We start from the raw sequence: 57,671 nt of genomic DNA, 5'->3' as shown, positions 1-57,671 counted from the left end.
TAAGCGACCTTGCGATCGACACCCTCATGCGCATGCCGCCCGACAGCTGCCGGGGAAGCGACTTCGCGTGATCCTTGAGCCCGACCAGCTCGAGAACCCGCTCGGCTTCCTCTTCCTGCTGCTTGGGGGGCAGCTTGCGCAGCTTAAGAGGCAGCGCGACGTTGTCCCTCACCGATGCCCAGGGCATTAACGTGGCTTCCTGGAACACGAACGAAATCGCGTTGTCCCGCCTCGCTTGCCCGGTCGATCCGCCGAGAATCTCGATCTCTCCCGCCGTCTGCTTGGAAAGTCCGGCCACCATCTGAAAAATCGTCGATTTGCCGCAACCGGAAGGACCGACGAACGAGATCAGCTCCCCTTCTCCCACCTCCAGATTCGCGTCCTGAACGGCAACGGTTCCATTCGGATAAGATTTGCTGACGCCGTCCAATCGTAATACTTGCAATCGACTCTCCCCTTTGCCTCGTATTTCGCCCGAAAAAAACAAAAACCGCCCAAAACGTCCCCCGATGGCGGGAGAGATTTTTAGCGGCACTTCCAGTTGGTCTGGTCAGCATCCTTTATGTCAGAGGGCAATTGCCCCGTTTGGATATTCCACATCCTAATACAGATAATTCCCACCCGTCAAGTTGGAATTTGTGTTGAATTTCTGGAAAACCTCCCCTAATATAAGGATTAGAAGTCCGCCGCCGCCCCGAGCAAGATCATCTATTTTGGACACGAAAAGGAACGATGCTAGTATGGCTGAGACCCGGAGAAGACGATTTACGCCCAAACAAAAAGCCCATATCGTATCCAGACTTCTGGAAGAGAATTCGACCGTACAGCAGGTTGCCGCAGAGTTCGATATCCATCCGATCCTTCTCCAACGGTGGAAGAGCCATGCGCTCGCCAATCTCTCCAAGCTGTTCGAGAAGGAATCCAAAGAGACGGAGAAGCTGAAAGCCGACTACGAGCTTCGCATCGAGGAGCTGCGGCAGGAAGCGAACAAATTGACCCTCCAGCTGGAATGGCTGAAGAAGGTGGCCGCGGCGAGCGTCCCCAAACAGAAACTTAACGAGCTCGTTCGCCGGGAAGAACAGGGCCTCCCGATCCGGACGCAGACCGAGCTTCTCGGGCTGAGCCGTTCCACCCTCTATTATCGATTGAACCATCCTTCCGCCCAAGTCTTCAGCGTTCGCCAAGTGAAGCGAAGCCGGCCCGGAGAGCTCCATCCTGCCCTTCTTCCCGCAGGACTTAACGTGGAAGAGATCAAGCAATATTCGGAGTTCGACCTCGCCAAGCTGCGAATTCAGAACGGATTGATGGACGTCTTCGGCGGATTCCACTGAAACTTATTTTCGGAAAAACGGTGTTCAAACCATTGAGACAAGACCCTTAAGCGGAATTAACTTCCTTTATCATTGGGATAGATTCTTATAAAAAAGAAGAATCAATTAAAAGCTGCCCATACGACCTGAAGTCGTCGGGCAGCCTTTTGCATGGCGCCTATTCTTTATCTTGATAATCCAACATTCTCCACAGCATTACCGTCGCTTCCGCACGCGTCGCTAGGCGTTCCGGAGCGAAGCGGTTGCCGTCCGCTCCGGTGACGATACCGGCCTGACCGGCCGCAACGGCAGCGGAGCGAGCCCAAGCGGGGATCGAATCCAAGTCGGCAAACGGACTATCGGCGGAATCTTCCGTAGCCAATCCAATCGCTCTCGCGATCATGTTCGTCATCTCCGCTCGGGTAATCTCCGCATCCGGACGGAAGGAGCCGTCCGCAAAACCGGTTACGATCCGGGCTTGAGCCGCGGCAGCCGCGTAGGGTTGTGCCCATGTCTCGATTCGGCTAGCATCGGAGAAGCTCAGGACGCTAGTGGATGAGACATCGATCCCGAGAGCCCGGACGAGCATCGCCGTGAATTCGGCGCGCGTAACCGTTGCATTCGGACGGAAGCTTCCGTCCGAATAGCCTTCGACGATCCCTCTAGAAGCTGCTTGGACGATCATTTCTCTCGCCCAATGATAGGTCAGATCGGAGAATTCGGGAACCGGAGCATCCTCTACCGAGAAAACCGCGAACTTCGTGAAGTGATCAACCTGAGCGATAAACCTCGAATTTTCCGCATGGCCTTCGACTTCGATCCATTCGTTCTTTACCTCGTCGTAATAGAAAAGAGCGGCATGTCGGCCTTCCTCTAGAGCAGCCACATCGAATTTGAAGGTCAGCTTAACCGGCTTGCTGAACTTGCCCGCAAAACTCTTAAGCAGCTCATAAACCGGGGTCAACGGCTTCATCGAGACGGGGACCGTTCCGCTCTCGAAGTCCTTTTTCTCGATCGTTAGCGTGAACGGGCCGTCGAACAATCCGTCCGGCAGCTCGACTTCCGCTTCGTCGCCAAGCTTGGCTGAGCAGGCAACCGTACCGCAAGCTACCGTTATGTTCGTTGCAGGATTCGGAGTCGAGACGACAGGAGGCTGCGGGGTGACCTGCTGCTCTCCGACGATAACGTTCACTGCTGCATGAAGCCCACGCGGGTTCGTAACGCCATCCGGAAGCGTTAGCGCGCCCTTGAATACGTACGTGCCGGGTAAATTGCCATTGTAAGCCGGAGCGCTCTCGTTCCAAGTGACGCTTGTCGTCTTCTTATCCCCGTTGCTCAGGGAGACCTCTACCTCGCTCGGAAGCTTTAGCGCCTCTGACGCCGTGCCATAAGGAACCGTGATATCCTCGATCGATGCAACCGACTCTACCGTAACTATTGGTGCCGGTGGTTGTTCCCCGACGTTGACGTTCACCGTCGCTTGAAGCCCTTCCGGATTCGTGACACCATCCGGCAGAGTCAGCGTGCCTTTAAATGTGTAAGTGCCGGAGACATTACCATCATAAGCAGGTGTGCCCTCATCCCAAGCGACGCTTACCGTCTCCTCATCCCCGTTGCTCAGGGAGATCCCTCCCTCGCTCGGAAGCTCAAGTGCCTCCAACGTCGTGCCATACGGCACCGTGATATCGTCGATTGGCGCAACCGACTCTACCGTCACCACCGGTGCCGGAGTCTGTTCCCCGACGATAACGTTCACCGTCGCTTGAAGCCCTCTCGGATTTGTCACTCCATCCGGCAGAGTCAGCGTGCCTTTGAATGTGTACGTGCCGGACACATTGCCGTCATAAGCCGGAGTGCCTTCATCCCAAGCGACGCTTACCGTCTCCTTATCCCCGTTGCTCAGGGAGACCTCAACCTTGCTCGGAGGCTCAAGCGCCTCTGACGCCGTGCCATACGGCACCGTAATATCGTCGATCGTTGCAACCGACTCTATCGTAACTATCGGTGCCGGAGGCTGTTCCCCGACGATAACGTTCGCCGTCGCTTGAAGGCCTTCCGGATTCGTCACCCCATCCGGCAGAGTCAGCGTACCTTTGAATGTGTACGTGCCGGACACATTGCCGTCGTAAGCCGGAGTGCCTTCATCCCAAGCGATGCTTACCGTATCCTTATCCCCGTTGCTCAGGGAGACAATCACCTCGCTCGGAAGCTCCAGCGCTTCCGACTCCGTGCCATACGGCACCGTGATGTCGTCGATCGACGCAACCGACACTACCGTCACTAACGGTGCCGGCGGTTTTTCCCCGACGATTACATTAACCGTCGCCTTCAACCCTTCCGGATTCGTCACTCCCTCCGGAAGCGTTAGAGCACCTTTAAACTCATACGTGCCGGACACATTGCCGTCGTAAGCCGGAGTTCCGCTATCCCAAGCGACGTTTACCGTCTCCTCATCCCCGTTGCTCAGGGAAACCTTTACCTCGCTCGGAAGATCCAGCGCCTCGGACGACGTGCCATAAGGCACCGAGATATCCTCGACCGCCGCGACCGAATCCACAACGACCGGAGCCGGAGGCTGTTTCCCGACGATAACGTTCACCGTCGCTTGGAGCCCTGCCGGATTCGTGACTCCATCGGGCAGAATCAGCGTGCCTTTGAACACATACGTTCCGGAGACATTGCCACTATAATCCGGAGTTCCGCTATCCCAAGCGACGCTTACCGTCTCCTCATCCCCGTTGCTCAGGGAGACATTCACCTCACTCGGAAGCTCCAGCGCTTCCGATTCCGTTCCGTACGGCACCGTAATGTCATCGATAGCGGCAACCAACTCGACCGCGACCACCGGAACCGGATTCACCGTAAACGTTAAAGTCCTTGGCGCTCCCGCTTCATACCCGGCGGAATAGTCCTGCTTGTATCGCACGAGAACGGTTGCGTCTCCCTCGAAGACTGGCGGCGTAATCCCGTCATACGCCGTGTAGGACGTCCCTCCGTTCATGGAATACTCCATGGAGGAGCTCAGCCCGACAATGAGATTCGCATCGTCGTCCGCGGATACCGCCGGCTGCCCTACCGTTACCTTCACGAACGTGCCGCCAAGATTGCCGCCTGCAGCCTCGTAGCTGCCGTCAGCCAATTGCTTGACGTAGAAAAGATTGCCGGAGCCTTCGATCCATTTGCACCACTGCGTATTCCCTTCTCTGTCAGTCTTGATCAGGACACCGTTCCCCGAATTATTGCCGCCGCTTACGATAAATCCGCCTTCCCGCGTCGAAGACCATGAAAAGGCAAGGGATGTCCCCACCGGATAAGTTCGAAGCCATTTTTGCGTACCGTCCGCACCTATCCGCAGCAACAGAGCATTTTGCGCGGAACCAAGAAGTTGATTGCCCGTTAATAGATAATCCCCGCTGGAATCGGGCGCGGGATTGATGCTTTCGATGGCCGTTCTGCCAGCTCCGTATAATTGAACCGTTCCCGCGAGATTCCCCGCGGAATCGACCTTCGCGATGAAGCCTTGCGACGCGGTATCGCCAATGAACAGATATCCACCGGATACAGGAAGTACGTCCCGTACATAGTGAGAGCCGTCCAGTGGGGTGACAATCGTAGCTTTGTTGGTCCCGCTGCCGTCAGTCCGAACCATTGCAATGTCCTTGTCGTAGGTTCCCTTATAACCGAACACCCGATAGCCGCCCGATTCTTCCATAATCTTGACGGCTGCTCCGTTCACGGTTGAATCGATTGTCTGCCATGCCACTGTTCCGTTTTTATTCAGCTTGCCGTAAACCCAATTATTGCTGAAGTCGTAGCTCCCCGAATAGAGATATCCCCCGTCGGCGGCTTGAGCGACATAGGTAAGGCTAGGAAGCTTGCTCTCATCCGTCAAGACCTTAGTCTCCCAGTCGACCTTAAGGTCGGAATCCAGCTTCGAGACTTGTCCGTCTCCGACCCCGACGTATCCTCCATCGGACAAGGGGATCAAGGCTCTGAATCCGGGAACGCCGGAAGGAAGAATCAACGAAGCTTCCATCCTGTCTGACTCCGACGCTACCTCCGCCCGAACCTGCCCTCCAAAGAACGGAACTAACAACGCAACCGCAAGCATAAATGCAAGAAACCTCTTATAACGCGACATCGCCACCATTTTCCCAACCCTCCAAGCCCTGTCCAATTCGACAGCATGCGATTCCTATCATCCATCTTTTATTTAAAATCTTCCAACTCCTATCTTATAAGAAATCTGACGAGAGACTAGTCATTATGGCGAAAAATGATTCAAAATTGAAACAAAAAAAGAACCTGCGCCGCGGCAGGTTCTGCTTAACTAACATATATAGCTCAAGGAAGCTCGATCGCCACCTCGCGGCGAAGGTCCGCGGAGCGAAGCACGCCGTCGATGATGGCTTGCTGAATCAGAATCTGCTCGCCCGGTATCGGAGCCGGACGGCCATCGCGCACCGCTTCGGCGAAGTCCCGCACCTTCTCGTCGAACAGGTTCAAGCTATGGCCGATCAGAGGCACGTCCGTCGAGGTATGCCCGCCGAAATCGTCGTGGAACAGCGTCATCGATCCGACCGCTCCGTCCCACACTCCCGACCAAGGTCCCGAGCCCGCCGGCGTCACCTTCAGCCCGGCGTCGGTGCCGAGGAACAGCGTCGAGCCGAGCGAATCCATATGCATCGCCCAGGAGATCTTGAACTGCAGCACGAGATCGTTCTCGAACCGGACCATCGCCACGCCGAAGTCTTCGACCTCGAATTTGGCCGCTTCCGGATGATAGAGCGGGTTCGTGCCGAAGTGGTTCGACGTGAACGCCGACACCGAGACCGGACGCGGGTAGCCGAGCGTGTTCAGCGCCATGTCGAGCGAATAGCAGCCGATATCGGCCATCGCGCCGGCTCCCGCCAGCGTCTTGCTGATGAACGTGCCGCCCGGCATCCCTCTTCTTCGGCCGCCTCCCGTCTCCACGTAGTAGACGTTGCCGAGGCGTCCGGATTGGACGATATCCTGAAGCTTCTTCATGTTAGGATCGTAACGCGGCTGGAAGCCGATCGTCAGCATCCTGTCGGTCTCCTTCGCCGTCTGCACCATCTCGAGCGCTTCCGCGAGCGTGACCGACATCGGCTTCTCGAGCAGCACCTGCTTGCCCGCGCGGAGAGAATCGACCGCGGTACGATGATGCGAGACGTTCGGCGTGCAGATGCTGACGCCGTCCAAATCCGCTTTCAACAGATCGGTATGGCTGTCGAACGCGGCGGTCTCCGTTAAGCCCTCCAGCTCCGTGAACTGTCTCGCCTTGCCGGGAATGACGTCCGCTACCGCGACGATGTCGACGTAGGGCAGCTTGCGGTAGGCCGCCACGTGGGCGCGGGCGATGCCGCCGGTTCCGATAATGCCGATTTTTACTCTTGCCGTCATAGATGAAGATCCTCCCATGGGATTCGCCCCGCCCCATTAAATCCTATCTCACGCCATGAAGGCGCCTGTAGGCCGACGGAGTCATTCCGAATTTATGTTTGAAAACAGGGTATAAGTAGTTCGGGTTGGCGTAGCCGTGGTCCAACGCGATCTCCTCGATCGGGCGGTCCGATTCGAGCAGCTCCGAGCAGATGCGCTGAAGGCGAATATGCTCCACCCAATCGCTGAAGGTCGTCTCCCCTTCGCTGCGGAAGATCCGTTGAAGCTGGCGAGGACTGACCTGGACCCGTTCGGCCACCTCTTCCAGCGTAAGAGGACGAGCGCCGTTATCCTCGATGTACTGGGTGGCCAGCCGGAAACGATGGTCTTTCATGTCCCGCTCCGGAATGTTGCCCGCCGCCTCCGGCGACGCGTGAACCCGGGCCGCCCTCAGCAGGATTTGCAGCACCGTCTGCTTCATCGTCGTGTAGAAGCCGACGGACTGCTCCTCCCAGGCGCGATAAGCATCCAGAAAACATTGCATCGCATGATAACGATCCAAAGCGGGCACGGCCGGCATCGTCCGAATAAGGCGAATGCATTCCTCCGCCTCCTGCGCCTCGAGCTCGTCGCCCCACTCGCGGGAGTCTTCCGCCTCAAGCGGGATGATCTCGCAGTGCAGGCACAGCTCGAACATCGGGTCCTCCGGATCGGAGATCTGCTCGTGCACGACGTCCGGCCCGGTCAGGTAGAACGCTCCCTCCTGCAGCTCGAAGCGATGGTCCCCGATGATCACCGCTCCTTTGCCCCGGGGAATAAAATGAAATTCGTATTCCGAATGCTTATGAGCCGCTATGACATGCCCTCTCTCGAAGGAGGCCAGATGGCACCGGAGCACGCGGATGCCGTAGTTCCCCCAGCGGAACCGGAGATCGAGCCTGTCCAGAGCGAACCTCTTGCGCTCCATTCTCGCGTAAGGGAACGGCGCGGAGCCGTTCTTGCGGCTTCCCGGCTCGCTTCTCCGGTCCGCTCCTTCGCCCCTACTTTCGCCAAGCTTGCCCCTCTCCATCCGCTCGTCGCTTAGATCGGAAGCCGGCTTGCCGCTATTCTTTTCCGTCATGCGTTCATCCCCCAAGGCTCGCGAGCGACCCCGCCATCCATAGGGGAACGTTGCGCGGCCGATTATGATTTTGCCAATTCGGACAGGCGGATCGGGCGTCCCTCGGCGACCGAACGGTTCGAGGCTTCCATCAGCTTCGTCAGGTCCGTCGCGATCTCCACGTTCTCGGTCGCTTCCGTGCCTTCCTGAATGTGAGAGACCCACTGGTAGAACGCCCAAGGGAGCCGATCCCCCGGTTTGATTTCCTGCCAGTCGTCGCCAAGCTTGTTGCTGCGAACGAGAATCTTCTCCTCCGGGAAGCCGAACAGCAGCGTGCCGTCGGTTCCGTGCAGCTCGATGGAGAAAGGAGAATGGCTGTTCACGAAGCCCGCTTCCACGATTCCGATCGCCCCGTTCTCGTAGGAGAGAACGGCCGTCGCGTTGTCTTCCACTTCCTTGCCCGTCACATGGCCGTAGACAGCGCTTACGCTATCCGGCAGTCCGAGCAGCGTGCGAACGAGATACATCGGGTGACAGCCCAGGTCGATCAGCGCCCCGCCGCCGCATTGCTCCTTGGAGAAGAAGTGCTCCGGCAGCCAGCCCGCGGTCGCGCCGTTGTGGGACAGGCGAGCTCTCGCTAGCGTAAGCTTGCCCAGCGTCCCGTCTTCGACGACCTTCCGAATCGCCGGCGTGTAGGCATCGTAGAGACGCGGCAGCGATACCGTCAGCTTCACTCCCGCCTTGCGAACCTCTTCGAGAATCTCGTTCGCTTCGCTCAAGGTAGGCGCGATAACCTTCTCCGTGAAAATATGCTTGCCGGCCCGGGCCGCTTGCACCATGACGTCGCGGTGAACGTTCGTAGGCGCGTCCACGACGACCGCGTCGATATCCTCCTTCGCCAATAGCTCTCCAAGATCGGAGAAGAACGGCACTCCGTATTTCTCCGCTTTCTCGCGTCCGCGTTCCGGGAGCTCATCCCAGACGGCCGCGATCTCCGTCTCCGGGTGCTCGAGCACTTGCCGGGTGTAATCCTCCGCATGCACGTGCCAATAGCTGATCATCCCAATTCGAATCATCTCGTTCGCTCCTCACTTCAAATATACGACACATGCACAAGATAACACACTATTATCGCAGTAATTAATACAGGAACATGTCATTTTCACTATAAAATAACGACATCCGTTATTCGTTTTCGTGGAAAAGGGAGCGATGTGGTACACTCCGTAATAGAGTAAAAAGAAGCTGCTGAAGAGAGGAGCTGCGAACGAATGACGTCTTTGCCGAAGAGACTCGTCTCGACGATCAGACAAGTTCATGGACAAGCCGGGGAGCGATGGATAGCCGGGTTCGGCGAGTTGATCGACTATTGCTCGCGCAGATGGGGACTGAAGCTTATTACTTCGGATTACCCGCTCAGCTTTAATTACGTAACGGCCGCGGCACTTCCGGACGGGCGGCCGGCCGTGCTGAAGCTGCGCGTTCCCGAAGACCCGGAGCTTCCTCTCGAATCGGAAGCGCTGAGGTTGTTCTCCGGACGCGGAGGCGTAAAACTGCTGGATTCCGAGCCGGAACGGGGCATTCTGCTGCTTGAGAGGCTTGCTCCCGGACTCACTCTTAAGTCCGTCAAGGACGACGAGGAAGCGACCCGAATCGCCGCCGGATTGCTAAAGTCGCTGCGGATTCCCGCGCCGGAAGGCGGATCGTTCCCCTCTTCGGAGCAATGGGCTCGAGGGCTAGGCCGTCTTAGGCAAAAGCACGGCGGCGGAACCGGTCCGATTCCCGAACCGTTGGTCAAGAGCGCGGAAGAGGGATTCGAACGGCTGCACCGAACGCTCGGGATGCCTCTTCTGCTGCATGGCGACCTGCACCACGACAACATTTTGTCCGGCGGCTCGGAATGGGTGGCGATCGACCCGAAAGGAGTCATCGGAGAGATCGAGTACGGGACCGTGCCTTTCTTGCTGAACAACCTGCCGGATGGCGACACCGACTCTTCTATACGGCTCATTCGCAGTCGTATCGCCATTTTCTCGGAAGAGCTGCAGGTGCGATCCGAACGTTTGCTTGCCTGGACGTTCTGCCATCTTGTTTTGTCCTCGGTTTGGAGCTTGGAGGACGGTTCGGGGGATCTGGAGGGATCTCTGAAGCTAGCTGCCGAACTTCTGGCAATATGGCGGCTAGAGGGAAGCGCTTTATAGGGCATCAAGGCAGGAACGATGAATCGGCGGCAGCCGCTTCCTCCTCGTTCCTAACACAAGAAAGCCGCTCGGAACGCCTCGTCGCGTCCGGGCTTTTTGGCGTTTATGATCTCTCCGGAGCGGATCGAACTCGTTCGTCAAGACTCTTTTTAGGATTTGGTCATAACCTCGGCTTTTAAATTTCATGAGTTGTCCTCATAAAAACATTCTTGCAGCCGATATATTAACTAAATCATTTAATGTAGTTAACCGTCATTATTCACACCAAGGAGAGGAATCCCACATGTACTTGTCCGTCAAAGTCAGGCTAGCGCTTCTTCTGTTCATCCCGATCGTTTTTTTCGTGGCTACGGCTTACTATTTGCTGAGTCTCAACTCGTCGAATATTAAGCGGATGAACCAAAGCTTGTATGAAGTGTCTTACATAGCCAATAACCACATCGTCTCCGCGGACCGTGATTTCTATCAGGCTATGAACGCGTACAACCTTCTTCGTTTCGTTCCGCTTCCTAGCGAGGCCTATGCGGAGTACGAGAAGGATTTCAACGAGAACGTCGCTCAAGTGTCCGAACGAATCGATGCAGCCCAAGCCATCCTGCAGGATGCCAAGCTGATGGATAACGTCGAGGAGACGAGCGCGCTTTCTGCCGAAGCTGCCTTTTCCCAATACGAGACCGCCTTCAAGGAGTGGTCGGAGATCGCGACGGGCAACGTCAAGGACCGATCGCCGGTCGATCAGGCCGGAGAAACGGCTCTCAGCGAAAGGTTCGAGAACAGCCGCACCGCCATCGATACCCTGAGCAGCCTATTGGATCAATACAGCAAACAAGAAACGGACGCGATTATCAAAAAGAAGAATGCCGATACCCGCAGCATGTACACGGTTCTCTTCATAGAATGGATCGTCATTATCCTGGCTGCGTTCTTTACCCTTCGCCATCTGAACAGGACCATCGCCAATCTCCAGAATAAAACGCGGATGGTTGCCGGGGGCAATCTCCACTTCGAGAGAATGGCCAAATATTCCAAGGACGAATTCGGCCGCCTCAATGAATCCATGGATACGATGATCGAGAAAATTCGCGGACTTGTCCTTCAGATCTCGGACAATACCCAGACCGTATCCGCCGCCGCGGTCGAGCTGTCCGTGAGCGCTAAGGAAGCCGCCGCAACCACCAACCATGTCGCCGAGAATATTCAAGAAGTCACCTCCCAGGTGGAAGTCCAAGCGACGATCGCCGAAGAGACGAGCCGCGCGGTAGAAGAGATGTCCTCCGGCATTCAGAAGATCGCGGAGAACACCAATTCGATCTCCGACCTGTCGGCGACGGCTTCCGGACAAGTCGACGAAGGCAACGAGCACATGCTCGGCCTGAAGGAGCAGCTTAACGAGATCATGCAGGCGATTCAAGCGCTGTCGGCGATCGTAGCCAACCTGAACGAGAAGTCGGACAAGATCGGCGAGATCACCGAGAACATTACCAGCTTCGCCAACCAGACGAATATCCTCTCCCTCAACGCCTCTATCGAAGCCGCGAGAGCGGGCGAGCACGGCAAGGGCTTCGCGGTCGTCGCCCAAGAGATTCGCAATCTGGCCGCCGGCTCTCTGGAATCCGCGGAGGTCATCTCCGCGCTGATCAGCGAGACGCGCGACGAGATCGGCAAAGCATCGACTTTCATGGAGAGCACGGTCAGCCAAGCCGAGAAGGGGAGCCGCTTGATGGACGACGTCGCCGAAGACTTCGACAGCATCCATCAAGCCGTCAAGAAGGTCGTCGAGCAGGTGCACGAGACTTCCGCCATCACCGAGCAGATGTCGGCCAGCTCGGAGGAAGTCGCCGCCAGCATGGAGCAATCCTCGAATTCCTCCCGCGAGGTGGCCGGCAAGGCGCAGACCGTCGCGGCCGCGACCGAAGAGCAGCTCGCCCTCGGCGAAAGCATCTCTCACGCCGCCGACCAGTTGCAAACGATCGTCCAAAGCCTCAAGGCTTCCGTGAGTCAGTTTAAGCTGTAAGGAACGGCAATCGCCGGCCTAACCCGTCCCTTGTTGGACGGCCAGGCCGGCGATTTTATTTTTAGCTCGGGCGAACCTCTGACATCATGACGGCTGCAAAGAAAGCCAGTCCCAGTCCCTGCCCCCAACCTTGAATTCTTCGGCGCGAAACATTCCGGTACCCCTCCTCATCGTCCATGACCGCCGTCCCTGCGGATACATTCAACAGGGTTCCGTCCTCCGACACCTGCTTTAATAACCCTTCAAGCGATTTATGGATATAGGAACGATACAACGGGCTGCCGATGGCCTCATCGAACTCGATTAATGCCGCAGCGATTCCAGCCGACCCTGAAGCTTCCCGATACGACTCGGGGTTATTCAAGACGGTGTGCCATAAGCCCTCTTCCGATTGCAGGCGAACAAGAGACGCCAACTGATCGCGCAGGGAATCGTGGATTTGCATATACGAGGGGTGGGTCACCGGGATCTCCTTGAGAGCTCTTGCCATCGTATACGCCGCCCAAGAGTTGCCTCTTGCCCAGAACACGCCGGACATATGGTTCTGAGCGAGATGATCCCAGCCATGATAGAAGAGATTGCTTCTCGCATCCTGCAGAAACCGTTCGTGTCCATGGTATTGGCGTAAACCGTCCTCGAGATAATCGTCCCGGTTCAACAACGTTCCCATGCGTACAAGGAAGTATCCGGCCATAAACATCGTATCGACCTATGCCTGCTCGGGAAACTGATAATTTTGCGAAACGGTATGCTGAAAGACTCCATCTGCGAAGCGGGGGGCATGATGCTTCAAGTACTCCGCCATTTCGATAGCCGTCGCCAGATACGTTTCGTTTTCCGTTTTCCGATATAACGCAATCAAGCAATGGCCGATCGACACCGAGTTAACCGTCCACGGCGGCAGCCCTTCCTCCAGCTTGCTGTCGACCCACGCGACGAGTCGGTCCAAATAGCGGGAGTCGCAGCCTGCCTCCAATGCTCTGCTGACCCCATAGAAGGCGACTCCTGCGGGCCAATCCCAAGTGAAATCCATCTCGAATGTCCGTTCCGCCATCCGATCCATTACTTCGATCATCTCATTTTTGTCCAACGCCAAAGCCGGCAAGCGCCTCAACCCCTCTGTTAGTCTTCATCCTCTTGGCCATCATGGATAATCGCTTTGTACTCGCTCGGGGTATACCCCGTATGTTTTTTGAACACCTGGCTAAAGTACTGCGAGTTCTCGGATAATCCCGTAGCATCTGCGATTTGATAGATTTTGAGCTTCCGATTTTTCTCTATCAGCTCTTTGGCCTTCTCCATTCTGGCGTTCATCAGATAGTCGGTGTACTTCATCCCCGTCTCGGATTTGAAGAGCTTCCCCAAGTAGTGAGCGTTCAAATAAAGAATCTGCTGCGCCAAATAATTCAACGACAGATTGGGGTCCTCGAGATGGCCGTCCGTGAATTCCAGCGCCTTGCGAACGATCGAATGATAGGAATTTCTTTGCTCCCGATAATGGGCCTCCGCGATTTCCTCCATCGTGCCTACAATCAGTCGCTTCATCTCCGCCAGTGTCGGCATGTCGACGATCTGCACGGCTCGCTTGAGCAGATGCTCCGTCGCGGCCGAATCGCTTTCTTTTAAGATCACCGAGAACAGGGTCAGGCAATGGGATCTCGCCTTGTTCATGTTCATCTGCGAATGAATCAATTCCTCGAAGAAGTCATCGATTTCTCTGGCCGCCTCATCCGCAAGACCGCTGCGCAAGCATAAGCATAACGAATCGAAATCGAATGGCAGCATATCCTCTTGTCGTTGTCCGACTAAATCGGATTTAGCGATTATGGCGCTTTCGCCCAGGTAAAACTTATGCTTCAAGCACTCCAGCGTCTCTTTGTACAGGCTTCTAGCCTGTCTGATTTCGTCCGCTTCGCTGATCGCAACGGAGAACGACATTTTATAATAGCTTTGGTAGATCTCCTGTATTCGGAAAATATCCTTTTGAAGTGCCGGCAAGGCCGCGCTCTCCATCAGAATCACGATGTTCTGGCCAATCGTCGTGGACATGAACACGGAGCCGTTCTCCTGCAATATTTCCACGGCAATGTTTTGCAAGGCAAAATAATACTCGTAGTCGACCATCTCATGCTCGAGCTGGAACGTCAGCACGCACACCGGAGCGACGATAGGCTCAAGCTGAAACAGTCTGGCGTAATAATCCCAATCCTTATGGCTGTACCGTTTGTTTAACAAATATTCCTTTAAAAATTGCTCTTTGATTTGGGGCATGACCTTTTCCAGGTTTTGCTTCATCGCGCGGATAGAAAGCTCCTTTTGCTGCGTTTCCTCGATTTCCTTCATCAACTGCTCCAAGGCATGGATAATCTCCATCTCGTTGCAGGGCTTCAGAAGATAATGTTTCACGCCGTAATTCATCGCCTGCTGGGCGTATTGAAAATCTCCATAGCCTGATAGGACGATAAAGCGAACGTTGGGCAAGAGTTCTTTCGTTCGCTTGATGAGCTCCATACCGTCGATGCCCGGCATGCGAATATCCGTAATCACGATATCCGGTTGATGGCGCAAGATTTCCTTCAGGCCGCTTTCTCCGTCCAAAGCCGTCGCCGCCAGTTCGGCATGGTGGCTTTGCCAATCAATCACGCTGGCTATACCCTGTACGATAAATTCCTCGTCATCCACCAAGATCACTTTGCGCAAGGTATCCCTCCTCCCCGAACGCCAACGGGATTCCCAAGATCACTTCGGTTCCTTCTCCTGGCGTGCTCCGCAATGCGAAGCTGGAAAAGTTCCCGTACAGAATTCGCATCCGATCGCGGATATTCTTCAAGCCGATGCCCGTTCCCTTCGACTCATAATCGCCGGTCATGATTCGCTCCAGAAGCTCGGGTTCCATTCCCGGCCCATTATCGGATACGCGAATGTACATCATGTCATCTATACATTCAACGGCGATGACGATGGTCAATATCGTTCCCGCACGTTCCATTCCATAAGAAATAGAGTTCTCCACTAACGGCTGGAGCATCAGTTTCGGAACGAGGATCTGCCGTTGTTCGGCTATGGGGGCACTTTCGTAGGCCAAGCGTTTGCCGAACCGGATTTTTTGAATCGTAATGTAATGGTGAACCATCTCAAGCTCTTCGGCCAACGTACGGGTCTGAGATTTGTTATCGACGGTCTGCCGCATCAGCTTGCCCAGAGCTTCGACCATCTGGGAGATCGTGTGATGCTTGCTGATTTTCGCCTGCCAATTGATCGACTCCAGCGTGTTGTACAAGAAGTGAGGATTAATCTGCGCCTGCAGCGCTTTAAATTCGGTATCCTTGAGCATAAGCTGCTTGCGGTAATTTTCTTGAATCAATTCGTTCAAGTTGTCGACCATGCTACGGAAATGGCGAAACAACTGGACGATCTCGTCCTTTCTCCCCCGGATCTCCGCATAATCCTTCTCCTCGATATCGAATTGTCCCCTTTGCACCTTCGACATCATCCGGCTCAACGTTTCGATCGGTCGGGTCAGCGTACGCGAGAAGTAATGGCCGATGAGCAATACCACGATAAAAATGCCGGCGAATGCGAGGAGCAAACCGCTTCTCATATAAACGATATTTTGAAATAACGTATCGTGCGGAATCACCTGAACGTAGCTCCAGCCCAGCCGTTTGGACGTATAACGTGATACGAAGAGCCGTTCTCCATCGATCTTCTCCACCTTGTACCCGCTTCCGCTGTAGCTGGGCAGACGGGAGATCAACGCCTGCGATAAGTCGCTGTTGCTATACAGCACTTGCGGCTCCGCGAAAATGACAACTTGCTTATCGACGACGGCTTCCTCATTGACTCGATAACGAATAAGCTTGTCCATGTCGATTTCGAACACGAGCGCGCCCAACGTACGCATCGATAAGTCCGCCCGCTCCCGGATTAATCGGACGGCATAGAAGAAGCCGTTGCGTTCGCGAAAGGCAACCCAACGGATTCCCCCTTCGGCTTCCTTGGCATCTCCGTATAGCTCGGATAGCTTGCCTTCATCGAGAATGCCGGATTGAATTCCGGCAAACAGCTTCGTCCCTTGCGCATCGATGATCCGAACCGATTCGATGTAGGGCTCATTGTTCATATAATCAAGCATTTGGTTCTGGACGATCCGGCTTCCCGCCGCGAACGTATCGTAGCTCACTTCGTCCTTCTCTTGAACGTTCGCCAAATACCGCTGAACCTGCTCGTCGGCCATTAAGTTTAAGGATAGATCCTCGACTCGCTTGAGTTCATTCTCGATTCCGGAGGCATAAAGGTTCAAAGAGTAAGACGATTCCTCGTAAATTTGACGGTCGTACAAATGAAGCGCCAATTGAATGGCCGAGGAACAGAGAACCAAGCCCGCCAATAAGATGCCGATGAGGATGGCCAGGAATTTGTGCTTCAGCCCCAAACCGGAATACCAATGAACAGGATGTAATCGCGACATGTTGAGCTCCCTCCATTAGGACTGACACTTCTGATTATGGAGTTGTCATGGAGCTCTCTCAATAAGAATTCGGAAATTCTTCCAATCTTGCGCCTTCGGGCGGGACCACCGGTCCCTGCAGCAACGGATCGCAGGTGGCGAGCATCCATTCCTCCAGCTTGCCGGACAGCTCGGCGATCGCGTCTTGGTAACGCGGGTCGCCAATTCGATTGGTCCGCTCCAACGGGTCCAGATAAAGGTCGAAAAATTGCTCCCGTTCTCTCTTTTCCTCATGAAAGCCATGCCGGACCACGAACCGTTCGCTATCTCCCTCATCTCCGCATACATGAACGTACATCGGATTGGCCTGATAGGAACGGATAAGCTTGTACCGATTCGACCGGACGCTGCGAACGGGCTCGTAACTCTTGTGGAACGTCAGCTCCGAATAGACGGCATCCCGAACATGATCCGTCTCTCCCCGGAACCATGGAAGGAGCGAATGCCCTTGGAGCTCACCGGGAGAGGGAATGTCCGCCAATTCGCATACCGTCGGAACCACATCGAGATGTGAGATCAGCACATCCGTTACTTGCCCTTTCTTCGAATTGCCGGGAAAATCCAGAAGTAAGGAGACCGCGACGCCCGGATCGTACAAATGCCCTTTCATCCACGGGAATGCGATACCGTGATCGGTCGTGAACAGCACGGCCGTCTCTTCCCGTAGCCCTGACGCCTCTAGCGCCGATAAAACTTCCCCGATGCACCGATCGAGTCTTCGTATCGACTCATTCAGACTTGACACGTCCCGCCGAATCTCCGCGTTATCGTGCAGCCAAGGCGGCACCATGACATATTCCGCCTCGGACTCGTCTTCCGGAGAAGGGTACGGACGATGCGTCTGGGTGAAGCCTACGGAGAGGAAGAACGGTCGTTCTCCCGTTCCTTCCCGAAGAAGGTACTCGGCGGCAAGCGCCGCGGTATTCGCATCATACCGGGTTTGCGTCTCTGCGGTGATCGGAGTGGGGGCCTCATTCAGAATGCGTTCATAGCCGATTTGGGTCGGATCCGTCGCTTCGTGCTGGAATCCGCAGAGCACCGTCCGGTAGCCTTGCTCCTTCAACACGGATGCCAGGTGAGACTTGGGGTCGTTCAGTTTGAAGCCTCTATGCATGAGCCCATTCATTCCGCACGAATGCGGGGACAAGCCGGTCAGCAAGGCCGATCGGCTCGGCGAGCAGGTCGGAGCCGCTGCGAACGCTTGCCGGAACGTGGTGGCTTCCTTGGCGAACTTCATTAGCGACGGCGTCGATACCGGATAGCCATAAGGCTCGATCCATTTCCCGGTATCATGCGAATGGATATAAACGAGGTTCATCCTTTTACTCCCCCTGCCGTAATGCCTTCGACAATATAACGCTGGAAGCAGAAAAAGATAACGATGACCGGAACGAGAGAGAGCACCGACATCGCGATCATCCCTCCCCAGTTTGATGACGTGTCGGGATCCGAGAACATTTTTAACGCCAGCGATACCGTATAGAGGTCGGGTCTGGACAAGTACAATAATGGCCCGATAAAGTCCTGCCAATGCCAGTAAAAGGCGAATATCGCAGCCGTCATTAAGCCGGGTAGCGTGAGCGGAAGAATGATTCTGTAGAAGATCATAAACGAGTTGCACCCGTCAATTTTGGCCGCGTTGTCCAATTCCGCCGGAATCGACCTCATGAATTGCACGAGCATAAAGATAAAAAAGGGAATGCCGAAAAAGGAAGGAACCGTAAGCGGGAGAAACGTGTTCACCCAGCCAAGCCATTGGAAGACGATATACTGCGGAACCATGATCACTTCCTGCGGCAGCATCAGCGTCGCGATCATGCAGGCGAACCAGAATTTTTTACCGGCGAATTCCATGCGCGCAAAGCCGTACGCGATGAAGGCCGAGCTTAGGACGGCGCCGACCGTATAGATCAGGACGACGATAAAGGAATTCTTGAAGAACGTGGCGAACGTATACGAGCCGAACCCTTTCCAGCCCGCGGCATAGTTGCCGAACTTCCATTCCGTCGGGAATAACGAGAAGCTCTTGGCGAATATTTCCGAGTTGTCTTTGAAGGAGCTGAACACCATCCATAATACCGGATACAGCATCAGAATGGAGAAGGCAAATAACAGCACCTGCGCCGCGATGGGCAACAGTTTCGTTTTGGTTAAGGTCATAGCGCTCAGTCCCCCTTGCCTTCATAATGAACCAGACTTCTTGAAGAGGAGAAAATAAGCGCGGTTAAGATCGAGATGAGAATAAGCATAACCCAGGCCATGGCGGATGCGTAGCCCATATCGGAGAATTGGAAGGCTCTGCGGAACAGGTAAAGCACGTACAACAACGTCGAATTCATCGGTCCGCCTTCGGTCACGATATAGCTTGGCGTGAACGCCAAAAAGCCGTTAATCGTTTGCATGACGACATTAAACAAAATAATGGGGCTGAGCATCGGCAGGGTAATTCGCACGAACCGCCGCCAAGCGTTGGCGCCGTCTACGCTCGCCGCCTCGTAGTAATCCTTCGGGATATTTTGCAAGCCCGCCAGGAAGATCAGCATCGCCGAGCCGAACTGCCAGGCAGACAGGAGAACGAGAGTCCAGATGGCCGTCGAAGGGTTCCCAATCCACGAAAAGTCGATGTTGAAGCCCAGCGTATTGAGAAAAGCGTTGACCACCCCGTCCTTGGAAAACAATTGTACCCAGATCACCGCCACGGCAACGCTCCCCCCGATCAAGGACGGGACGTAGAAGACCAGCCGATAGAAGCCTTTCAAGAAATTCAGTTCCTTGAGGGCGATAGCTACTGCTAACGCGAAAACAAGCCTAGCCGGAACAGCGGTAAACACGTAATAGAAGGTGACTCTGACCGATTGCCAGAACTGATCGTCGGATACCATCCGACTGAAGTTGCCCCCCCCGATCCAGCGAGGGGAAGACAACAGATTATAGTCGGTAAAGGACAGATATAACGATATCGCCATCGGAATCAGGGTGAATGCCAGCAATCCGATGATATACGGACTAATGTAGAAGTAACCTAGCAGGTTGGTTTTTTCCCTCATGATGAATCCCTTCTCTTCAGCTTCTGCCTAAAATTTCGGACGCTTTTTTCTTGAAATCGGTCGCTGCTTCTTCAGGCGAGAGGGTCTTGAACAGCAGCCGGTCGAGGACGTCGGTAAGCGCGCTTCGCACTTCGTTGGCTTTGGCCGGTTCCGGTCTGTCCGCGGCGCTGCTGTGCTGTTCGACTCGGGAGATATATTCGAACTCCTTCTTCTGATTTTCATTCAAATTTTGCATCATGTGTTCTCGTACCTTCTCAGAGATCGGGACGCCCCGTTCAGCCTTCAGGATGTCGTTCGCATCGAGATCGTTAATGAGGAAGTCTAAGAACTTGACCGCTTCTTCTTTTTGTTTCGAATTCTCCGCGACGGAATAATAAAGCGATGGCCTCAGCATCATGCCTTTGTCCGAGCCGGGACCTGGCAGAAGCGCCAATTCAAGAGGACGGCCGGCCAGATTCGCCAAGGAAGACAAGTTGTTGGAGAATCGCCAGGAGAACGGCGCTTGCCCCTTCACAAGCAAATCATCCTCCATGCCTTTGATAGAGGCTACGATATCCGGAGTCGGAATCGCCTTGGCTGCTGCAAGCTCGGATACCTTGTTGAAATAATCGATCAACTGCGCGTCCTCGAACCCTAAGCCGTCTCCCGAGGCATTAAAGAAGCCGCTGCCAAGGGTACGGAAATAGTAATACGACAGCACATTTACCGATTCGATGTTGCCTCCCCCGTACATTCCCGATTTCTCGGTGATGCTTTTCGCCATATTCATAAAGTCGTCCCAGGTCCATTCCGCATCGTTCATCGAGAAGCCGTTCTCTTGAAGGACAGCCGGATCGTACACGAGCGCGATCGCATTAATGCCGGCGGGAATGGACGATACCTTCCCGTTCAGCTCGCCAAGCCCGACAACGCTTTCATTAATATTCGAGAAATCGATTTTCCCTTGATCCGCATACGGCTTTAAATCGGCCATTAGGTTGTTCTTCGCATAGGAGGAGAAGTTGGGTACATTCATCTGGAAAATATCGGGGAGCTGATTACCCGCCGCTTGCGTCGACAATTTATCGAAATAGCCGTCGAATCCGGAAAACTCCGGAACGATCGTCACGTTCGGATAGTTCTTCTCATAAAGCTTGATCGCTTCCATCGTCAAATCGTGCCGCGCCTGATCTCCCCACCAGGCAAAACGCAACGTGACGGAGCCCGAGCCTTGATCGCCTTCCGCGGAACCCGTGTCGCCCTTATTCGACGAACAAGCAACTAACGCGGAACACAGGATGAGTGCCATAATCGTAGCGAAGCGTCTTCTCATCTTCATTACTCCTCTTAGGTGTGATGACTTACCTCTTTATGATAAAGGGGCTTGAGAGGAATGATAATTGAAAAACGGTGGGGAAATTGTTTAAAAACTTGATATTTCGGTATCGGTAGGATTCATCTGCCTAAAAAAAAGATGGACCAAGAGGTTCCCCTCTGGTCCATCTTTGTCAAGCAGCTTCGATTAGAAGCCGCCCATGCCGCCCATGTCGCCCATGCCGCCAGGCATGCCGGCCGGAGCTGCGCCCTTCGGCTCAGGCTTGTCGGCGATAACCGCTTCGGTCGTCAGGAACATAGCCGCTACGGAAGCAGCGTTCTGAAGCGCGGAGCGAGTTACCTTCACCGGATCGATGATGCCGGCGTCGAACATGTTGACCCATTCGCCGGAAGCGGCGTTGTAGCCGATGCCGACTTCTTCCTTCTTCAGGCGCTCGACGATAACGGAGCCTTCTTGGCCGGCGTTGGCAGCGATCGTGCGGATCGGCTCTTCCAGCGAGCGAAGGATGATGTTGACGCCCGTCTTCTCGTCGCCTTCCGCTTGTACTGCGGCAACGGCGTTGTATACGTTAACGAGTGCGGTACCGCCGCCGGAGACGATGCCTTCTTCAACCGCGGCGCGGGTTGCGTTCAGGGCGTCTTCGATGCGCAGCTTGCGCTCTTTGAGTTCGGTTTCGGTCGCTGCGCCAACCTTGATGACGGCTACGCCGCCGGCAAGCTTAGCCAGACGCTCTTGCAGCTTCTCGCGATCGAAATCGGAAGTCGTTTCTTCGATTTGAGTCTTGATTTGGCTAACGCGAGCCTTGATGTCGCTAGGATCGCCGGCGCCGTCAACGATGATCGTGTTCTCCTTGTTGACGCGAACTTGGCGAGCCGTACCGAGCTGCTGGATCGAAGTGGACTTCAGCTCGAGGCCGAGCTCTTCGGTGATCACTTGGCCGCCGGTCAGAGCCGCGATGTCTTGCAGCATAGCCTTGCGGCGATCGCCGAAGCCAGGAGCCTTAACGGCTACGCAAGTGAACGTGCCGCGCAGACGGTTGACGATCAGGGTAGCTTGAGCTTCGCCTTCTACGTCTTCCGCGATGATCAGCAGCTGCTTGCCGGATTGAACGACCTTCTCCAGAACCGGAAGGATCTCTTGGATGTTGGAGATCTTCTTGTCGGTGATCAGGATGTAAGGATTGTCGAGAACGGCTTCCATCTTGTCCGTGTCCGTGATCATGTACGGGGATACATAACCGCGGTCGAACTGCATGCCTTCCACGACTTCGAGCTCGGTGTTGAAGCCCTTGGACTCTTCGACGGTGATGACGCCGTCCTTGCCTACTTTGTCCATCGCGTCGGCGATCAGTTGGCCGACTTCGTCGTCCGCGGCGGAGATCGCGGCGACTTGGGCGATGTTGCTGCTGCCGGCAACTTCCTTGGAGATCTTCTTCAGCTCTTCGACGGCAGCCTTAACCGCCTTGTCGATGCCCTTGCGAACGACCATCGGGTTCGCGCCCGCGGTAACGTTCTTCAGGCCTTCGCGAATCATCGCTTGAGCCAGAACCGTAGCGGTCGTCGTGCCGTCGCCGGCTACGTCGTTCGTCTTCGTTGCGACTTCCTTAACGAGCTGCGCGCCCATGTTCTCGAATGCGTCTTCGAGCTCGATCTCCTTCGCGATCGTAACCCCGTCGTTCGTGATCAGCGGGGATCCGAACTTCTTCTCCAGAACGACGTTGCGTCCCTTCGGTCCAAGCGTTACTTTAACAGCGTTGGCAAGCGTGTCGACACCGCGGAGCATCGCGCGGCGCGCGTCTTCGCTGAATTTAATTTCCTTAGCCATTTCGGTTACCCTCCTCGATAATGTGTTTCCTTGCGTTACGTATTCCCGGTGATGCTTATGTCGTCAGCTCCCGTCGGCGATTAGCCCACGATCGCGTGAATGTCGCTTTCCTTCATAATCAAGTACTCTTTGCCTTCATACTTGATTTCGGTTCCTGCGTATTTGGAGAACAGTACACGGTCTCCCACTTTGACTTCAAGCGCTACGCGAGCACCGTCTTTATTCAGCGAGCCGCTGCCCACCGCGACAATGGTTCCTTCTTGCGGCTTCTCCTTAGCCGTGTCCGGCAGGACGATTCCGCTTGCGGTTTTTTCTTCCTTGGCACTCGCTTCTACAAGTACGCGATCACCCAAAGGTTTGATCATGAAAATAGCCTCCTTTGTGAATAGGTTGAATGTTTATAGGGGATTCCCCCATTTTGTTAGCACTCGTTAATGTGAAGTGCTAATAACCAACTATTATGATACTGATTTTGCTAAAGCATTTCAAGCCCTTTTCCGTTAAAAAAAGCAGACCCGATGATCTCGCGGGTCCGCTCCGTTCGCGCTCGTCCTTCCATTCTATCCCAAGCCCATTCAAATCATTCAAGTACGGTAGTGCCCCGCCATCGCCTTCAGCCTGGAAGCCATCTCGCTCAGCTTGTCCGCCGTCTCCGCCATGGCCCCGCTGGACGAGGATTGCTGCTGCGACATGGAAGCGACCTGCTCCGTGAAGGAGGCCGTCTCCTCCGTTACCCGGCCGATCTCCTGAATAGACATAACGACCGATTCGCTGCCCGCCGACATCTGCTCGATGGAGGCCGCCGCTTCGATGATATTGCTGCTGAGCGTGCTGACGTCGCCGACGATCTCGCTGAACGACTCCTCCGCCCGCTTCATCCCCGAGACGGCCCCATAGACTTGCTCGGAGCTCTGCTCGAACTTCGACGCCGCGCTGGAGATATCCAGCGACATCGCCTGCAGCGTGTCCCCGATCTGAACGGCGGACTGCTGCGTCTGGTCGGCGAGCTTGCGAATCTCTCCCGCGACGACGGCGAAGCCTCTGCCATGCTCTCCGGCTCTCGCGGCTTCGATCGCCGCGTTGAGAGCGAGCAGATGGGTCTGGTTGGACACCTCGGAGATATAGCCGATGACCTCGAGCACCTGCTCGGACTTCTGGTTCAAGCTTCTCACCATCTGCTGAAGCGACCGGAAGGACGATTCCACTTCGCCGATGTCCCTGGTGGCCTGCTGCAGCAGCACCGCTCCCCCTTCCGCCCGGCTGCGGGTGGAGACGGCCGCGTCCGACGCTCCCGTCGTCGTCGCGGCGACTTGCCCCAGCCCTTCGCGAGTCTCCTGCATCACCGCCGAGATCTGCTGGGACTTCGCCACTTGGGTGACCGCACCCGAGGCGACCTTCTCCACCGCCCGGGACACTTCGCCGCTGACTCTCGCGTTCTCGTCGGCGCCTTGCTTCAGCTGGATCGCCGCCGCCGCCAGCTCGGCCGTGCTGCCCCGCAGCTCCTTCATCAGCTTCTGCAAGCTGTCCAGCATCGCGTTGGCCGCGCTAGCGAGATCGCCGACCTCGTCGCCCGTTTGAACGACGATCCGGCGAGTCAGGTCTCCTCCGTTCGGGGACGAGATGTTCTTCAGAGCCCCCGTAATGCTTCCGATCTGGTCGATCACCGAACGATTCAGGTAGCGAACGCCAAGGCCGACCGCGGCGATGCATGCCGCCGCGATAACCGCGATCAAGATGCCGAGCATCCGATTCGACGACGTGTTCACCCCGACAATGACAAGCCCCGCGATAACCAATTGCAGCAAGCTCACTCCCAGGAACAGCAACAGCGCTTTTTTGCCCAATCCCATACCCGACTTCCGCATTCCATCTTCCCCCTCCGACATTAGGCCGCAAGACTTGTTTTCCCGAAACCGAAAGATAAATTAAGCCTATATGTAAACGCTACCATAGTTGTGTTTTCTAGTGTACCATAAAATGAAACAAATGGAATATCGAAAAAAAGACAAGCCCGTCGTTTTCGAGAATCGGGGCAGGCAAAATGTCGTTTAAGCAAGAAAAACCCGCAAGTCTCCGGCCCAGCGGGTCGTAAACTTGCGGGTATCTTTGGCGCCGATGGCCTACGTTCTTGCCGCCGCGCGATATTCTTCTTCGTCCTCCAGCTCCCGCGCCCTTAGCTTGGCTTCCCGCTGCTTGAAGGCAAGCGTGGAGAGGAAAACGCTGACTTCATACAGAATGACGAGCGGAAGCGCGACAAGCAGGTCGGAAATGACGTCCGGAGGCGTAATGACCGTGCCCACCAGTACCATGAGGAACCAGGCGATCTTGCGGATTTTCTTCAGAACGACGGGATTCAGGATCCCTATTCTCGTTAGGAAGAGGAGAACGACGGGCAATTCGAACAAAACGCCGAGCGGAAACACGATATTGAACATAAACGAGAAGTACTGGGTTACCCCGTACATCGGCTCGATTCCCATGCTGTCCGTAATGCCTTCCGTGAAGCTGTAGGCCATCGGGAACACGATAAAATAGGCGAAAGCCAACCCGGCCAAGAACATGAAGAACGCGGCGGGAACGTAGCGCAGCGTCGCCCTCTGCTCCTTGCGGCCGAGCGCCGGCTTGACGAAAGCCCATAGCTGGAAGATCGCGGTCGGAATCGCCGCGACGAAGGAGACGATGAACGCCAGCTTCATATATAATCCGATGGCGTCCCAAGGAGAGAACGCATGCAGCTCGATGCGTCCCGCCGGCGTCTCTTCCATCAGGTAATCGAAGATCGGCTTCGCGCAGAACAATCCGCCCGCGACGCCGAGAACGAGCACGATCAACACGATAAAGACTCTTTTGCGAAGCTCGCCGATGTGCGACATCACCGGCATCCAGCCCGCTTCTCCGGAAGCCTGTGCGGTGTCCGTGCGATCCGTCGCCATGCGCATACCTCCCCTACGAACAATTCCCCCAAAAGTGACGCAAAGCTCTGTAGTTGATTCCGATTCCTTTTGGGGGAGCTCCCGGTTTATCTACAAGAAATCGCTTCGCCTTATTTCCTATGCAACAAACAATCAGGGCGGCTTCTGAGGCAAGCCGCCCTCGTCATCAATCTTGGAAAATTATTCCGGAAGACGCCGTTCCGCCTTCGGCTGCTCGGCTTCCTGCGCGTTCACTTCGACGCGCCTCGGAGCCGCCGCGGAATCGTCTTCCATGAGACCGTTCGCGCCTCGCTTGAATTCGCGAAGGGTCTTGCCGAAAGCCTTGCCCAGCTCGGGCAGCTTGTTGGGTCCGAACAAAAGCAATGCGACGATCACGAGCAGAATGAATCCTGTAGCGCCGATGCCACCCATCGTTACGCCTCCTATTCCTACACTTAGGTGATAGCTAGCTTATGAATACCATTATAGCCTTGTTTAGGAGCGGTGCAACCCGCCGTATCCCATTCCGACGATATCCTCGCGTCCGATGACGTCCCCCGCCAATACCCGAGGCAGCAGCACGTCAAAGGACGTGTACGGATCATGCATGACGCAGCCGGGCAATCCGAAGATCGGAACGCCCTTCAAATAACCGAACAGAAGCATGGAGCCCGGCAGCATCGGAGTTCCGTAGCTGACGATGTCCGTCCCCGCATCCGCGATCGCGCCGGGAGTGCGGTCGTCCGGATCGACGGACATGCCCCCGGTCACCAATATCATATCATACCCTTGCTCTAGAAAATAGTGAATATGGCCGACAATCGTCTCGCGATCGTCCGGCGCAAAGCGCTGCTCCGCCACCTCGGAACCGTATTCCGCCAGCTTGCGGACGACGGCCGGGCCGAACTTGTCCTGGATCCTTCCGTGGAACACTTCGCTTCCCGTCGTCAGAAGTCCCGCCCGCAGCTTGCGCATCGGACGGACCGCGAGCGGCGCCGAGCCTTCCCGCTCCCGGTATTCGGAGGCGATTCTCTCGACCTCCGCGACCTTGGCTTCCGGTACGACGAGCGGAATCGCGCGGGTTGCCGCGATAGACTCTCCCTCCCGCACGACGAGGTGATTCAGGACCGTCGCCAAGGCGATATCGCCGATGGCGTTGATCCGGTCGACGACCGGCTTCGCTACCTGCGCCAGGCCGTGAATCGCGGACTTGAGGGCCACCTTGCCTTCATGCGGTTCTCCGTAAGTCAAGTTCTCGCCGGCCAGCGCCGCCGCCATGCGGAGAGCGGCATCGTCCTCGTGCAGATCGCCCTCCGCCAGCTCCATGACGTAAAGATGCTCCTTGCCGATATCCTTCAGCTTGGGAATGTCTTCTTCCGTTACCCGATGCCCTTTGCGGAAAAGCCTGCCTTTGAACCGACCCGGCAAGATCTGGGTCAGATCGTGCGCGAGAGCGAGTCCGACGGCTTCTTCCACTTTCACTTCGCGAAGCAGGGTGTTCCCGAGCTTCTTCCCTTCGCCGCTGCCCGCGCGGTTAGCCGTCATACGTCAATATCCCTCCCAAGCCCTTTTACTTGAAGCAAAGCGGAAGGAATCATGTCCATGATCGCCATCAGCGACTCGGTCACGCCCTTCGGATCGCCGGGAAGATTGATGATCAGCGTATTCGCCCGTATCGCGACGACTCCGCGGAACAGCATCGCCCTCCGCGTCCGCTGCATCGCCGCCGCGCGAATGGCCTCCGCCATGCCCGGCACGGTTCTCTCGGACACCATCAGAGTCGCTTCCGGCGTCACGTCCCTAAGCCCGAGACCGGTCCCCCCCGTCGTCAGAACGAGATCCGCTTGGAAATAATCGACCATCTCGATAAGCGCGGCTTGAATCTCGTCCTTCTCGTCCGGTACGACCCGATAATCGACGATCTCCCCCTCGAGCTCCTCTTCCACGAGCTCCCGAATGACTTGTGCGCTCGTATCCTCCCGCTCTCCCCGGGAGCCCTTATCGCTTGCCGACAACAAGGCAACCTTCCAAAACATGCCAGTCCCTCCTCCCAAAAATGCGCAGGTCTATCTCTCTTTTTTTACTCAGCGGGGCGATCCGCCATCGCGTAGTCGCCGCTCTTGCCGCCCGTCTTCGACACCAGCCGGGTCGGTCCGATCTCCATATCCTTCTGGAGCGCCTTGCACATATCGTAAACGGTAAGGGCGACAGCCGAGACCGCCGTGAGGGCTTCCATCTCGACTCCCGTCTTGCCGGTCGTCTTCACTTCCGCCGCGATATACAACGTATCCTTGCCGTTATCGGAGAAGGTGACGTTTACTCCCGTTAGAGGCAGAGGATGGCACATCGGAATCCAATCCGACGTGCGCTTGGCCGCCTGAATTCCGGCTACCTGCGCGACCGCCAGCACGTCCCCTTTGGCGACCTTTCCCTCGAGGATTCGCGCAAGCGTCTCTTCGTTCATCTTCACTTTTGTCTCGGCCGTCGCCGTCCGGGCCGTAACCGGCTTATCGGAGACGTCCACCATGACCGCGCGGCCTTGCTCGTTAAAATGAGTCAGCTTATCCATTCCTTCTCCTCCTGTCGTACCATCGGATTCCGTTCTCCGTCGCCAGTCCGTCCAGCGGGAGATCGTGATCCTCCTTGGGCAGCCGCTCCTTCGAGAGCTGCGCGCCGAAGGCGAATCCAATCCATATCGTAGATTCGGCAGAACGAGCGTTCTTCCTTCTTACATCGTATAATCGATCGTAAAATCCTCCGCCATAGCCGAGCCTTCCCCCGAACTCGTCGAAGGCGAGGCCCGGAACCAGGATCAAGTCGACCGCTTCTTCTATCGGGTATAGCTCGGTGCGGGCCGGATCCGGCTCGGGAACCCCCCAGCGGCCGGTCCCCCAAGAACCGGGGCCGTCGAGCCTTCGGAGCTCCATCCCTTGGCCGTCGCCCGTAACCCGGGTCGCGAGTACAAGGTGGCCGTCTTCCCGGCAACGGTCCGCCAGCCGGGAAGGATTCGCTTCGGAGCGAAAGGCGCCGTACAGGCACACCGTAAGCTTACTGCCTCGTTCCGCCCGCAGCGGCTCGAGCACGTCTCTCAGGACGGAGTCGCAGACCGCTTCCGACAGGCTGGACCGAAGCTCGGACGGAACGGAGTCTCTCGCTGCCGCCGCCGATTGCCGAAGAGCCTTCTTAAGAGCTTCTGCCCGCGCGAGGTCCATCGTTCGGTCCCTCTTTCTCGATGTAGGTATAGGTAGTTTAAGTTTATCATTATTTGTCCAATTTCGCCAAGAAATCGCTTGGGTCCGGCGATTCCGCCCAGACCGGCTTTTGGACGAAGGCGCGTTTTTGCGCTACACTGGAATGAAGCTCATTCCTATGAAAATTCAGTCTGTCGGAGGGATTCCTCTTGCTATTGCAAGCATCTGGCATAACGAAACATTACGGGGTCACCCCGGTACTCGAAGGGTTGTCCCTTCTTATTAATGAAAGAGACCGTATCGGCCTCGTCGGCGTCAACGGAGCGGGCAAGTCTACCTTTCTTCGCATCCTGGCGGGCGAGCTGACCGCCGATTCCGGCTCCGTCTCGAAGCCGCGCGAGGTCAAAATCGGCTATTTGGCGCAGAACAGCAGCTTCGACGGGCGAATGACGATTCAAGAGGTCATGTACGACGCCTTCGGTCCCCTGCTCGAACAAGAGCGGGAGCTTCGGAGATTGGAAGAGAGAATGGCCGACCCGGCCGAACAGGAGGATGCCGCGCGGTACGAAGCGCTGCTCGGCCAATACGCCGACAAGAACGACCGGTTCCGCGACGCGGGCGGCTTCGAGATGGACACGAGGATCCGCAGCGTCCTGCACGGAATGGGCTTCGGCGACTTCCCGCGCGGCACTCCGGTCGGAAGCCTTAGCGGAGGCCAGCGGACGAGGCTGGCGCTGGCGCGTCTTCTCGTCGTTCAGCCGGAGCTGCTGCTTCTCGACGAGCCTACCAACCATCTGGACATCGCGACTTTGACCTGGCTGGAGCAATATTTGCGAACGTACTCCGGCGCCATGGTCATCGTCTCTCACGACCGTTACTTCCTGGATGCGACGGTCACCTCGATCGTGGAGATCGAACGTCATCAGGCTACCCGTTATACCGGCAACTATACCCGTTTCATGGAACAGAAGGCCGCGGACTTCGCCCAACGGGTCAAGCTCTACGAGCAGCAGAAGAAAGAAATCGCCCGAATGGAGGACTTCATCCAGCGCAATCTCGTGAGAGCGACGACCACGCGCCGCGCCCAGAGCCGCCGCAATGCGTTGGAGCGGATCGAGAGACTGGAGAAGCCGGGCACGTTGAAGCAAGCCAGCTTCTCCTTCACGACCGAGCGCCGCACCGGCAAGGATGTGCTTCAGGTGTCCGAAGCGTCCGCTTCTCCGTCCGAGGAGCTCGCTCCGCTGTTTAAGGGCGTCAGCTTCGAAGCGAAACGAGGCGAGCGCATCGCCCTGCTCGGACCGAACGGCATCGGCAAGACGACGCTGCTTAAGGCGCTGGTCGGATCGTTGCCGCTTCGCAAAGGAACGATTCGCTGGGGAACCGGCGTCATGCTCGGCTACTACGACCAGGAGCAGAAGCAGCTGAACAAAGCCAACACGGTGCTGGAGGAGGTGTGGAGCGAATACCCGATGCTTCCCGAAGCGGAGATTCGAACCGTCCTGGGCAACTTCCTGTTCAGCGGGGAAGACGTCAAAAAGACGGTCGGATCCTTAAGCGGCGGAGAGAAAGCGCGAGTAGCCCTCTCCAAGCTCATGCTGCGCAAAGCGAACGTGTTGGTACTGGACGAACCGACCAACCATCTGGACCTATGGAGCCGCGAAGTGCTCGAAGCCGCTTTGGAGGAATATGACGGAACGCTGCTGTTCGTTTCTCACGACCGTTACTTCCTCAATCGCCTGGCGGATCGGATCGTCGAACTTCATCCGGAAGGCGCGAAGCATTTCCTGGGCAATTACGATGATATGGTCGCGAAGAAACAGGAGCTCGAGCAATGGCGTGCCGAAGCGGCCTCTCCGCCGCAAGCCGGCACGGCCGCCGCCTCCCCGGCGCCCGTTCAGGATTATGAGGCGGAGAAGCAGGCCAAACGGGAGGAACGCGCCAGACAGCGCAAGAAAGAGCAGGCGGAAGCCGACATCGCCCGCCTGGAAGAGGAGATTGCCGCCTTCGAGAAGGAGATGGCGCAAGAGGAAGTGTTCTCCGATTACGTCCTCCTTCGCGAGAAACAGGCAGAGGTCGACAAACGGCGACAAGCGCTCGACGAAGCCTATGAAATATGGGAATCCTTGCTGGATTGACGTCCCCGATCTCCGACGAATGTTATCCTTGGTTACGCACAGCTTTGTCCACAGCCTGTGAGCAGCGGGTTATCCCCAGAAATTGTGATTTTTTCTCGGGATAACCCGTTTCTTATAGGCTTTTTTATTATCTGAATATTAAATTTCTGACTTTTCCACCGTTTTATCCACATTGTCCACATAAAACGACAGCATCAGTTATCCCCCGTGACGTAATCCATGAAGCTTACTGCCGCAAGGAGTCTTTTGCGATGTCCACAATATGCACATGGGGTGTGGATAACTGTATCCACACCCCGTCTTGATGAATGTTAGGCGATTCTGTCGAAGATTGATTATTTTTGCAATCGCTTTCACCAGATTTCGCCACAAAGGGAGACTTTGGTCTCCGCTCCATGGGCTGAACGGCTCCGACTCTTGTCGAAAGCCATGAATTCGGCCCGGTCGCTCCCTAGCCTAAAGTCCCTCTCAGCACCGTCGCCGCCCGGCCGCTTAGCACGATCCTATTTTCCTCCGATAAACGCACTCCGACGAACCCGCTTCTCGCCGAGATCTGCTCCCCGGTCAGCCGCTTCTTGTTCAACCGCTCCGCCCAGTAAGGCCCAAGGGCGCAGAAAGCCGAACCCGTCACCGGATCCTCGTCGATGCCGATCGCCGGGTAGAAGCACCTGGCCACGAAGTCCCGCTCCGGCTTGTCGCTTGGCGCCGTCACGATAACCCCGCGGGCTTCGATCCGCTTGACGAGTCCCAGATCGGGCCGCAGCGCCGCCACCTCGGCTTCGGAACCCAGCTCGAGCACGTAGTCCGTCTGGCTTCTGCCGCAATAAAGAACGGTCGCCGGGATCGCTTGCCGGAGCTCCTCCGGACATTCGCACCGCCGCGTCTCCAATCGGGGCAAATCGAGCTCGATCGACTCGTCCGCCCGCGAGGCGACAAGCGTGCCGCTCCGGGTCCGAAAGCGCAGCCGACCGCGGCTCTCTCCCTGCTCCCACAAAATGTGGGCGGTCGCGAGCGTGGCGTGCCCGCATAAGTCGACTTCCACCTCCGGAGTGAACCATCTCAGGCGGAATTCGTCCCCTTCCGGCGCGACGAAAGCCGTCTCCGACAGGTTCATCTCCGCCGCAACCTTCTGCAGCCATTCGTCTTCCGGCCACTCTCCTTCGGGAATCAGGCAGACGGCCGCCGGGTTCCCTCGAAAGGGCGCGTTCGCGAAGGCGTCCGCTATGAACATTTTATGCATGGTCGATCTCTCCTTTTAAAATGCCTGTTATTGTCATAAACACCGGGTGGCCGCTTTCCCCGCCTTGCTGCATTCCGGCTTCTGGGGGATCCTCGCTTCCTCGAGCTCCAAGCTCCAAGCTCCAAGCTCCAAGCTCCAAGCTCCAAGCTCCAAGCGCCAAGCGCCAAGAAGATCCCGTCTGTAACGGAAATGATAGCCCTTATTTCGCTCCAAAAGCCCGTTTCTGATTTCTAACGGAATTCAGCGACCTTATTTTCGAAGAAACGGGGTAAAAACGGGTACAATGACTCAAATAAGGGCTCCTGGTTCCGTTAAAATTGCAAAGGACTGCTTTAAGCTCGAATAAGGGCTGTCAGTTCCGTTACGGGCGAGAGCAGGACGGATGTAAAGAAGACTCCCTATCCCGAATCGGGAAGGGAGTCGCGTCACCGGAAAGCTCATCCGTTAACCTGCGCATAAGCTCTCCATAGAATCGATATGCCTAAGATCAGAAGGACGATCCCCGATCCGACATTGATCGCCTTTAGCCAGCTTGCGGACAAGAATTTGCGGAATGCGGCCACCAGGGAGGACAGCGCCAGCCACCAGAGAGCGGAGCCTAAGAAAACCCCGGCAACGAGCAGCATAGGCGAGCCCGGACCCGAGCTCGAACCGGCCGCTCCCGAGAATCCCGCGAAAATACCCGCGAAGGAGATAATGGTCAGCGGATTCGCCAGCGTCAGCAGGAGCGTCGACCAATAACCGGTCCACCGTCCGGAGGCCGGTTCGCGCTCCCGCTCTCCGGAGTCGGGGGGCTTGGCGATCAGCGTTCGGTAAGCCAGAAGGCATAAAACGATCCCCCCGGGGATCCGAATCCAATCCTGCTGCTCCGCGAGGAATCCGGCGACCGCGGACAGCCCGAGCGCGGCGATACATCCGTAAATCGCGTCCGCCGTCGCGGCTCCGAGCCCGGAGAGCAGCCCCTGCAGTCTGCCGAAGGCGAGCGTGCGCTGGATGCACAGAATGCCGATCGGTCCGACCGGCGCGGCCACGGACAAACCGAGCAGCATGCCTTGCCACAATAGAGTCATCCCGTCCCTCTCCTACTCCTCGGAGTCCCTACCGGTTACTCGGTTACGACCGCCGTGCCGACCGACCAGTCCTCCAACGACAGCTGCGCTTCCGCCTTCAGATCGAGCGTGTCGAATTCGCCGCTCCTCCACTTCAGGTCCGCGGCGGCCGCGATCATCGCCGCGTTGTCGGTGCAGAGGGAATGCGGCGGGATGAGCAGCGGAAGACCCGCTTCTTCGCACAGCTCCGTCAACCGCGCGCGCAGGCCCTTGTTGGCCGCGACGCCGCCGCAGAGCAGGAGCTGGCGCACGCCGTACTCCCGCGCGGCTCTCATCGCCTTTACGGTCACTACGTCGATGACCGACTCCTGGAAGCCTCTCGCGAGCGCGTGCGCCCGGATCGGCTCGCCCTTCATGTTCGCGCGGTTGATCTCCGCGAGCACGGCGGATTTGAGGCCGCTGAAGCTGAAATCGTACGATTCCGGCTCCAGCCAAGCGCGCGGCAGCTCGATCGCGTCCTCGGCCTCGTGCGCCATCCGGTCCACGTGTGGGCCTCCCGGATACGGGAGAGACAGGGCGCGGGCGACTTTGTCGTAAGCCTCGCCGACCGCGTCGTCCCTCGTGCGGCCGACGATGCGGAAGCGGCCTTCCGACTCGAGCAGCACGAGCTCGGTATGCCCGCCCGAGACGACGAGCGCCAGCGCGGGGTACCGTATCTCCCCGATTAGCCGGTTCGCGTAAATATGCCCGGCGATATGGTGAGTGCCGATGAGCGGCACGTCCAGCGCGAGCGCCAGGCTCTTGGCGGCAACGACGCCGACCAGGAGAGCGCCGACCAGACCGGGGCCTTGCGTCACCGCGACGGCATCGATTTGCTCCGGGGAGACGCCCGCTTCCGCGATCGCTTCCTCCAGAATGACGGTTATGCTCTCGACGTGCTTGCGGGAGGCGATCTCCGGCACGACCCCGCCGAAGCGGCGATGCGTGTCGATCTGGCTGGACACGACGTTGGACAGCACCTCGGTTCCGTTCCGAACGACGGCCACGGACGTCTCGTCGCAGCTCGTCTCTATAGCTAGTAAATGATACGGACTGTTCATGCTTGCTCTCCTTCTGCCGCTCTTGACGCCCCTCGCCGATTCCCGGACCTAGCCGGAGAACCGGCCGGCTCCTGCCGGGTCCAGACCTCCGGCTCGAGATCCGCCCACATGATCAGGGCGTCCTCCATGTTGTCGGAATAATAGCCGGGGCGAATGCCGGACGGCTCGAAGCCGAACCGGCGATAGAGGCGCTGCGCGACCTCGTTCGAGACGCGCACCTCCAGCGTCATCCGCTTGGCGCCGAGCCAATGGGCGGTCTTCATCATTTCTCCGAGAAGCAGCTTCCCGAGGCCCTGCCCCTGGTAGCGTTCGCGGATCGCGATATTGGTGACGTGAGCCTCGTCCACGATCAGCCACATCCCGCCGTAGCCGAGAATGTCTCCGTCCTGCTCCATCACCATGTACTTCGCGAACATGTTCTGCTTCAGCTCGTTATGGAACGCTTCCGCCGTCCACGGGGCCGCGAATACCTCTTGCTCGATCGCGACGATGGCGTCGATATCCTCGACCTTCATGCTGCGGAATTCGAGCGTCTCGCGGCGCTCGATCGGACTCGGGTGGCTCATGTCGCACTCTCCGTTCTCGCGGCGTTCAGCTTCGCTTCCGCCTCCGTCAGCTGCGTGTAGTTCGGCACGAAGCCGTGAACGCCGTCCGTTTCGCCTCTCCGGAAGCGTTCCTCCGCCAGCAAGCCGACGGCGGCCGCGTCCATCTCCCACAGGACTTCCTGACAAAGAGCCCCCGACGCCGAGACGGCGCTATCCGGGCCCGCTCCATGAACGATTCGGTCATCGGCCTCGCCGAGCAGCTTGGCCGTCAGCTCGCCCGTCTCGCTTAGAAACCAGATCTCGCTCGGCGGCTTCTCCGATTCGGACGTCCCGGCCGACGTCTCCTCCAACCGGTCGAACCAGCCCTTGAACAACCGAATTCCATCCTCTTCGGCCCGGATCCAGGCACCGTCCTCGCGCGCGACGAAGCGCGCGTTGTACACTTGTCCCCGGCGGGCATCCATCAGCGGAACGATCCAAACGTCCCCTTGGATTCCGGTCTCCGATTCAAGCCTCTTCCTCCAGAAGCCGTAGGCCATCGCTTCGAGGCTGGAAACTCCGACGAGAGGCTTCTTCCAGATCCAAGCGAGCGTCTTGGCCGCGGTGACGGCGATTCGGACCCCGGTATAGGAGCCGGGCCCTTGGCCGACCGCGATCACGTCCAGCTTCGATGCTTCGGTGCCGCAACTCTCCAGAAGCTCCTTCATCTGCGATGTCACGTAAACCGAATGATTGCGTTCCGCGTACGACTGCGAGCGGCCGACCGTTTCGCCGTTCCGCGTGACCGCGACCGCCAGCGTGGCGGTCGAGGTGTCGAGGGCAAGCGCGGTGCAGCCTTCTGCCATGCCATTCGTTGCAAGCCCGTTCATCGTTCCGTCTCCCTCCTCGTCTTCTCCGTCATGCCAAGCTGCGCGCACCAATCCTCATAGCGTTCCCCCAGAGGCTCGCAAGTGAACCTTCTCGATTCCGGTCCGAGATGGCCGATATGCAGATGAAGCCTCTCGGCGGGCAGCAGCGGAACGATAAGCGAAGCCCACTCGACCAACGAGACGCCTTCTCCTTCGAAGTATTCGTCCAAACCGAGCTCGTCCGCCTCTTCCATCGAGAGACGATAGACATCCATATGATAGAGAGGCAATCGGCCCCCGTCGTATTCCTTAATTATAGTGAAAGTAGGGCTGTTCACGATGCCCGGAACGCCTAAGCCGGCCGCGAACGCTTGCGAGAACCTCGTTTTGCCCGCTCCCAGGTCGCCGTCCAACGCGATCACCGTGCCGGGAACCGCCAGCTTGGCCAAGCTCTCCGCAAGGCGAACCGTATCCGCTTCGCCGCGGGCGACCCACTCGTATACGCGTTCTTTCCCTTCATGGGATTGATGCTCGTCCGCCATTGCCACTCCTCCGCCTCCGTATGCTCGGCGAGAGGAACCTTGTCCCCGTGCTCCCCCGAGCGAATGCAGAAAATCCGCGGACGGACGGAGGACCGTCCAGCGCGGATGTGCGCGTTCGCGTTCGGAGGGCGTCGTCGGGACGCCGCCTTGCATGTTGTGTCCTTATTATATCGGCATGTATACGAACTTGCAAAAGACTATTCCGTCCGGAACGGCAGCCGGAAGCCGAATCGGGCCCCCTCTCTCCATTCGGCATCCAACCAGATGGTTCCTCCTTGCAGCTCGACCAAGTTCTTGGAGATCGCGAGGCCAAGTCCCGTCCCTTCGTATTGCCGGTTCATGGCGGAATCCATCTGATTAAATGGAAGAAACAGCTTGTCGATATCTTCCGCGCGAATCCCGATGCCGGAGTCCGTTACCCGGAACTCGACGACCATCCGATCCGCTCCGGCGGCCTCCTCTGCCGAAGGAAATGCCTCCAGCAGCACGAAGCCGAAATCGGTGAATTTCACGGCATTGCCGATCAGGTTGATCAGAACCTGCCGAAGCCGCGTTTGATCTCCGTACAATAGGTTCGGCAGCTCGGGGTCGAGGCTGGTCTCCAGCCGAATGCCTTTCTGCCCGGCATTGATGGAGAACAGCTCCATGCAGTCCGTCAAACAATCGATGAGGTTGAACCATTCCGGCTTAAGCTGCACGTTCCCCGTCTCGATGCGCGAGAAATCGAGAATGTCGTTGATAATTCGAAGTAGCGCCCGGCTGCTCTTGTCTTGAAGCAGCAGAAGCTCGCGCTGCGTCTCGGTCGGATCCGCCCGCAGCAGGAGCTGGTTCGCCCCTACGATTCCGTTCAGCGGCGTTCGGATCTCGTGGCTCATCGTCGCAAGAAAAGCGCTTTTCGCCCCGTTCGCGCTCTCCGCCTCCTCCTTCGCCCGTATGAGCTCTTGCTCCGCTTTTTTTTGCTCCGTAATATCCCTGGCCACCATATAGACGTATTCCTTGGCCTCGACGAAGAGCGGGAACATGGAGACGTGAAGGAGAATCCGCTCGCCCGTGCGTCCTTTAATATGCATCTCCGAAGCCTGGGGTACCGCCGTGCGGATGACCGCGCGCAAGCATTCTTCCGCCCTTAGGAATTCTTCCCGGTCCGGGATCAGATTCTCCAGGATGACGTCGGGCATGTCTTCTTCCTTATAACCCGTTTTGAGGTTCACGGCCGGATTGATGCTGACCAAGCGATCGAGAGCCGGATCGTAGCAGACGACCATGTCCGGATAATGCTCGAACAAGGAGAAATACCGCCGCTCGTTGAAGTGCGCCGCCCGAAGAGCGTTTCTCTTGTCGAGATACATGACGATCCAGACCGTTGCCATGATAAACAGGGCCGCCCCTCCGATCAGCACGGCCAAATACGGCGATTCGACTCCGGATTCGATCACCATGGCATTCGAAGGGTTGAAATACGTGCCCGACATCGCTACGTAGTGCATCCCGGACACGGCGATCCCGAACAGAAGGGCTCCCGCCATCTTCCGCAGCATCTCCCGCTTGCCGCAAATAAAGATGGGGAGATAGAACGTCAAGTAAAGGGAGCAGAAGGTGAAGAAAACGGCGATAAGGATCGAAATCAAGATGTAGCCCGGAAGATAATCGAAGATGCTGGACATCCCCATCGCGTACATCCCCATGAAATGCATCAGCACGATGGCCCCGGAGATAAAGGTTCCGCCAATAATAAACGAGCCATGCCTGCATTCCCGCCGTTTGGCGATCGGGAGAATGCCGAGGTATACCATGGCGATAGGAATAACGGCCGATAGATATAGCGGAAGTTGGCGGAAGCAAAGCGAAGCGTTCGTCTCCCAAGCAAGAATGCCCAAGTAGTGCATGGACCAGATGCCGATTCCGATCACGATCGCGGCAAGAGGAATGAACAAGCGAGATTGGAAGCTGGGAGATCGATATCGCCCGATCAGATCGTAACCTATGTAGGAGGAAACGACGGGGAACAGCACGGAAAGAAAAACAAGAAGCGCGTCGTAGTGTCCGGGTTCGTGAGGCATAAGCTGCTCCTTGAGAATCCAACCTTAAGGATGCGGTTAACCGTCTGCGCAGGTTGGAGCATATAAAACAAAGACGAGCGGGACGGGCCCGCGTCGTCGTCGGTTCTCATATTAAGGGAGTCGTTCCGGATTCACAATCAGATTAAAGGAGTATTTTGCCGAAAAGGTCGGATTAGGCCTTCAACACGTCATGGTCGACGTAACGCGTTCCGTTGAGCTCGCTGATGACGTTGATCGCCACCTTGGCTCCGTCGCCTGCCGTGATAATCGTGTGCATGCTGACTCCGGCTACCGTGCCCGCCGCCCATACGTTGTCCACGCTCGTTCTGCCTTCCGGCGTAGCGTCGATGATCGTCTTGATTCTCGGCTCGGTGCCCGGCTTCGTCCGGATGTCGCTCGCTTCAGCGAAATCCGTGAACATGCCCGTTGCGATAATGACATGAACGGCTTCGTACGAGGCGCCATCCTCCGTCTCGATGGAGATGGAGCCGTCCGCCGCCGTCAGCTTGGTTACTTTCAGCTTCGTCGCTTTTCCTTGAACGTACTCGGCGCCGAATTTCTGGGCTTGCTTCTTGCCCGTCTCGACGAGATCGGGACCCGAGATGCTCGGAGCTCCGTAATGATTGTCCAGCCAAGCTCGTCTCGTCACGCTTTGGTCGCTGTCGATCACCAGCGTTTTTTTGCCCGCCTTGGCGGTGAACAGAGCGGCGCTCGATCCGGCGGGACCTCCGCCAATAATCACTACATCATACATTACACAGTCGCTCCCCTCGAATGATAATGGTATGGCATCTTCATAATTATACCATTATCAGCCATGGGAAGGCCAAGCCTAACGCGAGGGGCGCAGCCACCCTTGTTCCCGGCCGGCCCCTTCCCTTGTCAGTGTTCCTTAAGCCGCTCGACCGAGACGGTCTTCGTGTTCGTCGGTTTCGCTCCTATTTGTACCGTAGCCATCCCGTTCGCCTCGTCTACGTTTTCGATCCAGACCGGTTGTCCTTCCAGCTCGACCTCTATCGTATCCTTCGAGGAAAAAATCTCAGCTGCCCTCTGCGCGTTCACCGTGCACTCCCCCTTCCAGCGTATCCGTCGTCGAAGCGCCGATATGCCCGTTGTGAATCGTAACCTGACCGCCGCCAAGTCCTTCGTTGACCATCCTGTCGATATCCATGTCGAACTGTTCCTTGCCTTCGTACAAAGCATCCGTATCGCTCGGGTTGGTCATCGCTGCTCGGTCCCCTCTCTGCGGTGTTTTTGTCACGCCAAGCACAATATGCCCGCTGCGGGTTAGCTCCATTCATTCGGGGAACTCTAACCTTACGGAACTTAGGCCCGAGAGGAGTGCTATACGAATGCATACAGTCTGGAAAGGCGCCATCAGCTTCGGTTTGGTCCACGTCCCCGTCAAAATGTTCACCGCCACGGAGGACAAGGACATTCATCTCCGAATGATTCACCGCGAGTGCGGCACCCCCATCTCGAACGTGAGAAGCTGCCTGCATTGCGACCGGAAGGTGGAGTGGGAAGAGATCACCAAGGGCTTCGAGTATGAAAAAGGGCGTTTCGTGCTATTTGAAGAGGAGGAGCTGGAGGCGGCCAAGCCGGAGAGTACGCGAACGATTCAGATTCTGGACTTCGTCTCGCTGGAGGAGATCGATCCTCTCTATTATCAGAAGACATATTACCTATCTCCGGATCAGGCGGGCGGCGGAGCTTACGGCTTGCTGCTGGAGGCGATGCGGCAAAGCGGGCGAATCGGCATCGCCAAGGTATCGATCCGCAGCAAAAGCAGCCTGGCGGCGATTCGCGCCGTCGAGAATTGCATCTGCATGGAGACGATGTTCTACCCGGACGAGATCCGGCCGATCCAGAACGTGCCCAATCTTCCCGGAGCCGAGGTTCAGGTCAACGACCGGGAGCTGGCGATGGCGAAGCTGCTGATCGACCAGCTGTCGACTCCGTTCGATCCGGCCAAGTACACGGACGATTATCGCGTCGCTTTGCTGAACGCCATCGAGCGGAAGATCGCGGGCGAAGGCATCGATGTCGTGACCGCTCCGGCGGCCGAGCGGACCAACGTCATCGATCTGATGGCGGCGCTTCAGGCGAGCCTCGAAGCGGTCAAGCCGGGAGCCGGAGCGGCGGCCGCCGGCGCAGCTGCCGGGGCGGATGCGGAAGCGGCTCCCGCGGCGGGACGAGCGAACCGTTCTGGCCGCGCGAGAACGGCCGCGAAGACGGCGGCTCCGGAAGCGGCCGCGGAGGACGCGGGCGCCGCCAAGACAGGAGAGTCCTCGCGCAAGAAGCCGACCGCTCGCGCGTCCGCGAAGAAGGCCGCCGCCGGGGCGGAGAGCGTCGGGGCCGGCTCCGCGGCCGGCAAGGGAACCGCCGCTCCCAAACGCAGAACGGCGCGATCGCCGGAAGGCGCCGGTGGACCCGGCCAATAAAAGCTTAAAGAAAGCTTAAAGATGAGAGGATCTTCACCAAGCCAATATTTTGCCAATGAATTCCCCTTGGGATGCTGATAGACTGAAGTCATTCCAAGCCGAAGCCACGCGGAACGCATGGCGCGGGGGACCCAAGTTCAGGGGTGAAGCCGTACCGCTGGATGGTACGGCGGGGGAACGCTTGGACCCCTAACCCGGCAGCTAACCTCGCAGGCATACACCAAGGGAGGAAACCTCATTGTTGAAGAAGAAACGTCTTGGCAAGTTGGTCCTGTCCGGTTCTCTGGTCCTTGCATTGTCCATTCCAGCCGCAGCTTCCGCATCGGCCGCGTCCAATACGACGTCGGCTGCGGCGAACCCATACAGCATCAACTACTCCTGGTCGAAGCTGGCCAGCCAATACGGGATCGATCTGAACTCGATCTTTACGCAAATCCAGAACGGCAACTGGTACACGGGAACGACCGGCGGATCGACGGGCAACGCAGGCTCCGGTTCGGCAGGTAACGCTGGTTCTAACGCGGGGTCCGGCTCGACTGGCAACGCAGGTTCTGGCTCGACAGGCGGTAATTACGGCTATGGCAACTCGGGCAGCACGGGCAGCAACTCGGGTTCGACCGGCGGCAGCTCCGGTTCCAGCTCGGGCTCCGCGGGCAGCGGCTCCACGGCTACTCAATCCGATTACGCCGCCCAAGTCGTCGCCCTGGTCAACAAGGAACGCGCCGCTGTCGGTCTCGGCGCCCTGAAGACGGACGCCAAGCTGACTCAGGTCGCCGTCGCCAAGGCCAAGGACATGTACAACAACAACTACTTCGATCACACGTCCCCAACCTACGGATCTCCGTTCGACATGATGAAGCAGTACGGCGTCAGCTTCAGCTACGCCGGCGAGAACATCGCCAAAGGCCAGCAAAATCCCCAAGCGGTCATGACCGCCTGGATGAACAGCGCCGGCCATAAGGCGAACATCCTGAAGAGCAACTTCACCTCGATCGGCGTCGCTTACTACAACGGCGTCTGGGTTCAAGAGTTCACGGGCTGATCATAAACTCTGTAAACCGGGCAAGCCATTGGCTTGCTTGGTTTTTTTGTGTTCCAACCTCGCACTTCCTGTAAGCAGACATTGTCGGCTTACAGCTCTAAACTAACCCCTCGCGCTACCTGTAACCCGACATCATCGGNNCGATATCATCGGGTTACAGCTTCTTGTTCATTACACCATAAGAGCGTCAGCAGCTTGTGTTAACTGATAAGCATGGTGTCGGAGCGTTCCTGAACCAACTGGACTCAAAATCTCTTTTTTAACCATTTTCTTGAGAATTACACGGGTCGCATCGTCTTTGAACAACAAGCACTTGCAAGCTTCCGCTAAAGTAAAAGGCTCGCCGCCCTTGGACCAGCCTAGGCGAACGATCTCCCGTTCGAGGACCGGCAATTCCATCAAGGCAGAGCCTGGTGCGCTCGCATATCTGCCCATCAACTCGTAAATCGCGCGTTGGCAAGCTTCGGGTTTCTTATCCACTTCGTCGTAGCTGAACGGGAAGTAACGATAGCCCCGAACGGCCACCGATCGAATCCGCATGCGTTCGAACGAGAAGCGATCCCGGGTGAGGTTCTCGCCATGAGCGACATAGCCGTCGCACTCGAACGCGATTCCTAACGGTTCGTAAAACACGTCCACGTATATCTTCACTCCGGACAGGCTGACCATCTCTTTCTCCAGAACGATTCCGTCCAAGGACTTCAGAATCGGCCAAAGCGTCGATTCCAGCAGCTTGCGCGTACCCGTCAAATCCTTGTTCAGCATCTCCAGTCGCTGCCCCGTCGAGGTTCGCCTTTGTTCCTCCACCAGCTTCTTGAAAGCAAGATCAAAGTCGCTCATATTAGAACTTCCTCCCTTTATGCGCATAAGAACGCAAAAAGCCGCCCCCACGGTCAGGTGGAGAGCGGCGTGTGCTTCACGCGCAAGCGATATTTGTAAACAAACTACCATAAATAGTTGGAATTGTCTACCATGAAGTTGCTCGCGAGGTAAAACGAAAGTTAGTTGGGCAAATTATCGACAACGAGGAGGGTGAACATACGATGAGCGGACGCAACAGCAAGCCAGACAACGACGGACCGGCCTCTTCGCCTTCGAGGCTGGAGCAATTCGGGGACAAGTGGTCGTCCAACCCCGGCCGCACGCCGAAGAAGCCAAAGAAAAACGCTCCCAACGAGTGCACCTGACCAAAGGGCTTTCGGGATCGCCCCATGACTGGAACATAACCAATAACGGATAGCCAGTTACCCTAAGTCGGCATCCCAACAAAACGTGCAATCTCGTTGATAAGCATACGGCAGCCTTGCGGGGATGGAAACCATCCTCGAGGGGCTGCCGTTTATTTTGTCTAACGTTGGGATCATCGCGGAATCGTTTTGAAAAGACTCAGAGAATCGGCAGCAGAAGCAGACCGAAGCCGATGCACCCGCTGGCGAACGCGGCCAGCCGAAGGATTCGCACTCCTCCCGCGCGCGATTGTTCCTTGCCCAGCATTCTCCAGAATAGCCGAGGATGAAGCGCGACGAACCAAGCCGACCCCGTCATAAAAACAAGAATCAAGGCCAGCATCGCCGCGGGTGCCGAGGATGGGCTTCCCATGGTGGATTCCCTCCGATCTCGATGTAGGTGCAGTACCTTATTCTATGCGGGAGGGATACCCGTTGGAAGCACTTGCTTGCGGTCTTGAAGCTTCCTTGTCACAGAATGCGGCGGTCGATCGTTATACCGTCAGATTCGTAAACGACAAGGAGGCAAAACCGATGAACCCCCTCGATTGCATCGTCATCGGAGCCGGGCACGCCGGCATTCACGCGGTGAAGGAAATTCGCAACCAAGCTTTAAGAGGCGAGATCGACCGCCCGGTCCGGCTTCTTCTCATCGACAAGAACCCGCATCATCTGCGCAAGGTCCTGCTGTTTAAGCCGGCGGTTACGGACGAGGAAATCCGCATCCCTCTCTCCCGGCTTTTCCCCGACGGGGTCGAGATCGTGCAAGGCGCCGTAACCGGCATTCTGGCGGAGGAGAAAAAAATTCGCTTCGCGGACGCTTCCGGCGCCGAGCGGACGAGGAAGTATGATATTCTCGTTGTAGCGGCGGGCAGCACCGTCCGAACGCCCGAGCCGCGGCAAGGCGGCCTGCCGCTCGCTTCGTTAGAGGATGCGCTCGCGATCCGCGAGAGGTGGAGGACGAATCTGAAGCAGGCGGCGGCCGAAGCGGATCCTCTCGAACGTTCTCGCCTGATGACGATCGCCGTAGCCGGAGCAGGCATCAGCGGAATCGAGACTTCCGCCGAATTGGCGTATCATGCCCGGCAGGATGCCGAGAGGCTGGGACTTGACCCGAACGATCTGAAGATCGTCCTTTATAACGCGAATGAACGGTTGTTCCCGCAAGGACCGGAGAAGGTGGCCGCACGCTTGGAGCAAATCTTGACGAACGGCGGAGTCGTCGTGAAGCATGGCTGCCGCGTTCTTCAAGAAGCCGACGGCGTTCTGCATTTGTCTAAAGGAGAGCCTCTCCCCGTCGGACTTTGCGTGTGGACGCTGGGGCTGGCGCCGAATGCAGTCGTCGGGCAATGGGGCTTGCCCCTCACGGCGGACGGCTTCGTCGAAGTGGATGCAAGCTACCGCGTCCCCGGCTATCCGGGAGTCTACAGCATCGGGGATTGCGCCAAAGTAATCGACCCGCGCACCGGACTCGCGGATGGGATGACCTGCAAGGAAGCCGTGCCTCAAGCGGCGAGGCTCGGCAAGATCATCGCGGCCGATCTGTCCGGGCGGCAAGCGCCGATCCATTCCGGCTATATGGAGACCTTCTGCATCGGACTGGGTCCGGAGAAGGGATTGGCGTGGGTTCGCAAGTGGGGACTGGATTTCGTCATTGCCGGCAAGCCGGGCCTGCGGATCAAGCAGTATGTGTGGAACTTGGCCAGCATGATCAAGTGACTCGGCCGGCAGCGAAAGGGGAAGTTCGAACATGGAGCAATTATACTCGCGTCACCGAAGGCTTCTGATGTCGTTAGCCTATCAGTTGACCGGTTCGTTCTCGGACGCCGAGGACATCGTGCAGGACGTATTCCTGAAGGCTTACGACTCGAAGCCTCGAGGTCTGAACGAGGCGCCGCAGGCTTATCTGTGCAAAATGGTAACGAATCGCTGCCGGGACCTCGGCCGATCGGCGCGCAAACGGCGCGAGAGCTATTTCGGCGAGTGGCTGCCCGAACCGGTCCCGACTTCGGAGGACGAGGTATTCGAGGTGATCGCCCGCGACGAGCTGCTCTCCTACGGCACGATGGTTCTGCTGGAGAGAATGACTCCCGCGGAGAGGGCGGTGTTCGTCCTTCGCGAGGCGCTCGGCTTCGAATATGCGGATATGGCGGGCATCCTGGACAAAAGCGAAGCGAACTGCCGCAAGCTGTACAGCCGCGCCAAGAGCAAGCTCGGCGGCCCTCTCCCCGAGCCGCCCGCCGAGCCTGCCCCCGGGGAAGCGGCGTGGGTCCACGACTTTCTTGCGATGCTACGCCAAGACAAAGTAGATGAGGTAATGTCCATGCTCGCCAAGGATGTCGTCCTGATCTCCGACGGCGGAGGCAAGGCAAACGCGGCCGTGAAACCGGTTGTCGGCCGGGACTTCGTCTCGCGCTTTCTTCTGGGGGTCATGCGCAAGAGCTCGGCTCCGGGCGAAGAGATGCGCTTCGAGCTCGGCCGAGTCAACGGAGGCCTCGGCTTGCTTGTCTTCTCGCGTGACGCGGTGGATTCGGTCGTGACGGTTCAAGTCGAGAACGGACGGATCCTCCGGATCTACATGGTTCGCAATCCCGACAAGCTGAAGCTTTTCAACAAGCTGGTTTAAAGGATCTGATCAAGGACGCAATCCCCGGCCGGTATCGTCTCCATGACTGCCTGAACGGCAGGATGGCGCAGCGTGCCGCCCGGGGTAAGCTCCATGTATTGCACCTTCACGACCAGGCGGGGGACGACCCACTCCGCGTCCCGATGCCTCTCCGGACGATTCGAGAAGGGCATCCGGACGGCCGTCTCCTCCAACAATCGGCGCACGAACCGCGTCCACTCGGCCTGAGTCAGCTTCCCCGGGCCCGCGTGCCCCACATAAGCGAACGTGCCATTCTCCGCGTAAAGCCCGAGCAGCAGCGCGTTCGCTCTTCCATCTTTGTACGTGATTCCGCCCACCGCCGCGTAGAGATCGCGAGAAAGCTTCCTTTTGACCCATCGTCCGTCCTTGCCATCCGGGGAATACGCGCTGTCGAGGCTCTTGCAGACGATTCCCTCCATCCCGCGCGCCTTCATCAACTCGAATAAGGCGGCCCCGTCCGGAAACGAATCCGTCAATTGAACGAGCGGCCCCGTCTTGACGACCGAATGCAGCAGCCGCTGCCTCTCCTCGAGCGAACGGTTAATCGTCCACTCGCCCTCATAATAAAGGATATCGAAAACCATATAAACGACAGGCACTCGCCGAACCGCCGCCTCGATGCTAGCCGTTCTGCGCAAGCCGTCCCGCTTCATGATCTCGTGGAAGGAGGGCTTGCTCTCGTCGAACGCGATCATCTCCCCGTCGAGAATGTAAGACGAAGCGGCGCAAGCCAGGTCCGGCTGGCCGAACTCGGGATATTGCGCGGTCCGCTCGTTAAGCTTGCGGTTGATAAGCCGAATGCCGGAATCGTCCCGATACATCAGCATTCGTACGCCATCCCACTTGATCTGGTAAATCCACCTCTCGCCGACGGGGATGCGGCTTGACGAGATCGGCTCGAACGGAATGACCGGTTTAAGCTCCATGCGCCTCAGCTCCTTGTTTTAGGGAATGCTAAATTCGCGATATAACGGAAGGGAGATCAAGGCCATGCCGACAACGACAGGGAATGCCGTCAAGCTAAAGCTCGGGGAGATCGAGCTGAACGTCACGCATCCGGACAAGCTCATCTGGCCGGACGTCGGAATCACGAAATTGATGTACATCCAGAAGCTCGCCGAGCTCGCCCCTTACCTGCTGCCTCACACGACGGGGCGCTATCTCACGACGATTAGATATCCCGAGGGCATTCACGGCGTATCCTTTTATCAGAAAAATTGTCCCGTGCCCGCGCCATCTTATATTCGCACCGCGGACGCCGGGGATATTCGATACATTCGGTTGGATTCTCTCCCCGCGCTGGTCTGGCTGGGCAGCCAGTATGCGCTGGAGCTTCATGTCTCTTGCGATAGGATCGGAGATCCGCTTCCGGACCGATGGATGCTCGACATCGACCCTTCGCTGGACGAAGAGCCGCGCATCATGGAAGCGACGTCGATCGTTCTGGAGCTGCTCGATTCGCTCGGCCTTGCCGCCGTGCCGAAGACGTCCGGGGCGACCGGCGTACAGGTCGTCATGCCGATCGAGCGGGGACCGACGTTCGACCAGCTTCGGGAATTCGGGAAGTTCGTCAGCGAGTACCTGACGACCCGGCATCCGAAGCTGTTCACCGTGGAGAGGCTCAAGAAAAACCGGGGATCGCTGATCTACCTCGATTACCTTCAGTTCTATTCCGGCCGCACTCTCATCTCCGCTTATTCGCCCAGAGCCCGTCCCGGCGCGCCCGTGTCTACGCCGTTGACCCGCGAAGAGGTGAAGCGCGGAGCGAAAGCGACCGACTTCAACCTGCTCAATATCGCCGATAGGCTGCGTCGGATGGGCGATCTGATCGAGAAGACGCCGAAGCAGCCGCTCGGCCGAGTGCTGGGGATGATCTCTTCGCCGACACGGTAAAGCTCGATGCCCGGCTATAGCAGAGGCGCCAGCATTCGGGAGATCGACTCGCCGATTCGCCTTCCGAACGGCCTGCGGCGGAACGTCTCCAGCCTCATCTCGGAGCTGTCCGCCTGATCCTTCCGGAAGTCCGTCTCCAGGCGCGCGATCGCGGAAGGATGGAACAGGATCGCGTTCGTCTCGAAGTTGCTGTAGAAGCTCCTCAGATCCATGTTCGCCGTGCCTTGGATCGCGAGCAGCTCGTCCACGATGACGACCTTGGCGTGCACGAAGCCGTTGTCGTACTGCCAGACGCGGACTCCGGCTTCCAGCATTTCTTCCACATAGGACAGCGTGGAGGCGTGAACGAGCCACGTGTCGGGAACGAACGGAATGATCATCCTGACGTCCAGCCCGCCCAGCGCGGCGGATTTGAGCGCGCTTCGGATGCTGGGGCTCGGAATGAAGTAAGGCGTCGTAATCCAGATTCTGCGCTTCGCCGAGTTGATGGCCGCGAAGAGCGTATCGTGGATGGCATCGGTGCCGCGATCCGGTCCGCCCGCCACGATCTGAACCGCCTCTTCGCCCGAGCAGCCGTGAACCGGAAAAAGTTCTGCATCCTCGATCGGCTCTCCGGTCGCGAGCTCCCAATCCTTCAGGAAGATCTCCTGCAGGCCATATACCGCGTCTCCTTCCAGCATGAGATGCGTATCGCGCCAGAAGCCGAGCCGCGGGTTTCCGCCCAAATATTCGTCCCCGATGTTGATGCCTCCGACGAAGCCGGTCACGCCGTCCGTAACCACTATTTTGCGATGATTGCGATAGTTCATCCTCTTGCGAAGGAAAGAGGGACGGAGCGGGAAGAAGCAAGCCACGCGGACTCCGGCTTCCCGAAGCGGGCGTAAATATGCCTCCGTCAGCTTGTAGCTCCCGATGCCGTCGTACATCAGCCTAACCTTGACTCCCTTGCGCGCTTGCGCGATCAGCATCTCGCGAAACACTTTGCCCGTCGTGTCGTCCCGGATAATATAAGAAGCGATATGTATCGTATGCTTCGCTTGCCGGATCGCCTGCAGCATCGCCTCGTACGTCGCCGCCGCGTTCGTCAGCACCTTGCAGCGATTGCAGCCGGTAATCGGCGCCGCGCCGGAATGGAGCAGCAGCCGGAACAGCCTCTCCTGGTCAAGGAATTCGGGGTTCGCCAGCTCGGATGGCTTCTTCACGATTCGGCTTCGCTCCATGAGCTTCGACCGGATCCGATCTTCCTCGGCGAAGCTTCGTTTGGCCCGGCGCCGCCTCCGGTATTCCCGGGCCAGAAAGTAATAGAGCACGAACCCGATAATCGGAACGACGAAAAGGATAAACAGCCAAGCGACCGCATGCGCCGGGCGCCGATGCTCCAGCGCGAGAATCGTGGCTGCCTGAAAAATAAAGATCAATAATACGGCGACGATCCAGCCCATGCTCACACCCCTTCGCGCTCAAGTCCTCTCCAGCCCCCAATAATCTAGCTTGTGCGGAGGAAGGGAGGCTCATACGTGGCGGACCCGGCCGAGATCGGCTCGGGCGACGCGATTTGAAGCCAACTTACCCATCTGCGCCTGTTTTGCCTCAAGCCATAGAAAAAAGGGCTGTCCGCGATACCGCCGGCAATGACGGGATCGGGACAACCCTCGATTGGATGAAAAGAATGCTTTAGCTTCTTCTGTTAACCGCCGGAACGTTCGGCGAACAACCGAAGCAATGCCGTCGCGGCTTCCGCGCGGGTAAGAAGCGCCTCCGGTTGGAACCTGCCTTCGTCGCTGCCCTCCAGGACGCCGCGGGAGACGGCCACCCTGACCGAAGAGCGCGCCCAATTCGGAATGTCCGCGTCATCCTTAAAGCCGAGCGCACCGGTCTCTTCCGTTTCGGTCGGCCAGGAAGCCGCATGGATCAACATGACGGCCATCTCGGCTCGGCTGATCTCCTGCTGCGGACGGAAGGAGCCGTCCGGGAAGCCGGCCGCAACTCCGGCGTCTTTCGCCCATTTTACGGCTGGGACAGCCCATTCGGGTATCGTTTGCTCATCGGCGAAAGCGGCAGCGCCGGTATCGGAGGCCGCGCCGCTCGGCTTAATGGCGTTCATCAGCATGACGGCGAATTCCGCGCGGGTCACGTAACGGTTGGGCTGGAAATGCGAATCGTCGATCCCGTTTACGATACCGAGCTCATAAGCTTCGCAAACGTTGGTCCCCGCCCAGTGTCCCGCCACGTCGACGAACGGGCATGGAACGACGGGTTCGGCTGCCTCCCGATGCAGGGCTAACGAGTAGGAAGCTTGCATGCCGTTCGCGGCGGTCACGACGATCTGGAGCTCGTTATCCCCTTCCTTCAGCTTCAGGATATCGTCTCCGTCCCATGCTGCGCCGTTCAAGGATAGCTTCATTCCGGAGAGGTTAGCGGTCGCTTGAAGCCGAACTTCCTCCCGATTCGTCTGCGCCCGATAGAAGAATACATCCGGCTTAAAAGCCGGGGTTAGCGCAAGCGCTTCGTCGTCCGACGTCAGCTTAAGTTCGACGAGCAGCGTCGCAGGAGAGGAACTCGGCGGAGCGACGACGGCCGTTCTCACGGAGAACGCGACAGCCGCCGATTCCGCGCTCTCGTTGCCGACGGCGTCGGTCGCCGTCACCTTCACGGAGTGATCTCCTTCGGCTAGCGCCGTACCCGGCGTCCAGCTCCAAACGCCGCTCGCATCGGCTGTCACCGTTGCCGCCGAGGAGCCATCCAGCAGCACGGCGACCGTTGCGTTCGCTTCGGCCGTGCCGCCGATCGTCGGCTTTGCGTTCGATGTGGCCGAGCCGTCTTCCGGGCTCGTTACGGTAGGCGCGCCCGGCGCCGTCGTGTCGACCGTGAACGTCACGGCGGTCGACTCTACGCTCTCGTTCCCAACCGCGTCTGTTGCGGTTGCCTTTACGCTGTGGGCGCCGTCGGTCAGCGCCGTGCTCGGCATCCACGACCAAACGCCGCTCGCATCGGCTGTCACCGTTGCCGCCGAGGAGCCATCCAGCAGCACGGTGACCGTTGCGTCCGCTTCGGCCGTGCCGCCGATCGTCGGTCTTGCGTAAGATGTGGCCGAGCCGTCTTCCGGGCTTGTTACGGTAGGCGTGCCCGGCGCCGTCGTGTCGACCGCGAACGTCACGGCGGTCGACTCTACGCTCTCGTTCCCAACCGTGTCTGTTGCAATTGCTTTTATGCTGTGGGCGCCGTCGGTCAGCGCCGTGCTCGGCGTCCACGACCAAACGCCGCTCGCATCGGCTGTCACCGTTGCCGCCGAGGCGCCATCCAGCAGCACGGTAACCGTTGCGTTCGCTTCGGCCGTGCCGCCGATCATCGGTCTCGCGTTAGATGTGGCCGAGCCGTCTTCCGGGCTTGTTGCGGCAGGCGCGCCCGGCGCCGTCGTGTCGACCGTGAACGTCACGGCGGTCGACTCTACGCTCTCGTTCCCAACCGCGTCTGTTGCGGTTGCTTTTATGCTGTGGGCGCCGTCGGTCAGCGCCGTACCCGGCGTCCAGCTCCAAACGCCGCTCGCATCGGCTGTCACCGTTGCCGCCGAGGAGCCATCCAGCAGCACGGTGACCGTTGCGTTCACTTCGGCCGTGCCGCCGATCATAGGTTTAGCGTTCGATGTGGCCGAGCCGTCTTCCGGGCTTGTTATGGTAGGCGAGCTCGGCGCCGTCGTGTCGACCGTGAACGTAACGGCGGTCGAATCCACGCTCTCGTTCCCAACCGCGTCTGTTGCGGTTGCCTTCACGGAGTGATCCCCTTCGGCTAGCGTGGTGCTCGGCGTCCACGACCAAACCCCGCTGGCATTAGTCATTACCGTTCCTGCCGAGGAGCCATCCAGCAGAACGCTAACCGTTGCGTTCGCTTCGGCCGTGCCGCCGATCGTTGGCGTCGAATCGGTCACCACGGAACCGTCAGACGGGCTAACGATTGCCGGTGCTGACGGCGCTGTCGTATCGACAACGAACGCGTTCTCCGCCGAAATCGAACCCGTATTCCCTTGTGCGTCCGTAGCTATCGCTTTAACCGTATGCGTTCCTTCCGCAAGCGGAACGCTGGCCGTCCACGTCCAATGACCGCTTCCATTTACGACAGTCGTGCCTGCCGAGGCGCCGTCGATTATCACCGTCACGGTGGAGTACGCTTCCGCCGTTCCGCTTACGGACGGGGTTACGACAGCCAAGATGGAACCATCGGCCGGGCCGGCAATGGCCGGAGCGGCAGGAGCCGTCGCGTCGACCGTGAACGTATGGGACCCCGAATCCGGACTCGCGTTCCCCGCCGAATCCGTCGCCTTCGCTTTGGCGACATGCGCGCCGTCCGCCAATGGCGCACTCGGCGTCCACGACCAATTGCCGCTTGCATCCGCGTTCACCGTTGCGGCAGCCGCTCCGTCCAGCAACACCGTTATCGATACGTTAGGCACCGCCGTACCGCTGAAGACCGGCGTCGGATCGTTCGTCGACGTTCCATTGGCCGGGGTTATGACCACAGGAGCGGCCGGCGGAGTCGAATCGACCGTAAAGGAATGAAGCGCGGAATTCGGACTCGTATTCCCCGCCGCGTCGGTCGCTCTCCCCATCGCGGTATGCAAGCCCTCTGACAGTGACGAGGGCAAGCCTAACGTCCAATTGCCGCTGACATTGGCTACAGTTGTGCCTACTGGGACGGAGTCGATAATCACCGTCACGGTGGCGTTCGCCTCCGCCGTTCCGCTTATCGTCGGGGTGAAGTCGGCCAGCGTGGAACCATGCGCCGGGCTTGTTAGTACCGGAGCAGGCGGCGCCGCCGTGTCGACCGTGAACGTGTTAGCCCCCGAATCGGAGCTCTCATTCCCCGCCGAATCCGTCGCCTTCGCTTTGGCGACATGCGCGCCGTCCGCCAATGGCGCGCTCGGCGTCCACGACCAATTGCCGCTTGCATTCGCGTTCACCGTTGCGGCAGCCGCTCCGTCCAGCAGCACCGTTACCGAGACGTTAGGCTCCGCCGAACCTCTAAAGATCGGCGTCGAATTGTTCGTTATCCCTCCGTTCGCCGGGTTTATTATCGTCGGAGCGCCCGGCGGGATCGAATCGACCGTAAAGGTATGGGTCGCCGAATAGGCGCCCGCGTTCCCCGCGGCATCGACCGCTCTCGTACTTACGGTGTGCGAACCGTCCGAAAGAGGAACAGTCAAAGGGAATGTCCAACTGCCGTCGTTGTTGACATCTATCGTGCCTAACTCGACGTCGTCGACGAAAACGGTAACTTTAGCGTTCGATGCCGTCCCCCTTATCGCGGGCAAAGGAGTCGTCGCGGACCCGTTCGCCGGAGCAATCAGGTTAGGTGCGGCCGGAGGTCCGGTTTCGATTAACCAAGAGTAACTGGCCGGAGAAGAGTCGCTTTCGCCCGAACTCGATACGGCCCTAGCCAGCAGCGTGTGCCAGCCGTCCGTCAAGCCCGCATAAGCGTTATTATTAGCACAAGCGGCGAAAACCGCTCCGTCCAATGAACATTCAAAGGTAGCGTCGCTATCTTCCGACCATAAATCAAAGGAAGCATTGCTGTAGATCGAATGGAAAGGCGGAACCGTCATTATCCTCGTATCCGGCTCTGCCGCGAACGCTGTCGGAACCGTTCCTCCTAAAGCCATTGCCATGGAAAGCAAAAACGACAGCAAACTTCGCCGTCTGAACCTTTTCCCGCTGCCTACCATCTATCATAAACCTCCTAAAAAAAGCCGTGACTCTATCATAGCAAAAATCGACAGGCATCCAACTATTTTCTAAACAGAAAAACAACCGGCGACATCCTATAATAGGAATCGCCGGCTAACCCGTTATTGTCTCTTTAAGCCGCTACGTCTCTGCGGACGAACACGAGCCAGGAAACGAGGTTAAACACGATAAAGTAGCCCGCCAATACCGCCAAAGAGAAACCGAGCGTCATGTTCTGTTCCGGAAGCGGCGTGCTTCCGCTCAGATAGGAGGTTAAGTCGACGTTCGCGAACAGCACGTACTTCACCCACGGCTTCTCCGTCAAGCTAAGCATTCCGGTAATGAAGCTTCCCGAGAGCAGAACGAAGATCGACAGTCCGATAGCGAGTCCTCCGCTGCGGAACGCCGCGGACAGCATGAAGGCAACCGAAAGGATCATGACCTGCGCGATAAACAGATACAAATAAAGCAATCCGATATACACCCAAACCGAATCCCCGGCCACCGGAGAGAAAGCGGGAATGACGGCGGACGAATCGGAGCTGATGCCGAACAGCGCCGCGTTCAGCCCCCAAGTGACGACGAAGCAGAGGGCCATCTGCAGAAGAGCGAACAGAAGAAGCGCCACGAACTTCGAGAGAAGAATCATCGAACGGCTCCAAGGCCGGATCAGCAGCAGCTTGATCGTTCCCGTCGAGAATTCCCCGGCGACGGAATCCGCGGCCTTGACGACGGTGAAGATCGTGATGAGCTGGTACAGAATCGTCGTCTCCAGCTTCATCATTTCCCAGTTGTTCGCGTCGTTGTCTCCGGATGCGATGATATAAATCGCGGAGATAAGCACCGGAACGAACACGACGAAGCCCAGCATGATCCAAGCCCGAATCCGGCGATAAATCTTCATGTTCTCATTCTGAACGAGCTTCCAGAAGTTAGCCAATCGTCTCGCCTCCCGTGACCTCGAGGAACTGATCCTCGAGGGATTTCGTTTTGGCGCGGATGCCGTAGACCCGGATTCCCGCTTCCACCAGACGACGGTTCGTTTCCGCGATCTGGTCTCTTGTGGCCGAAATCGCCAGCAGGCCGTCCTCGATTCGCGCGTCTCCTCTTCCTTCGAGCACCCCGAGCGCATTCTGCGGATGATCCACCTCGAACAGCGCGATCTGCTCCAGGCTTGTCTGCGTCTCCGCTCCCCGGATCGAACGAATGTCGATAATCTGACCCTTCTGCAGAATCGCGACCCGATCGCACATCAGCTCCATCTCCGACAGCAGGTGGCTGGAGACGAATACCGAGGTTCCTTCCTCTCTGGCGAGCTGCCGGAGATAATCCCTCAGCTCCCGGATGCCCGCCGGATCGAGGCCGTTCGTAGGCTCGTCCAGAATGAGCAGCTTCGGGCGATGCATCACGGCCTGGGCGACCCCGAGCCTCTGGCGCATCCCCAGCGAATATTTCTTGACCTTGTCATGAATGCGCCCTTCCAGGCCGACAAGCTTGATCACCTCGTCGATCCGCTCCCTCGTGACCGAAGGATTCATGCGCGCATAGTGGACAAGATTCTCATACCCCGTCAAATATTTGTACATCTCCGGGTTCTCGACGATGGCGCCGACCTGCGCGGCAGCTTCCGCGTAGTGAGTCTTGACGCTGTGTCCGCCGATCGCAATATCCCCCGACGTCAGGGACATCAAGCCGACCATCATGCGAATCGTCGTCGTTTTGCCCGAGCCGTTCGGCCCTAGGAATCCGAACACCTCTCCCGGATAAACCTCCAGGGATACCCGATCGATAATCGTGCGATTGCCGATTCTCTTCGTCACGTCCTGCAGACGCGCAGCAGGTACTAAAGACATGAATTCCCCTCCGCAACCCATTTTGTAATGCAACTTATTTATTATAGCATTCCGTTGGAAGCCGCCACTTGAATTTACCGAAAATTTAACATGCGAGACTTCCATCCTAAATAGAAAATAGACAAGAAGGATAGCGAGAAAATCCATAAAACAATGCGGGTTGACATCTCTATGGATTGCCAGTACAGTTATCTCATATAGTTACTTATTGTATCATTTTGCTCTATTAATTACATAACGTATCCAATATGTCATTCTCGGGAGATGAGGTTCGGAACATGGCGAATCCTACGGTGTATGTCGTTCATTGCGTCGATGCGGAAGGGCCCCTTCAGGAATCTATGGCAAGCTCCTCGGAACGGGACGACTCGGTTCATTCGGAATCGACAAGCTCGGAGTTCCGCGGGCGCTATGCCGACCCTACCGGACAAGGCTGGATCTACAACTGGTTCGTGACGAGCCGACCACGTTCGGAAGAGGACAAGCTCACCGCCGGCGAGGGCGCGCACTCGGTGCTGGACCGCTATTCGCAGCTTGCGCTGACAAGCTTCTCGGGATTGGACGAGGTGCATTGGCACTTCCGCCCTAGCGCTTTCCATGGAGGCTCGCCCGATGCCGGCGCCAGCCTGCTCCATTACCCCGAGATGACCGACATTATGGCGCGCTTCCTTCTCGAACGCGGGTGGTTCCCCACCTGCTTCCATCCCGGACCTTACGCCGAAAGACCGGACACTCACTGGTTCCTGGAGCAATGGATCCCGTTCGATTATGCGAATCGCTCCGTCTCCCGCTATCGGGGCGGCAGCCGGCCAAGCCCGGGCGATGAAGGCTCCTCCCTGGAGTGGCGGAGAGCCGTATGGGACTGGTCCCATTATCGCCCCTCCTACGACGATATCCAACGGGAAGGCTACTGCAACCGTACGATTTTCAAGTGTTTGCCGGCCGGGAACCACGAACGCCGGTTGGATCAAGCGGAGGTCGAGCTGGCCTTCCGCCGCGCCGACGAAGGCTATCCGACCGTGCTTGCCTTCTCCAGCCATGACAGCATGGACCTCCGTCCCGCGGTCGAAGGCGTCTACGGCCTGCTTAAGGAAGCGCAGCGCAAGTTCCCTAACGTGCGGTGGGAACACTCCGGCGCGCTGAACGCCGCGAGGCAATGCCTCGGCCTGCGCGATCCCCGGCCGCTTGAGCTCGACGCGGAATTCGAGAGAACCGCTTCGGGGCTGGCGCTCAAGGTTCGCTCCAACAAGCCGACCTTCGGATCTCAGCCTTTCCTGGCGTTGAAGACGAAGGACGGGCGCTTCCATCATGGAAGCTTCGAAACGATCGCTCACAGAAGGGAATGGATCTGCAAGCTCGAAGAGAGCGGACTTCCGCCGGAGTCGATCAGCCGGATCGGCATCGCTTCTAGCGATGCGTACGGCCATGTTCACGTGTCGCTTTTCCAAGGAGACGGAACCCCCATTCTCCCGCTGTCTATCCTCCTTAACGTGGAATCGGACTGCGAGTCGACCTTATCCAATGAGGAGATGATCGGATGAAGCTGGCGGTCGGCACGATTCCTTTCGGCTTGAGGAATCCTTATCGCGATCGCGGCAAAGTTCCGTTCCAGGAAGCTGCCGCCATTATGGCTTATGCCCAGCAGGCGGGCATGGAGACGATCGATACCGCGCCCGAATACGGGGACAGCGAAACCATTATCGGGCATATCAAGGAAGGGTACGCTTTTCCCCGGATCGTGACCAAGACCCCCGCTTTCCCCGAGGAATGGATCGGGCCGGAGCCGATCGGCCGCCTGGAGGCGGTTTTTCGGCGCTCTCTTCGGGCCATGCGAAGAACTCCCGTCTACGCCGTCGTCGTCCAGCGCGGGGAGGACATTCTTAAGCCGGGCGGGGAGCGGATCGTGGGACGGCTTCAGGCTTGGAAGGAAGAGGGACTGACGGAGAAAATCGGCTATTCCGTCGTTGGAGGGGCCGACGAGCTGGATCGGCTGCTTGAGCGGTTCAAGCCCGACCTCGTTCAGCTCCCGGCGAACGCGCTGGACCGGCGTCTGCTCGCGTCCGGCCATCTCCGCCAGCTTCGGGCCTCCGGTATCGAGATTCAATCGCGGTCCGCGTTCCTGCACGGGCTTCTGCTTCGGGACCCGTCGCTGCTGCCCTCCCGGCTCGAACGGCTGCGCGAGCCGATTGCCGCGTTGCATGGCGCTTGGATGCGGCAGGGCCGGACTCCTCTCCAAGGAGCGCTCTCCTTCGTCAAAAGCATCCCGGAAATCGACGAGGTCATCGTCGGCTTCCGCAGCCTGCCGCAAATTCGCGAGGTCCATCGGGCGTTCGTGGAGATACCGGGAAGCTCGGAGGGGATCGAGGACATTCCTCTGCCGCCGGATTCGGATTTAATGGAGGCGTTGAGGGGATAGGGAGGAAGATCAAGGTCCTTCCCCTTCGCCGAGATTGCATATGTACGTAGCACGCTACCTGCAAAAGGCAGTCATAACCACCGGCTTA

The 57,671-nt window shown here is 57.7% G+C and carries 49 protein-coding genes, 1 pseudogene and 1 riboswitch (1 of these 51 running past the window's edge); of the genes and pseudogenes, 12 read left to right on the top strand and 38 right to left on the bottom strand.

Annotated elements, in window-relative coordinates:
* On the bottom strand, positions 1–445 hold the 5' portion of the coding sequence (locus H7B67_RS05070) for an ABC transporter ATP-binding protein (RefSeq protein WP_245363589.1). It extends 308 nt beyond the left edge of the window; 445 of the gene's 753 nt are visible here — the first part of the coding sequence; it begins with the start codon at positions 443–445; the stop codon falls past the left edge of the window.
* A gap of 295 nt (positions 446–740) precedes the next feature.
* On the opposite strand from H7B67_RS05070, the gene H7B67_RS05065 reads away from it, so the two are divergent.
* A complete protein-coding gene (locus H7B67_RS05065) occupies positions 741–1,331 on the top strand; it encodes a transposase (RefSeq protein WP_185118715.1) in 591 nt (196 codons plus the stop codon).
* Between the two features lie 157 nt (positions 1,332–1,488).
* On the opposite strand, the gene H7B67_RS05060 is transcribed toward H7B67_RS05065, so the two are convergent.
* The 4 genes from H7B67_RS05060 to H7B67_RS05045 all read right to left on the bottom strand — a co-directional run bounded on the left by H7B67_RS05060 (position 1,489) and on the right by H7B67_RS05045 (position 8,888).
* Positions 1,489–5,346: a DUF4073 domain-containing protein gene (locus tag H7B67_RS05060; RefSeq protein WP_185118714.1), complete on the bottom strand. Its 3,858-nt coding sequence runs from the start codon at positions 5,344–5,346 to the stop codon at positions 1,489–1,491.
* A gap of 308 nt (positions 5,347–5,654) precedes the next feature.
* Entirely contained in the window at positions 5,655–6,734 is a 1,080-nt protein-coding gene (locus tag H7B67_RS05055; RefSeq protein ID WP_185118713.1) for a Gfo/Idh/MocA family protein, read from the bottom strand.
* 43 nt (positions 6,735–6,777) lie between these two features.
* Positions 6,778–7,833, bottom strand: coding sequence for an AraC family transcriptional regulator (locus tag H7B67_RS05050; RefSeq protein ID WP_245363588.1), 1,056 nt, complete (start codon positions 7,831–7,833; stop codon positions 6,778–6,780).
* A gap of 62 nt (positions 7,834–7,895) precedes the next feature.
* On the bottom strand, positions 7,896–8,888 hold the full coding sequence (locus tag H7B67_RS05045; protein WP_185118712.1) for a Gfo/Idh/MocA family protein: 993 nt from the start codon (positions 8,886–8,888) through the stop codon (positions 7,896–7,898).
* Between the two features lie 195 nt (positions 8,889–9,083).
* On the opposite strand from H7B67_RS05045, the gene H7B67_RS05040 reads away from it, so the two are divergent.
* Positions 9,084–10,013: an aminoglycoside phosphotransferase family protein gene (locus H7B67_RS05040; protein WP_185118711.1), complete on the top strand. Its 930-nt coding sequence runs from the start codon at positions 9,084–9,086 to the stop codon at positions 10,011–10,013.
* 283 nt (positions 10,014–10,296) lie between these two features.
* Complete coding sequence (locus H7B67_RS05035) at positions 10,297–12,027, top strand: methyl-accepting chemotaxis protein (RefSeq protein ID WP_185118710.1); 1,731 nt, start codon at positions 10,297–10,299, stop codon at positions 12,025–12,027.
* A gap of 61 nt (positions 12,028–12,088) precedes the next feature.
* On the opposite strand, the pseudogene H7B67_RS05030 reads toward H7B67_RS05035, so the two are convergent.
* The 16 genes and pseudogenes from H7B67_RS05030 to H7B67_RS04955 form a co-directional block, all read right to left on the bottom strand.
* A pseudogene (locus tag H7B67_RS05030) lies at positions 12,089–13,132 on the bottom strand (glycoside hydrolase family 88/105 protein).
* A gap of 17 nt (positions 13,133–13,149) precedes the next feature.
* Entirely contained in the window at positions 13,150–14,718 is a 1,569-nt protein-coding gene (locus H7B67_RS05025; protein ID WP_342592509.1) for a response regulator transcription factor, read from the bottom strand.
* A complete protein-coding gene (locus H7B67_RS05020; protein WP_185118708.1) occupies positions 14,702–16,498 on the bottom strand; it encodes a sensor histidine kinase in 1,797 nt (598 codons plus the stop codon). The genes H7B67_RS05025 and H7B67_RS05020 overlap by 17 nt, the downstream gene beginning before the upstream one ends.
* A 58-nt stretch (positions 16,499–16,556) precedes the next feature.
* The gene (locus H7B67_RS05015; protein ID WP_185118707.1) at positions 16,557–17,855 is read right to left on the bottom strand and encodes a sulfatase family protein; all 1,299 of its coding nucleotides are present in this window, start codon (positions 17,853–17,855) and stop codon (positions 16,557–16,559) included.
* Positions 17,852–18,697, bottom strand: coding sequence for a carbohydrate ABC transporter permease (locus H7B67_RS05010; RefSeq protein ID WP_185118706.1), 846 nt, complete (start codon positions 18,695–18,697; stop codon positions 17,852–17,854). Before H7B67_RS05010 ends, H7B67_RS05015 begins: the two co-directional genes overlap by 4 nt.
* Before the next feature lie 5 nt (positions 18,698–18,702).
* Positions 18,703–19,584 carry a carbohydrate ABC transporter permease gene (locus H7B67_RS05005; RefSeq protein WP_185118705.1) on the bottom strand — a complete coding sequence of 294 codons (882 nt, stop codon included), beginning with the start codon at positions 19,582–19,584 and terminating at the stop codon, positions 18,703–18,705.
* Between the two features lie 16 nt (positions 19,585–19,600).
* Complete coding sequence (locus H7B67_RS05000) at positions 19,601–20,896, bottom strand: ABC transporter substrate-binding protein (RefSeq protein ID WP_185118704.1); 1,296 nt, start codon at positions 20,894–20,896, stop codon at positions 19,601–19,603.
* 189 nt (positions 20,897–21,085) lie between these two features.
* Positions 21,086–22,723, bottom strand: a complete 1,638-nt coding sequence (gene groL, locus H7B67_RS04995) for a chaperonin GroEL (RefSeq protein WP_185118703.1) — start codon at positions 22,721–22,723, stop codon at positions 21,086–21,088.
* Between the two features lie 80 nt (positions 22,724–22,803).
* Positions 22,804–23,088 carry a co-chaperone GroES gene (groES, locus tag H7B67_RS04990; RefSeq protein ID WP_126961006.1) on the bottom strand — a complete coding sequence of 95 codons (285 nt, stop codon included), beginning with the start codon at positions 23,086–23,088 and terminating at the stop codon, positions 22,804–22,806.
* A gap of 219 nt (positions 23,089–23,307) precedes the next feature.
* Positions 23,308–24,588, bottom strand: a complete 1,281-nt coding sequence (locus tag H7B67_RS04985; protein WP_185118702.1) for a methyl-accepting chemotaxis protein — start codon at positions 24,586–24,588, stop codon at positions 23,308–23,310.
* A 255-nt stretch (positions 24,589–24,843) separates the two neighbouring features.
* Positions 24,844–25,656: a twin-arginine translocase subunit TatC gene (gene tatC / locus H7B67_RS04980; protein WP_185118701.1), complete on the bottom strand. Its 813-nt coding sequence runs from the start codon at positions 25,654–25,656 to the stop codon at positions 24,844–24,846.
* Positions 25,657–25,836: 180 nt separating this feature from the next.
* On the bottom strand, positions 25,837–26,067 hold the full coding sequence (tatA, locus tag H7B67_RS04975) for a twin-arginine translocase TatA/TatE family subunit (protein ID WP_185118700.1): 231 nt from the start codon (positions 26,065–26,067) through the stop codon (positions 25,837–25,839).
* Positions 26,068–26,130: 63 nt separating this feature from the next.
* Positions 26,131–27,180 carry a molybdopterin-binding protein gene (locus H7B67_RS04970; protein WP_185118699.1) on the bottom strand — a complete coding sequence of 350 codons (1,050 nt, stop codon included), beginning with the start codon at positions 27,178–27,180 and terminating at the stop codon, positions 26,131–26,133.
* On the bottom strand, positions 27,177–27,671 hold the full coding sequence (locus H7B67_RS04965; protein ID WP_185118698.1) for a MogA/MoaB family molybdenum cofactor biosynthesis protein: 495 nt from the start codon (positions 27,669–27,671) through the stop codon (positions 27,177–27,179). Before H7B67_RS04965 ends, H7B67_RS04970 begins: the two co-directional genes overlap by 4 nt.
* A gap of 44 nt (positions 27,672–27,715) precedes the next feature.
* Positions 27,716–28,204: a cyclic pyranopterin monophosphate synthase MoaC gene (moaC, locus tag H7B67_RS04960; RefSeq protein ID WP_185118697.1), complete on the bottom strand. Its 489-nt coding sequence runs from the start codon at positions 28,202–28,204 to the stop codon at positions 27,716–27,718.
* A complete protein-coding gene (locus H7B67_RS04955) occupies positions 28,197–28,847 on the bottom strand; it encodes a 5-formyltetrahydrofolate cyclo-ligase (protein WP_185118696.1) in 651 nt (216 codons plus the stop codon). Before H7B67_RS04955 ends, moaC begins: the two co-directional genes overlap by 8 nt.
* A gap of 188 nt (positions 28,848–29,035) precedes the next feature.
* Here H7B67_RS04955 and H7B67_RS04950 point away from each other — a divergent pair, with 188 nt between their 5' ends.
* Positions 29,036–30,961, top strand: a complete 1,926-nt coding sequence (locus tag H7B67_RS04950; RefSeq protein WP_185118695.1) for an ABC-F family ATP-binding cassette domain-containing protein — start codon at positions 29,036–29,038, stop codon at positions 30,959–30,961.
* Between the two features lie 451 nt (positions 30,962–31,412).
* Here H7B67_RS04950 and H7B67_RS04945 read toward each other — a convergent pair whose 3' ends face one another.
* From H7B67_RS04945 to H7B67_RS04900, 10 genes are all read right to left on the bottom strand, one after another.
* Positions 31,413–32,201: a PhzF family phenazine biosynthesis protein gene (locus tag H7B67_RS04945; RefSeq protein WP_185118694.1), complete on the bottom strand. Its 789-nt coding sequence runs from the start codon at positions 32,199–32,201 to the stop codon at positions 31,413–31,415.
* 437 nt (positions 32,202–32,638) lie between these two features.
* A complete protein-coding gene (locus H7B67_RS04940; protein ID WP_185118693.1) occupies positions 32,639–33,271 on the bottom strand; it encodes a LysE family translocator in 633 nt (210 codons plus the stop codon).
* A 35-nt stretch (positions 33,272–33,306) separates the two neighbouring features.
* Positions 33,307–34,350 carry a tRNA (adenosine(37)-N6)-threonylcarbamoyltransferase complex transferase subunit TsaD gene (gene tsaD, locus H7B67_RS04935; RefSeq protein ID WP_185118692.1) on the bottom strand — a complete coding sequence of 348 codons (1,044 nt, stop codon included), beginning with the start codon at positions 34,348–34,350 and terminating at the stop codon, positions 33,307–33,309.
* Positions 34,347–34,916, bottom strand: coding sequence for a ribosomal protein S18-alanine N-acetyltransferase (gene rimI / locus H7B67_RS04930; protein ID WP_185118691.1), 570 nt, complete (start codon positions 34,914–34,916; stop codon positions 34,347–34,349). The genes tsaD and rimI overlap by 4 nt, the downstream gene beginning before the upstream one ends.
* Entirely contained in the window at positions 34,913–35,764 is an 852-nt protein-coding gene (tsaB, locus tag H7B67_RS04925; RefSeq protein WP_185118690.1) for a tRNA (adenosine(37)-N6)-threonylcarbamoyltransferase complex dimerization subunit type 1 TsaB, read from the bottom strand. Before tsaB ends, rimI begins: the two co-directional genes overlap by 4 nt.
* Positions 35,761–36,285: a tRNA (adenosine(37)-N6)-threonylcarbamoyltransferase complex ATPase subunit type 1 TsaE gene (gene tsaE / locus H7B67_RS04920; protein WP_185118689.1), complete on the bottom strand. Its 525-nt coding sequence runs from the start codon at positions 36,283–36,285 to the stop codon at positions 35,761–35,763. Before tsaE ends, tsaB begins: the two co-directional genes overlap by 4 nt.
* A gap of 197 nt (positions 36,286–36,482) precedes the next feature.
* The gene (locus H7B67_RS04915; RefSeq protein ID WP_185118688.1) at positions 36,483–38,345 is read right to left on the bottom strand and encodes a sensor histidine kinase; all 1,863 of its coding nucleotides are present in this window, start codon (positions 38,343–38,345) and stop codon (positions 36,483–36,485) included.
* Positions 38,346–38,517: 172 nt separating this feature from the next.
* Complete coding sequence (locus H7B67_RS04910; RefSeq protein WP_185118687.1) at positions 38,518–39,099, bottom strand: NAD(P)/FAD-dependent oxidoreductase; 582 nt, start codon at positions 39,097–39,099, stop codon at positions 38,518–38,520.
* A gap of 128 nt (positions 39,100–39,227) precedes the next feature.
* On the bottom strand, positions 39,228–39,407 hold the full coding sequence (locus H7B67_RS04905; RefSeq protein WP_185118686.1) for an H-type small acid-soluble spore protein: 180 nt from the start codon (positions 39,405–39,407) through the stop codon (positions 39,228–39,230).
* Positions 39,385–39,570, bottom strand: a complete 186-nt coding sequence (locus H7B67_RS04900; protein WP_185118685.1) for a hypothetical protein — start codon at positions 39,568–39,570, stop codon at positions 39,385–39,387. The genes H7B67_RS04905 and H7B67_RS04900 overlap by 23 nt, the downstream gene beginning before the upstream one ends.
* A 127-nt stretch (positions 39,571–39,697) precedes the next feature.
* Here H7B67_RS04900 and ku point away from each other — a divergent pair, with 127 nt between their 5' ends.
* Both ku and H7B67_RS04890 read left to right on the top strand, forming a co-directional pair.
* A complete protein-coding gene (ku, locus tag H7B67_RS04895; protein ID WP_185118684.1) occupies positions 39,698–40,789 on the top strand; it encodes a non-homologous end joining protein Ku in 1,092 nt (363 codons plus the stop codon).
* Positions 40,790–40,875: 86 nt separating this feature from the next.
* Positions 40,876–41,020: riboswitch (cyclic di-AMP (ydaO/yuaA leader) on the top strand.
* 7 nt (positions 41,021–41,027) lie between these two features.
* The gene (locus H7B67_RS04890) at positions 41,028–41,831 is read left to right on the top strand and encodes a CAP domain-containing protein (RefSeq protein ID WP_245363587.1); all 804 of its coding nucleotides are present in this window, start codon (positions 41,028–41,030) and stop codon (positions 41,829–41,831) included.
* 171 nt (positions 41,832–42,002) lie between these two features.
* Here the strand turns inward: H7B67_RS04890 and H7B67_RS04885 are convergent, their stop codons facing one another.
* On the bottom strand, positions 42,003–42,671 hold the full coding sequence (locus tag H7B67_RS04885) for a hypothetical protein (protein WP_185118683.1): 669 nt from the start codon (positions 42,669–42,671) through the stop codon (positions 42,003–42,005).
* A gap of 203 nt (positions 42,672–42,874) precedes the next feature.
* Here H7B67_RS04885 and H7B67_RS04880 point away from each other — a divergent pair, with 203 nt between their 5' ends.
* Complete coding sequence (locus H7B67_RS04880; protein ID WP_185118682.1) at positions 42,875–43,018, top strand: hypothetical protein; 144 nt, start codon at positions 42,875–42,877, stop codon at positions 43,016–43,018.
* 199 nt (positions 43,019–43,217) lie between these two features.
* On the opposite strand, the gene H7B67_RS04875 is transcribed toward H7B67_RS04880, so the two are convergent.
* Positions 43,218–43,430, bottom strand: coding sequence for a hypothetical protein (locus H7B67_RS04875; protein ID WP_185118681.1), 213 nt, complete (start codon positions 43,428–43,430; stop codon positions 43,218–43,220).
* A gap of 161 nt (positions 43,431–43,591) precedes the next feature.
* Here H7B67_RS04875 and H7B67_RS04870 point away from each other — a divergent pair, with 161 nt between their 5' ends.
* Together H7B67_RS04870 and sigJ are read left to right on the top strand one after the other, a co-directional pair.
* Entirely contained in the window at positions 43,592–44,776 is a 1,185-nt protein-coding gene (locus H7B67_RS04870) for an NAD(P)/FAD-dependent oxidoreductase (protein WP_185118680.1), read from the top strand.
* A gap of 31 nt (positions 44,777–44,807) precedes the next feature.
* A complete protein-coding gene (sigJ, locus tag H7B67_RS04865; protein WP_185118679.1) occupies positions 44,808–45,683 on the top strand; it encodes an RNA polymerase sigma factor SigJ in 876 nt (291 codons plus the stop codon).
* On the opposite strand, the gene H7B67_RS04860 is transcribed toward sigJ, so the two are convergent.
* On the bottom strand, positions 45,680–46,630 hold the full coding sequence (locus H7B67_RS04860) for an ATP-dependent DNA ligase (protein ID WP_185118678.1): 951 nt from the start codon (positions 46,628–46,630) through the stop codon (positions 45,680–45,682). The genes sigJ and H7B67_RS04860 overlap by 4 nt on opposite strands.
* Positions 46,631–46,694: 64 nt before the next feature.
* Between H7B67_RS04860 and ligD the strand changes: the two genes are divergently transcribed.
* On the top strand, positions 46,695–47,597 hold the full coding sequence (gene ligD, locus H7B67_RS04855) for a non-homologous end-joining DNA ligase (protein WP_185118677.1): 903 nt from the start codon (positions 46,695–46,697) through the stop codon (positions 47,595–47,597).
* A gap of 14 nt (positions 47,598–47,611) precedes the next feature.
* Here the strand turns inward: ligD and cls are convergent, their stop codons facing one another.
* From cls to H7B67_RS04835, 4 genes are all read right to left on the bottom strand, one after another.
* Positions 47,612–49,039: a cardiolipin synthase gene (cls, locus tag H7B67_RS04850; protein ID WP_185118676.1), complete on the bottom strand. Its 1,428-nt coding sequence runs from the start codon at positions 49,037–49,039 to the stop codon at positions 47,612–47,614.
* A 245-nt stretch (positions 49,040–49,284) separates the two neighbouring features.
* Positions 49,285–53,193, bottom strand: coding sequence for an Ig-like domain-containing protein (locus H7B67_RS04845; RefSeq protein WP_185118675.1), 3,909 nt, complete (start codon positions 53,191–53,193; stop codon positions 49,285–49,287).
* Positions 53,194–53,447: 254 nt separating this feature from the next.
* Complete coding sequence (locus H7B67_RS04840; RefSeq protein WP_185118674.1) at positions 53,448–54,254, bottom strand: ABC transporter permease; 807 nt, start codon at positions 54,252–54,254, stop codon at positions 53,448–53,450.
* Positions 54,247–55,167: an ABC transporter ATP-binding protein gene (locus tag H7B67_RS04835; protein WP_185118673.1), complete on the bottom strand. Its 921-nt coding sequence runs from the start codon at positions 55,165–55,167 to the stop codon at positions 54,247–54,249. Before H7B67_RS04835 ends, H7B67_RS04840 begins: the two co-directional genes overlap by 8 nt.
* 278 nt (positions 55,168–55,445) lie before the next feature.
* Here H7B67_RS04835 and H7B67_RS04830 point away from each other — a divergent pair, with 278 nt between their 5' ends.
* Both H7B67_RS04830 and H7B67_RS04825 read left to right on the top strand, forming a co-directional pair.
* Positions 55,446–56,708 (top strand): hypothetical protein, encoded by a 1,263-nt coding sequence (locus H7B67_RS04830; protein ID WP_185118672.1) that lies wholly within the window; start codon positions 55,446–55,448, stop codon positions 56,706–56,708.
* Positions 56,705–57,583, top strand: coding sequence for an aldo/keto reductase (locus H7B67_RS04825; protein WP_185118671.1), 879 nt, complete (start codon positions 56,705–56,707; stop codon positions 57,581–57,583). Before H7B67_RS04830 ends, H7B67_RS04825 begins: the two co-directional genes overlap by 4 nt.
* Positions 57,584–57,671: the final 88 nt, after the last annotated feature.

It is taken from the genome of Cohnella thailandensis, assembly GCF_014212135.1.
Taxonomy (GTDB): Bacteria; Bacillota; Bacilli; order Paenibacillales; family Paenibacillaceae; genus Cohnella; species Cohnella thailandensis.
This window is presented reverse-complemented; position numbering and strand designations above follow the sequence as displayed.

What these genes read in the sequence shown, in the direction of transcription:
- rimI (WP_185118691.1), bottom strand. Translation starts at nt 34,916, where the DNA reads ATGAGCCACCCGAGTCCGATCGAGCGCCGCGAGACGCTCGAATTCCGC.
- tatC (WP_185118701.1), bottom strand. Translation starts at nt 25,656, where the DNA reads ATGGCGACGGATCGCACGGACACCGCACAGGCTTCCGGAGAAGCGGGC.
- H7B67_RS05035 (WP_185118710.1), top strand. Translation starts at nt 10,297, where the DNA reads ATGTACTTGTCCGTCAAAGTCAGGCTAGCGCTTCTTCTGTTCATCCCG.
- H7B67_RS04945 (WP_185118694.1), bottom strand. Translation starts at nt 32,201, where the DNA reads ATGCATAAAATGTTCATAGCGGACGCCTTCGCGAACGCGCCCTTTCGA.
- H7B67_RS04970 (WP_185118699.1), bottom strand. Translation starts at nt 27,180, where the DNA reads ATGACGGCTAACCGCGCGGGCAGCGGCGAAGGGAAGAAGCTCGGGAAC.
- H7B67_RS04885 (WP_185118683.1), bottom strand. Translation starts at nt 42,671, where the DNA reads ATGAGCGACTTTGATCTTGCTTTCAAGAAGCTGGTGGAGGAACAAAGG.
- H7B67_RS04985 (WP_185118702.1), bottom strand. Translation starts at nt 24,588, where the DNA reads ATGCGGAAGTCGGGTATGGGATTGGGCAAAAAAGCGCTGTTGCTGTTC.
- H7B67_RS04900 (WP_185118685.1), bottom strand. Translation starts at nt 39,570, where the DNA reads ATGACCAACCCGAGCGATACGGATGCTTTGTACGAAGGCAAGGAACAG.
- tsaB (WP_185118690.1), bottom strand. Translation starts at nt 35,764, where the DNA reads ATGAACGGGCTTGCAACGAATGGCATGGCAGAAGGCTGCACCGCGCTT.
- groES (WP_126961006.1), bottom strand. Translation starts at nt 23,088, where the DNA reads ATGATCAAACCTTTGGGTGATCGCGTACTTGTAGAAGCGAGTGCCAAG.
- moaC (WP_185118697.1), bottom strand. Translation starts at nt 28,204, where the DNA reads ATGGATAAGCTGACTCATTTTAACGAGCAAGGCCGCGCGGTCATGGTG.
- H7B67_RS04835 (WP_185118673.1), bottom strand. Translation starts at nt 55,167, where the DNA reads ATGTCTTTAGTACCTGCTGCGCGTCTGCAGGACGTGACGAAGAGAATC.
- H7B67_RS04965 (WP_185118698.1), bottom strand. Translation starts at nt 27,671, where the DNA reads ATGTTTTGGAAGGTTGCCTTGTTGTCGGCAAGCGATAAGGGCTCCCGG.
- H7B67_RS04915 (WP_185118688.1), bottom strand. Translation starts at nt 38,345, where the DNA reads ATGCCTCACGAACCCGGACACTACGACGCGCTTCTTGTTTTTCTTTCC.
- H7B67_RS04955 (WP_185118696.1), bottom strand. Translation starts at nt 28,847, where the DNA reads ATGGACCTCGCGCGGGCAGAAGCTCTTAAGAAGGCTCTTCGGCAATCG.
- H7B67_RS05040 (WP_185118711.1), top strand. Translation starts at nt 9,084, where the DNA reads ATGACGTCTTTGCCGAAGAGACTCGTCTCGACGATCAGACAAGTTCAT.
- H7B67_RS05045 (WP_185118712.1), bottom strand. Translation starts at nt 8,888, where the DNA reads ATGATTCGAATTGGGATGATCAGCTATTGGCACGTGCATGCGGAGGAT.
- tatA (WP_185118700.1), bottom strand. Translation starts at nt 26,067, where the DNA reads ATGGGTGGCATCGGCGCTACAGGATTCATTCTGCTCGTGATCGTCGCA.
- cls (WP_185118676.1), bottom strand. Translation starts at nt 49,039, where the DNA reads ATGGGCTGGATCGTCGCCGTATTATTGATCTTTATTTTTCAGGCAGCC.
- H7B67_RS04880 (WP_185118682.1), top strand. Translation starts at nt 42,875, where the DNA reads ATGAGCGGACGCAACAGCAAGCCAGACAACGACGGACCGGCCTCTTCG.
- H7B67_RS04940 (WP_185118693.1), bottom strand. Translation starts at nt 33,271, where the DNA reads ATGACTCTATTGTGGCAAGGCATGCTGCTCGGTTTGTCCGTGGCCGCG.
- H7B67_RS04845 (WP_185118675.1), bottom strand. Translation starts at nt 53,193, where the DNA reads ATGACGGTTCCGCCTTTCCATTCGATCTACAGCAATGCTTCCTTTGAT.
- H7B67_RS04910 (WP_185118687.1), bottom strand. Translation starts at nt 39,099, where the DNA reads ATGTATGATGTAGTGATTATTGGCGGAGGTCCCGCCGGATCGAGCGCC.
- H7B67_RS05015 (WP_185118707.1), bottom strand. Translation starts at nt 17,855, where the DNA reads ATGAACCTCGTTTATATCCATTCGCATGATACCGGGAAATGGATCGAG.
- H7B67_RS05055 (WP_185118713.1), bottom strand. Translation starts at nt 6,734, where the DNA reads ATGACGGCAAGAGTAAAAATCGGCATTATCGGAACCGGCGGCATCGCC.
- H7B67_RS04875 (WP_185118681.1), bottom strand. Translation starts at nt 43,430, where the DNA reads ATGGGAAGCCCATCCTCGGCACCCGCGGCGATGCTGGCCTTGATTCTT.
- H7B67_RS04870 (WP_185118680.1), top strand. Translation starts at nt 43,592, where the DNA reads ATGAACCCCCTCGATTGCATCGTCATCGGAGCCGGGCACGCCGGCATT.
- H7B67_RS04825 (WP_185118671.1), top strand. Translation starts at nt 56,705, where the DNA reads ATGAAGCTGGCGGTCGGCACGATTCCTTTCGGCTTGAGGAATCCTTAT.
- H7B67_RS05020 (WP_185118708.1), bottom strand. Translation starts at nt 16,498, where the DNA reads ATGTCGCGATTACATCCTGTTCATTGGTATTCCGGTTTGGGGCTGAAG.
- sigJ (WP_185118679.1), top strand. Translation starts at nt 44,808, where the DNA reads ATGGAGCAATTATACTCGCGTCACCGAAGGCTTCTGATGTCGTTAGCC.
- H7B67_RS04830 (WP_185118672.1), top strand. Translation starts at nt 55,446, where the DNA reads ATGGCGAATCCTACGGTGTATGTCGTTCATTGCGTCGATGCGGAAGGG.
- H7B67_RS05010 (WP_185118706.1), bottom strand. Translation starts at nt 18,697, where the DNA reads ATGACCTTAACCAAAACGAAACTGTTGCCCATCGCGGCGCAGGTGCTG.
- ku (WP_185118684.1), top strand. Translation starts at nt 39,698, where the DNA reads ATGCATACAGTCTGGAAAGGCGCCATCAGCTTCGGTTTGGTCCACGTC.
- H7B67_RS05000 (WP_185118704.1), bottom strand. Translation starts at nt 20,896, where the DNA reads ATGAGAAGACGCTTCGCTACGATTATGGCACTCATCCTGTGTTCCGCG.
- tsaD (WP_185118692.1), bottom strand. Translation starts at nt 34,350, where the DNA reads ATGAACAGTCCGTATCATTTACTAGCTATAGAGACGAGCTGCGACGAG.
- ligD (WP_185118677.1), top strand. Translation starts at nt 46,695, where the DNA reads ATGCCGACAACGACAGGGAATGCCGTCAAGCTAAAGCTCGGGGAGATC.
- H7B67_RS05065 (WP_185118715.1), top strand. Translation starts at nt 741, where the DNA reads ATGGCTGAGACCCGGAGAAGACGATTTACGCCCAAACAAAAAGCCCAT.
- H7B67_RS04860 (WP_185118678.1), bottom strand. Translation starts at nt 46,630, where the DNA reads ATGGAGCTTAAACCGGTCATTCCGTTCGAGCCGATCTCGTCAAGCCGC.
- H7B67_RS05060 (WP_185118714.1), bottom strand. Translation starts at nt 5,346, where the DNA reads ATGGAAGCTTCGTTGATTCTTCCTTCCGGCGTTCCCGGATTCAGAGCC.
- groL (WP_185118703.1), bottom strand. Translation starts at nt 22,723, where the DNA reads ATGGCTAAGGAAATTAAATTCAGCGAAGACGCGCGCCGCGCGATGCTC.
- H7B67_RS05005 (WP_185118705.1), bottom strand. Translation starts at nt 19,584, where the DNA reads ATGAGGGAAAAAACCAACCTGCTAGGTTACTTCTACATTAGTCCGTAT.
- H7B67_RS05050 (WP_245363588.1), bottom strand. Translation starts at nt 7,833, where the DNA reads ATGACGGAAAAGAATAGCGGCAAGCCGGCTTCCGATCTAAGCGACGAG.
- tsaE (WP_185118689.1), bottom strand. Translation starts at nt 36,285, where the DNA reads ATGGCGGACGAGCATCAATCCCATGAAGGGAAAGAACGCGTATACGAG.